The sequence below is a fragment of the Actinoplanes solisilvae genome (assembly GCF_003999975.1).
Lineage (GTDB): Bacteria > Actinomycetota > Actinomycetes > Mycobacteriales > Micromonosporaceae > Actinoplanes > Actinoplanes solisilvae.
The window spans coordinates 1-57671 of record NZ_RJAC01000033.1; the positions used below are offsets into that span (position 1 = coordinate 1).

General features: G+C 71.1%; 47 protein-coding genes and 1 tRNA gene (1 of these 48 running past the window's edge). 28 read left to right on the top strand and 20 right to left on the bottom strand.

Annotated features, from left to right (window positions below; all coding sequences use genetic code 11):
* Window positions 1-143 precede the first annotated feature (143 nt).
* From EER30_RS41765 to EER30_RS41775, 3 genes are all read right to left on the bottom strand, one after another.
* Window positions 144-431 (bottom strand): DUF1905 domain-containing protein, encoded by a 288-nt coding sequence (locus EER30_RS41765; RefSeq protein ID WP_127507579.1) that lies wholly within the window; start codon window positions 429-431, stop codon window positions 144-146.
* Between the two features lie 159 nt (window positions 432-590).
* On the bottom strand, window positions 591-1028 hold the full coding sequence (locus EER30_RS41770) for a CBS domain-containing protein (protein WP_127507581.1): 438 nt from the start codon (window positions 1026-1028) through the stop codon (window positions 591-593).
* Window positions 1029-1131: 103 nt separating this feature from the next.
* Window positions 1132-1686 (bottom strand): TetR/AcrR family transcriptional regulator, encoded by a 555-nt coding sequence (locus EER30_RS41775; protein WP_127507583.1) that lies wholly within the window; start codon window positions 1684-1686, stop codon window positions 1132-1134.
* Between the two features lie 81 nt (window positions 1687-1767).
* On the opposite strand from EER30_RS41775, the gene EER30_RS41780 reads away from it, so the two are divergent.
* The 9 genes from EER30_RS41780 (at window position 1768) to EER30_RS47655 (ending at window position 21701) form a co-directional block, all read left to right on the top strand.
* Complete coding sequence (locus EER30_RS41780; RefSeq protein WP_127507585.1) at window positions 1768-3948, top strand: glycoside hydrolase family 3 C-terminal domain-containing protein; 2181 nt, start codon at window positions 1768-1770, stop codon at window positions 3946-3948.
* A gap of 93 nt (window positions 3949-4041) precedes the next feature.
* Window positions 4042-4653, top strand: coding sequence for a hypothetical protein (locus EER30_RS41785; protein WP_127507587.1), 612 nt, complete (start codon window positions 4042-4044; stop codon window positions 4651-4653).
* Between the two features lie 14 nt (window positions 4654-4667).
* Window positions 4668-5492, top strand: coding sequence for a DUF7019 family protein (locus EER30_RS41790; protein ID WP_127507589.1), 825 nt, complete (start codon window positions 4668-4670; stop codon window positions 5490-5492).
* Window positions 5493-5559: 67 nt separating this feature from the next.
* Complete coding sequence (locus EER30_RS41795; protein WP_127507591.1) at window positions 5560-7698, top strand: S8 family serine peptidase; 2139 nt, start codon at window positions 5560-5562, stop codon at window positions 7696-7698.
* A 34-nt stretch (window positions 7699-7732) separates the two neighbouring features.
* Window positions 7733-11152, top strand: a complete 3420-nt coding sequence (locus EER30_RS41800; protein ID WP_127507593.1) for a DUF6603 domain-containing protein — start codon at window positions 7733-7735, stop codon at window positions 11150-11152.
* Window positions 11149-14451, top strand: coding sequence for a hypothetical protein (locus EER30_RS41805; protein WP_127507595.1), 3303 nt, complete (start codon window positions 11149-11151; stop codon window positions 14449-14451). The genes EER30_RS41800 and EER30_RS41805 overlap by 4 nt, the downstream gene beginning before the upstream one ends.
* Before the next feature lie 4 nt (window positions 14452-14455).
* Window positions 14456-19690: a hypothetical protein gene (locus EER30_RS41810; protein WP_127507597.1), complete on the top strand. Its 5235-nt coding sequence runs from the start codon at window positions 14456-14458 to the stop codon at window positions 19688-19690.
* Window positions 19687-21504: a hypothetical protein gene (locus tag EER30_RS41815; protein ID WP_127507599.1), complete on the top strand. Its 1818-nt coding sequence runs from the start codon at window positions 19687-19689 to the stop codon at window positions 21502-21504. The genes EER30_RS41810 and EER30_RS41815 overlap by 4 nt, the downstream gene beginning before the upstream one ends.
* 23 nt (window positions 21505-21527) lie before the next feature.
* Window positions 21528-21701: a hypothetical protein gene (locus EER30_RS47655; protein ID WP_164842686.1), complete on the top strand. Its 174-nt coding sequence runs from the start codon at window positions 21528-21530 to the stop codon at window positions 21699-21701.
* 327 nt (window positions 21702-22028) lie between these two features.
* On the opposite strand, the gene EER30_RS41820 is transcribed toward EER30_RS47655, so the two are convergent.
* On the bottom strand, window positions 22029-22463 hold the full coding sequence (locus EER30_RS41820) for a hypothetical protein (RefSeq protein WP_127507601.1): 435 nt from the start codon (window positions 22461-22463) through the stop codon (window positions 22029-22031).
* Window positions 22464-22490: 27 nt separating this feature from the next.
* Window positions 22491-23255, bottom strand: coding sequence for a sulfite exporter TauE/SafE family protein (locus EER30_RS41825; protein WP_240670653.1), 765 nt, complete (start codon window positions 23253-23255; stop codon window positions 22491-22493).
* Between the two features lie 48 nt (window positions 23256-23303).
* Between EER30_RS41825 and EER30_RS41830 the strand changes: the two genes are divergently transcribed.
* Window positions 23304-23825 (top strand): CGNR zinc finger domain-containing protein, encoded by a 522-nt coding sequence (locus EER30_RS41830; protein WP_127507604.1) that lies wholly within the window; start codon window positions 23304-23306, stop codon window positions 23823-23825.
* A gap of 158 nt (window positions 23826-23983) precedes the next feature.
* Here the strand turns inward: EER30_RS41830 and EER30_RS41835 are convergent, their stop codons facing one another.
* Window positions 23984-24451, bottom strand: coding sequence for a hypothetical protein (locus EER30_RS41835; protein ID WP_127507606.1), 468 nt, complete (start codon window positions 24449-24451; stop codon window positions 23984-23986).
* 212 nt (window positions 24452-24663) lie between these two features.
* Here EER30_RS41835 and EER30_RS41840 point away from each other — a divergent pair, with 212 nt between their 5' ends.
* The 4 genes from EER30_RS41840 (at window position 24664) to EER30_RS41855 (ending at window position 30162) form a co-directional block, all read left to right on the top strand.
* Window positions 24664-26298, top strand: a complete 1635-nt coding sequence (locus tag EER30_RS41840) for a methyl-accepting chemotaxis protein (protein WP_127507608.1) — start codon at window positions 24664-24666, stop codon at window positions 26296-26298.
* Between the two features lie 39 nt (window positions 26299-26337).
* Window positions 26338-27675: a UTP--glucose-1-phosphate uridylyltransferase gene (locus tag EER30_RS41845; protein WP_205650649.1), complete on the top strand. Its 1338-nt coding sequence runs from the start codon at window positions 26338-26340 to the stop codon at window positions 27673-27675.
* Window positions 27672-29588: a maltotransferase domain-containing protein gene (locus EER30_RS41850; RefSeq protein ID WP_127507612.1), complete on the top strand. Its 1917-nt coding sequence runs from the start codon at window positions 27672-27674 to the stop codon at window positions 29586-29588. Before EER30_RS41845 ends, EER30_RS41850 begins: the two co-directional genes overlap by 4 nt.
* Before the next feature lie 226 nt (window positions 29589-29814).
* Window positions 29815-30162, top strand: coding sequence for a nuclear transport factor 2 family protein (locus tag EER30_RS41855; protein WP_127507614.1), 348 nt, complete (start codon window positions 29815-29817; stop codon window positions 30160-30162).
* A gap of 10 nt (window positions 30163-30172) precedes the next feature.
* Here the strand turns inward: EER30_RS41855 and EER30_RS41860 are convergent, their stop codons facing one another.
* Window positions 30173-30652, bottom strand: a complete 480-nt coding sequence (locus EER30_RS41860) for an RrF2 family transcriptional regulator (protein ID WP_127507616.1) — start codon at window positions 30650-30652, stop codon at window positions 30173-30175.
* 111 nt (window positions 30653-30763) lie between these two features.
* Here EER30_RS41860 and EER30_RS41865 point away from each other — a divergent pair, with 111 nt between their 5' ends.
* On the top strand, window positions 30764-31507 hold the full coding sequence (locus EER30_RS41865; protein ID WP_127507617.1) for an SDR family oxidoreductase: 744 nt from the start codon (window positions 30764-30766) through the stop codon (window positions 31505-31507).
* A 3-nt stretch (window positions 31508-31510) separates the two neighbouring features.
* On the opposite strand, the gene EER30_RS41870 is transcribed toward EER30_RS41865, so the two are convergent.
* Entirely contained in the window at window positions 31511-31831 is a 321-nt protein-coding gene (locus EER30_RS41870; protein WP_127507619.1) for an STAS domain-containing protein, read from the bottom strand.
* A 10-nt stretch (window positions 31832-31841) separates the two neighbouring features.
* Entirely contained in the window at window positions 31842-33509 is a 1668-nt protein-coding gene (locus EER30_RS41875) for an FAD-dependent oxidoreductase (RefSeq protein ID WP_240670654.1), read from the bottom strand.
* Window positions 33510-33618: 109 nt separating this feature from the next.
* Here EER30_RS41875 and EER30_RS41880 point away from each other — a divergent pair.
* Window positions 33619-33691: transfer RNA gene (locus tag EER30_RS41880), tRNA-Gly, on the top strand.
* Between the two features lie 394 nt (window positions 33692-34085).
* Here the strand turns inward: EER30_RS41880 and EER30_RS41885 are convergent.
* The 4 genes from EER30_RS41885 to EER30_RS41900 form a co-directional block, all read right to left on the bottom strand.
* Complete coding sequence (locus EER30_RS41885; protein ID WP_127507621.1) at window positions 34086-34970, bottom strand: bile acid:sodium symporter family protein; 885 nt, start codon at window positions 34968-34970, stop codon at window positions 34086-34088.
* 36 nt (window positions 34971-35006) lie between these two features.
* Window positions 35007-35444, bottom strand: coding sequence for a hypothetical protein (locus tag EER30_RS41890; protein WP_127507623.1), 438 nt, complete (start codon window positions 35442-35444; stop codon window positions 35007-35009).
* Window positions 35445-35539: 95 nt separating this feature from the next.
* Window positions 35540-37054 (bottom strand): glycosyltransferase family 2 protein, encoded by a 1515-nt coding sequence (locus EER30_RS41895; protein WP_127507625.1) that lies wholly within the window; start codon window positions 37052-37054, stop codon window positions 35540-35542.
* On the bottom strand, window positions 37054-37683 hold the full coding sequence (locus tag EER30_RS41900; protein WP_240670655.1) for a hypothetical protein: 630 nt from the start codon (window positions 37681-37683) through the stop codon (window positions 37054-37056). Before EER30_RS41900 ends, EER30_RS41895 begins: the two co-directional genes overlap by 1 nt.
* Window positions 37684-38008: 325 nt before the next feature.
* On the opposite strand from EER30_RS41900, the gene EER30_RS41905 reads away from it, so the two are divergent.
* Window positions 38009-39064 carry a glycosyl hydrolase gene (locus EER30_RS41905; protein ID WP_127507626.1) on the top strand — a complete coding sequence of 352 codons (1056 nt, stop codon included), beginning with the start codon at window positions 38009-38011 and terminating at the stop codon, window positions 39062-39064.
* Between the two features lie 39 nt (window positions 39065-39103).
* Here EER30_RS41905 and EER30_RS41910 read toward each other — a convergent pair whose 3' ends face one another.
* On the bottom strand, window positions 39104-40369 hold the full coding sequence (locus EER30_RS41910) for a cytochrome P450 (protein WP_127507628.1): 1266 nt from the start codon (window positions 40367-40369) through the stop codon (window positions 39104-39106).
* Window positions 40370-40410: 41 nt separating this feature from the next.
* A complete protein-coding gene (locus EER30_RS41915; protein WP_127507630.1) occupies window positions 40411-40857 on the bottom strand; it encodes a MarR family winged helix-turn-helix transcriptional regulator in 447 nt (148 codons plus the stop codon).
* 190 nt (window positions 40858-41047) lie between these two features.
* Between EER30_RS41915 and EER30_RS41920 the strand changes: the two genes are divergently transcribed.
* Genes EER30_RS41920 through EER30_RS47660 form a run of 3 tightly spaced genes read left to right on the top strand, consistent with a single transcriptional unit; the run spans window position 41048 to window position 43669 of the window.
* Complete coding sequence (locus EER30_RS41920) at window positions 41048-42211, top strand: MFS transporter (RefSeq protein ID WP_127507632.1); 1164 nt, start codon at window positions 41048-41050, stop codon at window positions 42209-42211.
* Window positions 42212-42221: 10 nt separating this feature from the next.
* Window positions 42222-42968 carry an alpha/beta fold hydrolase gene (locus EER30_RS41925; protein WP_127507635.1) on the top strand — a complete coding sequence of 249 codons (747 nt, stop codon included), beginning with the start codon at window positions 42222-42224 and terminating at the stop codon, window positions 42966-42968.
* Complete coding sequence (locus tag EER30_RS47660) at window positions 42965-43669, top strand: aminoglycoside adenylyltransferase domain-containing protein (RefSeq protein ID WP_164842687.1); 705 nt, start codon at window positions 42965-42967, stop codon at window positions 43667-43669. The genes EER30_RS41925 and EER30_RS47660 overlap by 4 nt, the downstream gene beginning before the upstream one ends.
* Here the strand turns inward: EER30_RS47660 and EER30_RS49145 are convergent.
* Window positions 43652-43786, bottom strand: coding sequence for an ATP-grasp domain-containing protein (locus tag EER30_RS49145; protein ID WP_240670656.1), 135 nt, complete (start codon window positions 43784-43786; stop codon window positions 43652-43654). The two genes, EER30_RS47660 and EER30_RS49145, sit on opposite strands and share 18 nt — an antisense overlap.
* A 256-nt stretch (window positions 43787-44042) precedes the next feature.
* Here EER30_RS49145 and EER30_RS41940 point away from each other — a divergent pair, with 256 nt between their 5' ends.
* Window positions 44043-44600, top strand: coding sequence for a hypothetical protein (locus EER30_RS41940; RefSeq protein WP_127507638.1), 558 nt, complete (start codon window positions 44043-44045; stop codon window positions 44598-44600).
* Between the two features lie 532 nt (window positions 44601-45132).
* The gene (locus EER30_RS41945; RefSeq protein WP_205650650.1) at window positions 45133-45966 is read left to right on the top strand and encodes a phosphotransferase; all 834 of its coding nucleotides are present in this window, start codon (window positions 45133-45135) and stop codon (window positions 45964-45966) included.
* Between the two features lie 3 nt (window positions 45967-45969).
* Here EER30_RS41945 and EER30_RS41950 read toward each other — a convergent pair whose 3' ends face one another.
* Window positions 45970-47163, bottom strand: a complete 1194-nt coding sequence (locus tag EER30_RS41950) for an MFS transporter (RefSeq protein ID WP_240670657.1) — start codon at window positions 47161-47163, stop codon at window positions 45970-45972.
* 149 nt (window positions 47164-47312) lie between these two features.
* Here EER30_RS41950 and EER30_RS41955 point away from each other — a divergent pair, with 149 nt between their 5' ends.
* Window positions 47313-47981, top strand: a complete 669-nt coding sequence (locus EER30_RS41955; RefSeq protein ID WP_127507642.1) for an endonuclease V — start codon at window positions 47313-47315, stop codon at window positions 47979-47981.
* Here the strand turns inward: EER30_RS41955 and EER30_RS41960 are convergent.
* Complete coding sequence (locus tag EER30_RS41960) at window positions 47947-48927, bottom strand: MBL fold metallo-hydrolase (RefSeq protein WP_164842688.1); 981 nt, start codon at window positions 48925-48927, stop codon at window positions 47947-47949. The two genes, EER30_RS41955 and EER30_RS41960, sit on opposite strands and share 35 nt — an antisense overlap.
* A gap of 226 nt (window positions 48928-49153) precedes the next feature.
* On the opposite strand from EER30_RS41960, the gene EER30_RS41965 reads away from it, so the two are divergent.
* On the top strand, window positions 49154-50254 hold the full coding sequence (locus tag EER30_RS41965) for a hypothetical protein (RefSeq protein ID WP_127507646.1): 1101 nt from the start codon (window positions 49154-49156) through the stop codon (window positions 50252-50254).
* Here the strand turns inward: EER30_RS41965 and EER30_RS41970 are convergent.
* Together EER30_RS41970 and EER30_RS41975 are read right to left on the bottom strand one after the other, a co-directional pair.
* Window positions 50238-51701, bottom strand: a complete 1464-nt coding sequence (locus tag EER30_RS41970) for an aldehyde dehydrogenase family protein (protein WP_127507648.1) — start codon at window positions 51699-51701, stop codon at window positions 50238-50240. The genes EER30_RS41965 and EER30_RS41970 overlap by 17 nt on opposite strands.
* A gap of 68 nt (window positions 51702-51769) precedes the next feature.
* Entirely contained in the window at window positions 51770-52594 is an 825-nt protein-coding gene (locus tag EER30_RS41975) for an IclR family transcriptional regulator (RefSeq protein WP_240670658.1), read from the bottom strand.
* A 19-nt stretch (window positions 52595-52613) separates the two neighbouring features.
* Here EER30_RS41975 and EER30_RS41980 point away from each other — a divergent pair, with 19 nt between their 5' ends.
* The 4 genes from EER30_RS41980 to EER30_RS41995 form a co-directional block, all read left to right on the top strand.
* A complete protein-coding gene (locus tag EER30_RS41980) occupies window positions 52614-54071 on the top strand; it encodes an aldehyde dehydrogenase family protein (RefSeq protein WP_240670659.1) in 1458 nt (485 codons plus the stop codon).
* A gap of 61 nt (window positions 54072-54132) precedes the next feature.
* Complete coding sequence (locus tag EER30_RS41985; protein ID WP_240670660.1) at window positions 54133-55794, top strand: sulfatase-like hydrolase/transferase; 1662 nt, start codon at window positions 54133-54135, stop codon at window positions 55792-55794.
* A 130-nt stretch (window positions 55795-55924) separates the two neighbouring features.
* Window positions 55925-57181 (top strand): vanadium-dependent haloperoxidase, encoded by a 1257-nt coding sequence (locus tag EER30_RS41990; protein WP_127507654.1) that lies wholly within the window; start codon window positions 55925-55927, stop codon window positions 57179-57181.
* Window positions 57182-57236: 55 nt separating this feature from the next.
* Window positions 57237-57671 carry the 5' end (the start) of a hypothetical protein gene (locus EER30_RS41995; RefSeq protein ID WP_127507656.1) on the top strand. The gene runs 513 nt beyond the window's last position, so the window shows 435 of its 948 coding nt (coding positions 1-435); its start codon is at window positions 57237-57239; the stop codon falls past the right edge of the window.

The window sequence follows — 57671 nt, forward strand, 5'->3', positions numbered from 1 at the left end:
ACGTGCGCAGGGCGCATACTGGCGGTGACCTCGTCGGGGGTTTCGGTCGTGTGTGGTAACTCGATCCGAACCCACGACGAGGTTTTTACGTCGCTACGTCCCTCTTCCCGAGTGAGTTACGTACAGAACTTCTGATCAGGCGCTTAAGCGTTCACGGTGAGCCGTACGGTGACGGTGTCGCCCACGTCGAGGCCTTCACCACGCCGTACGGCTGTCTTGATCGGGACGATGTAGCGGCCGTCCTTGGGCCACAGCGATGTGGTCCAGTCGGTCGTCCCGATGCGCGCGGCCACCGGGATCATGCCCCAGCCGTAGCTGACCAGCGACGAGGCCGACTCGATGGCGGCGCACTCCTCGTCGGGCACGGTGACGAAGTGGAACGGCGCCGGGCCCCGCCAGAACCAGATCTCGCCGGTGAACGTGAGGTCCATTCCGACGACCCTAACGGCTAATGCCTACCTCGCTGATAGGACTGCTAGAAAGGCGAGGGCGGAATCACCACCCGGCCACGTCTGCACGACCTCGTACGCCACGTCGACGCGCTTCGCCTTCCGGTGGCCGCCCGCGGGCAGCTGACGACCGGGGCAGCGTCAGGCCCGTTCGCCGGTGATGTACTCCTCGAGGCTGGCCCGCTCGGTCTGCAGCTCGTCGATGCGGAACTTGACCACGTCGCCGATGCTGACCACGCCGCGCAAGGCCCCGTCCTCGATCACCGGGACGTGCCGGAACCGCCGCTCGGTCATCAGCCGCTCGACCTCGTCGAGAGCGGCCGTGCGCGCCACCGACCGCACCTCGGTCGTCTGGATCGCCGCCACCGGCTCGCTCAGCACGGCCGCCCCGCGCGTGGCCAGGGCCCGCACGATGTCGCGCTCACTCACGATGCCCTCGACTCGGGCGCCGTCGCGCGACACGATCACCGCGCCGATCTTGTGTTCGGCCAGGAGGGCGAGCAGTTCCGTCACGTCCGCCTCCGGCGGCACCGTCACCACTCGCTCGCCCTTGACCCGGAGAATGTCGCTGATCCGCATCGTCGTCTCTCCCGTCCCGCGATCTGCCAATGACAGCGCCCCGCGAGAGCGCCTCGCCGCGCCGCGGGGCATACAGCTACATGGCGTCATTCACGCCGTGATGTCAAGTGGAGTCACCAAATAGCCGCTCGGCTGCCGCTTCCCACTCGGCCACCAGATCGACCGTAGACGGATCGCGGAGCCACTGGAGCTGAAGTCCGTCCATGAGCGCGACGATCTGCCGCGCGAGCACTCCGGGTGCTGGAAAAGGAGCGGCCAGCGCCGTCAATTCGGCGACCGTACGCTCCTGACGCGCGCCGAACCACTCGTGCGCGGGGTGCTCGGGTGTGAGCGATTCGGCCTCGAGCACGGCGAACAGCCGTACGATCTCGGGTTGAAGGGCATTGCGCCGCACGACCGCGGCACAGGTCTCGCGCAGCGTGCCCGGCGCCTGCTCGGCGACCGAGCGCTTGTCCTCAAGATCGCGGTGGTCGAGCACGGCCAGCAGCAGACCGTCCTTGGACCCGACGTGGTGCAGCACGCCGGGCACGGTGAGCCCGCAGTCGTCGGCCACGTCTTGCATCGACAGACCCCAGAAGCCCCGCTCGGCGATCAGCCGGGTGGTGACCTCGACGATCTGCCGCCGGCGGTCGGCGACCGGCAGCCGGGAACGTGCCATTTCAGGGCTCCATGACTTGTCGGACGGCTGGCACGAGGCTAGCTTAGCTCTTACCTAGTAGGTACTAAGTAAGGATGGCGAGTGGAACTCAGCGACCAGGCCGCCCTCACCAGTGGCAGCGCCTTCTGGAAGACGACCGCGGCCGGCGACGTCCCCGCGATCACCCTCACCGACGGCCCCCACGGCGTGCGTCTGCAGAGCTCAGCGGCCGACATGCTGGCCGGCCGTCCCGCCACCTGCTTCCCGCCCGCGGTCGCCTCCGGCTCGACCTGGGACCCCGAACTGCTGCGCCGCATGGGCGAGGCGCTGGGTGACGAGTGCCGCGCGATGGACGTGCAGGTGCTGCTCGGCCCCGGCATCAACCTCAAGCGCACCCCGCTCGGCGGCCGCAACTTCGAATACTTCAGCGAGGACCCGATCCTGACCGGCGTGCTCGCCACCGAGTGGGTGCGCGGCCTGCAGAGCCGGGGCGTCGGCGCGTCCCTCAAGCACTTCGCGGTCAACAGCCAGGAGACCGACCGAATGACCATCAGCGCCGACGTCGACGAGCGCACGCTGCGCGAGCTCTACCTGCGCGCCTTCCAGCGGGTCGTCACCCAGGCCCAGCCGTGGACGATCATGTGCGCCTACAACAAGATCAACGGCGCGTACGCCTCGCAGGACCCGTGGCTGCTGACCGAGGTGCTGCGCGACGAGTGGGGCTTCGAGGGCCTCGTCGTCAGTGACTGGGGTGCGGTCGTCGACCGGGTTCTCGCGGTCGACGCGGGCCTCGACCTGGCCATGCCCGGCCCCGACGACACCGGCGATCTCGAGGTCGCGTCGGCCGTACGGGAGAATCGCCTGCCGGCCGAGGTGCTCGAGAGGGCTGTTGCCCGCGTACGCGACCTGGTCGCCAAGAGCCTGCGGAACAAGCAGACCGACGGGTACGACGCCGAGGCGCACCACACGCTGGCCCGCGACATCGCGGCCCGCGGCATCGTGCTGCTCAAGAACGACGACGACGTGCTCCCCCTGCGCGCCGGCCAGAGCCTCGCCGTCCTCGGTGAGTTCGCCCGCACCCCGCGCTACCAGGGCGGCGGCAGCTCCCAGATCACCCCGACCCGGCTCGACGACGCGCTCACGTCTCTGACCGCGACAACCGCGGCCCCCGTACGCTTCGCCCCCGGCTATCGCACCGACAGCGCCACGCCCGACGAGCCGCTGCTGGCCGAGGCCGCCGCCCTGGCCGCCGACAGCGACGTGGCCGTGGTCTTCGTCGGCCTCACCCACGAGACCGAAGGCGCCGACCGTACGCACCTCGACCTGCCGCTTTCTCACATCGAACTCATCGCGCGAGTTTCCGCGGCCAATCCCCGTACGGTCGTGGTGCTCTCGAACGGCGCGGTCGTGCGCACCTCGCCGTGGGACGCCTCGGTGCCCGCGCTCGTCGAGGCGTGGCTGCTCGGACAGGCGGGCGGCAGCGCGATCGCCGACGTGCTGTCCGGCCGCGTCAACCCGTCCGGCCGGCTCGCCGAGACAATCCCGCTGAAGCTGTCCGATCACCCGTCCTACCTGGACTTCCCCGGCGAGGGCGGGCACGTGCGCTACGGCGAGGGCCTGCACGTCGGCTACCGCGGCTTCGACGCCCGCGAACAGCCGGTCTCGTACCCGTTCGGCTTCGGCCTGTCCTACACCACCTTCTCGTACGGGCCGGCGACAGCGCTCGCCACGCCGGAGGGCGTCGAGATCACCGTCCCGGTCACCAACACCGGCTCCCGCGACGGGCGCGAGGTCGTCCAGGCGTACGTGCGCGTCCCCGATTCGCGCGTGCGGCGTGCCCCGCGCGAACTGAAGGCCTTCGCGAACGTCCTGATCCCGGCCGGTTCCACGTCGACGGTGAAGTTGTTCGTCTCCCGCGAAGACCTGGCCTACTGGGACACGCGCCTGGCCGGCTGGGTGGTCGAGGAGGCCCGCTACACGTTCGCGATCGGCGCGTCCTCCCGCGACCCGCGCACGACGGTTTTCGTCGAGGTGCCCGGCTCCCCCGGCTGGCGCTGGCCGCTGACCGCCTCCTCGACGGTCGCCGAGTGGCTGGCCGACCCGACCGGCGCCTCCCTGCTGCGCGAGGCGTTCGCCGTCGACAGCCCCCTGACGTCGATGGCCGGCGACGACGGCCCGTTCGAACTGCTCAGCGGCATGCCGCTGAACCGGCTGGGGACCTTCCCGGGCAGCCCGCTCACCCCGGAGACGGTCGCCAAGCTGGTCGAGCAGGCCAACGGCTGAGCGGCCGTCCACCCGTTTGGGGGATCCTCGTACCTTGGAAGGAGGTGCGACGCTTCGGCCGGGGCGAGGAGGCTGATCGAACTGACTACGGGGGTGAAGTTTCCTCTCGAGTCGAACTCGGCCGTTACACGGGCAGCTTTGAGACGGTGCGGCGTCTTCCTGGTCCTGCTGCTCGGCGCCTTCGTCGTCGGGCGCTTCCTTCCCCCGCAATCGTTTTTGATCGCCGTTCCGGCACTCATTCTGGTGGCGGCCATGACCACCCTGCAGAAGGCTGTCGAGGAATACCGCGAGCGGTTCTTCCTCGGTCTTGGCAACGGCGAGGTGAGTTTGTGGCGCGGGCGGACGAAATTCGCCGTTCTCGCCGCCGGCACCGTGACCATGACGGGGGTCGCCCGCGGTAACCGGATCTTCCTGTGGGCGACCGTGCCGAACAGTGTCACCGTCCTTCCGCTGGAGCAGTACCTGGGTGATCCGGACCGGCCGCAGGGTTCCATAAAGTGGTCGTACCGGAAGTCGCTGGTCTACAGCACCAATCCGGACTATGCCTCTCGCGCTGAACGGCAGGCCGTGCTGACCGACACGCGCCTGGACGTGTTCGTGGACTTTCCGATCGACGCGAGGATCGCGGTGGAAGCAGAGTCGAGTCTGCGAGAACACGCCGCCGGCAACCATCCACATACCTCGGACTCTTGGTGGACTCGATAACTGGGGTGAGACAGGTGCGCGAATTCCCGAGAAGCTTCGACTTCATCGGCAAACGGGTTGTCCGAGACATCTACGAACAGCTCGAGCGGACGCGGCCGAAATGGAAGCTCGACCTCGTGAACTTCACCCCGCCGGTCATACCTTTCGAATTCGGCGCGAGGCGCTCGGAGCCGACCGAGGCGAACATGTACTGGATCGCCCGCAAGGTGACCGAGGCGATCGCCGACCACACCGGCACCATCCTCGACCCGGGAACCTATGTGCGGGCCGAGATGCACTTTCGCTGGGCCGCGGTCTCCTTCGAACTGACCGGAGAGGAGATCGCCTGGCTCTACGGCACCGGTCAGACCGAGGAGGGCGAGGCCCACGTGATTCTGGTGGGATCGGTCGAGAATTTCGTCGGCTACGCCCCGAAGGGCGCGAACGAATGGCTCGGCTGGAAGCCGTCCTCCACTCCCGGCACCTCCCGCGCGATCCAATGGGCCTTGCAGAACTCGCGCGACCGGCAACGGCCGGCCCGTCCGGGCGGCGAGGTCGAATCGCTGGCCGGGACGAACGGCTCGGTTCTGCGATCGTGGGAGATCACCCCACCGTCGGGCTATTCGATCGACCCCCACGTTCTGCAGGAGGCGTTGTACCTCAGTCTGATCCTCAGCGAGCACGGCCACGTCGACGGCGCCAACCGCAAGGAGGTCCTGTTCCGGGTCGGGGAGTGCGGCGGCCCGTTCCGGACCTCTTCCGACAATCCCACGCTCGGCCGGGTCTATGTCGGGACGCCGCTCTGGGTCGCCGATCCCGTGCCGCGTCGCGACCGGCGCCTGATGTCCGACCGGTCCTGAGCCGGGCACGTCCGGCGCAGTCGCCAAGGTGACTGCGCCGCGCGCCGGCCTCTGACAGGGTTGCCGGGTGCGTTCGGAGAAGCTCGACCTGGGCGCGACGCTCGCCTACCAGGAATATCTGGATCGCCGCGACGACCTCGGACCACCCCCGGCGATCTCGGTCGTTCTGTCGTACGAGGGTGACCTCGACGCCGTGCGCGCCGCCGGATTCGATCTCGCCTGGTCCAATGCCGACCAGGCGGTCGGCACACTGCGCTGGGCCGACCTCGACGCTCTCACCGAGCTGCCGCAGGTGCTCCGGATCGCGACGGGACTGCCGCGCACGCCACGGCTCGACACGGCCGGGCCCGAGATCCGCGCCCGTGCGTCGACGGTCGCGAACATCGGCGTCGACGGCCTGTGGCATGTGGCCAAACCCAGCGGCGCGCTGACCGTGGGCGGCACGGGCGCCAGCGGCAAGGGCGTCATCGTCGGGATCATCGACACCGGGATCGACGTCTCCCACCCGGCGTTCTGTACGGCGCAGGTGCCGTACCGATCGCGGATCTTGAAGGTCTGGGACCAGGGCCTCACACCGGTGGCCGCGAACGGCGAGGCGAGCCCGATCGCGGGCCGCATGCTGTCCGGCCGCCGCTACGGCGTCGAGTTCGACACCGCGACCATCGAGACGCAGCTCAACGCGTCGACCTACCCGGCCCTGCCGTTCGACTTCCGGCACAAGGACTGCATCGGGCACGGCACCCACGTCGCGGCGATCGCGGCCGGCGGCAACCAGGTGGCCGGCGGATCGGACGCGTCGTTCGTCGGCGCGGCGCCCGAGGCGGACCTGATCATCGTCAAGATGCTCGACCTGCCCGACGTCATCACCGACAGCGCCGGGAACCAGGTGCCGGCCGACGTCCGGCTGCTCGACGCGGTGATCTACATCCTGCGGGAGGCGGCCGCGCAGGTGCCGCCCAAGCCGGTGGTGATCAACGCGAGTTTCGGCAGCGCGATCCAGCCGGGTGACGGGCTGAGCAACGAGGACCGGTTCCTCGACGAGACGTTCGACCCGGCGAGGCCCGCCGACGCCAGCCATTTCCCGTCGGGTGCCATCTTCGTCAAGTCCGCGGGCAATGACGGGGATCCGGCCCGCCGCGGGTTCGCCGTCGTCACCATCCCGGACTCGGGCGAGATCGTCGTGCCGTTCGAGCTGTTCGACGACCGCGGCCCCAACCTGTCCAAGCGGGTCAACTGCACGGCCAAACCGTTCGTGCCGTCGGGCGTGGCCGCGATCTGGTACCGCGAGGTCGCCGCGCCCGGCGACGTCAGCTTCGCCGCCCGGGTGCCCGGCGAGGCGGCGTTCTCGGCGCCGGTCTTCTCCGGCTCGCTGTCCAAGCTCTTCGACGGTGGCAAGCGCCGCGTCATGTTCCACGAGAGCCTGCGGGCCGACCGCCCGGTGCCGCCACCACCGGCGACCGTGCCGGTCACCCGCAACCGGATGGCCCTGGTGATCGAGCCCAAGGTGATGCCCGCACCGCTGCCGCCGCTGCACAAACCGGGCGTCTACGAGCTGCGGTTTGCCGGTCCGCCCGGCACCGAGCTCTACGCGATGTGCTCGATGCAGGGCTCGGCGTTCGGTCGTTTCGGCATGCGGATCGCCACCGCGTATCAGAACGGCGACCCCCTGCCCGCCCCGGAGATCGTCAACGGCAGCGCCACTCCGATCACGCTGATCGACGTGACGTCCCGCCACTCGATGGCCGACGGGGGCAGCCGCAACGTCATCTCCGTCGCCGCCTACGACGATCTGGACGCCAAGCTCGCCGCCTTCTCGTCGCGCGGCCCCCTGCGCGACTTCAGCGATCCGCCGCTGGGCCCGGTCGCCCCGAAACCCGATCTGGGCGGCCCCGGAGTGAAGATCAACGCCGCGCTGGCCCAGGACTCGGACAAGGGCATCGCCGCGATCCTCAGCGCCGGGTCGGTGGCCGGCAACCGGTTCACCGAGCTGCGGGGCACGAGCATGGCCGCCCCGATGATCGCCGGCACGGTCGCGCTGATGCTCGAGAAGAACCCGGCCCTGACGGTCGACCAGGTCCGCGCCGCACTCTCGACGGCCGCCGCCGCACGGGCCGGCGCCGACCCGGTGCCGGCCGATCCGGGTTACGCGGACGCCTACGGGGCGGGCCGCGTCGCCGCACTGGAAAGCCACACGAACACGCCGTAGCCCATACGAACACCCGTAGCCGACAGGAGCGGGCATGGCCGCTGACGAGATCATGATCGCGCGGGCCGCCGCCTGGCTGGCCCGCGCGCTGGGCGCCGGCGGGTCGTTCACCGCCGAGCTCGACACCGATGTCCTCGGGGTGCGGCTGCCCGAGGAGTTCGTCGCCGATCCGGCGGTGGTCGCGGCCGGCACGGCGCTGGGCGAGGCGGGCACCACGCTGATCGAGGCGGCCGACCGGCTGGACGCGGCGGCCGCCTCCGGTGACGGCGGGCAACTCCTGGTGGCGACGACGGAACTGCTCGCCGCGCTGGTGTCCCTGTTCGACACGGCGCGGCGGTTCGTCACCAGCATCGCCGCGCGCACCTCGGCGATCGTGGACGCGGATGCCCGTACGGCGGTGGAGGGTCTGCTCGGGGTTCTGGCCCGACGGATCGCGGACTATCTCGTCATCTCCACGCTCGAGGTCAGCCGGCCCCGTCTCACGTTCCTGCTGAAGCTGCTGGGCCTGATCGACTGGTCCGTGGTTCCCGAGGACCTCGCCGCTCCCTCGAGCGTCGGGCACATCCGCAAGGCGATCCGGCTGGACCGGCTGGGCGACCTGGTCAGCGATCCGGTCGCGCACTTCGCGAACGTGCACGGCTGGGGAACGGCGGCCTTCGACCCGGGCGAGATCTTCCTGCTGGTGGCCGGCTTCTACGACGACGAGGTGGCGATCGACGGCGGCCTGCTCGGCGCGGACGCCTTCCTCACCAAGGGACCGTTCACGTGGCGGCGCGACTCCTCGGCCAACCCGCCGGGTCTGCGGCTCGACGTGGACGCCGAGCTCCGGCAGGCGGTCGAGGGCCGGGTCGAGGTCAACGAGTCGTGGGGCACGACCCTGACCGGGGCCGTAACCGCCTCCGGTGGCCTCACCGCCGGGCTCACCCCGCCGTTCCGGATCACCGTGGAACCGAAGGCAGCCGAGGTTGCCGGCAAATTGAGCATCACGGTCAACCGCAACGAGCGGGCGCGGCCGTTCACGATCGTCGGCGGGAACGGGCTGATCGAGCTGACCGCCGACGACGTGTCGATCGGGGCCGAACTGGAGGTCGGGGCGAGCACCACCGGCGTGGTCGAGGTGCAGCCCCGGGTCTTCTCCGACCTGAGCGGGCTCACCCTGACCCTGGGTCAGGAGGGCGCCGACGGCTTCATCGCGTCGCTGCTGGCCGGGCTGAACCTCACCGGGCGCTTCGACCTCGGCCTCGAGTGGCGGGGCGACGACGGGCTGGTGGTCAGGGCGGCCGGCGGCCTCGAGACCGCGATCGGCATGCACCAGAGCCTCGGCCCGATCAGTTTCGAGACGCTCTACCTGATCCTGCGGCTCACCGACGACGGGCAGCTCACCCTGGAGGTGTCGACTGCGCTCAGCGGCACGCTCGGCCCGTTCGCCGCCGCGGTCGACCGGATCGGCGCCCTGCTGACGTTGTCGTTCAGCGACGACGACGGCGACTCCCAGGCCCGGTACGGGATGCTCGACGCGGCCCTGGCGTTCAAGCCGCCCAACGGCGTCGGGCTCTCCCTCGACCTGGAGATCCTGCGCGGCGGTGGCTACCTGTTCATCGACGCCGACCGGGGCGAGTACGCCGGCGCGGTCGAACTCGTCTTCGCGCAGTTCCTGGCCCTGAGCGCGATCGGCCTGATCACGACCCGGATGCCGGACGGCGGCGACGGCTTCTCGCTGCTGGTCATCGTGACCGCCGAGTTCGGTACGCCGCTGCAGCTCGGCTTCGGCTTCACGCTCAACGCCGTCGGCGGCCTGGTCGGGATCAACCGCTCGGCCCGCCTGGAAGAACTCGCGGCCGGGGTGCGCGACGGCTCGATCGAGAGCGTGATGTTCCCGGCCGACGTCGTCGCGAACGCGCCCCGGATCATCAGCGACCTGCGCCGGTTCTTCCCGCCCGAGGAGGGCACCTTCCTCATCGGGCTGATGGCGAAGCTCGGCTGGGGCGCGCCGACCCTGGTCACCGCGTCACTCGGGGTGATCATCGAGATCCCGCCGGGCACCGTCGCCGTCCTAGGGGTCTTGAAGGTCGTGCTGCCCGACGAGGACGCCGCCCTGCTCGTCCTGCAGGTCAACTTCATCGGCGCGTACGAGCCCGACCGTGAACGCATCTGGTTCTTCGCGAGCCTGTACGAGTCGCGGATCCTGTTCATCACGCTCGGCGGCGAGATGGGGCTGCTCATCGCGTGGGGTGCGGACGCCGACTTCGTCGTGAGCATCGGCGGCTTCCATCCCTCGTTCCACCCGCCGCCGCTGCCGTTCCCGGCGCCCCGGCGCGTCAACGTCAGCATCCTCGACGAGCCGTTGGCCCGGGTGCGGGTCGAGGGCTACTTCGCGGTCACCTCCAACACGGTCCAGTTCGGGGCGAGCGCGGAGGTCTTCTTCGGGCTGGACGACTTCAAGCTCGAGGGGCACCTCGGCTTCGACGCCCTGTTCCGATTCTCGCCGTTCTACTTCACGATCAGCTTCTCGGCGTCGCTGTCGGTCAAGGTGTTCGGCGTCGGGCTGTTCAGCGTCCGCATCCGCGGCGAGCTGGAGGGGACGTCACCCTGGTACATCGAGGGCGAGGGCTCGATCTCGCTGCTGTTCTGGGACATCGACGTGCCGTTCAGCCACCGCTGGGGCGAGGACGCCGACACCATCGTCGCGGCCGTGGCCGTGCTGCCCCTCGTACGGGAGGAGGCCCTCAAACCGCAGAACTGGACCGCGCTGCCACCGTCGGGCACCCCGATCCCGGTGTCGCTGCGGCAGATCGACGCGGCCGCCGGGATCGTGCTGCACCCGTCCGGATCGCTGCGGGTCGCGCAGCGGGCGGTGCCGCTCGACCTGCACCTCGACACGGTCGGCAACCAGCCGGTGGCCGACGTCGACCGGGTGACGATCACCGTCACCGACCCGGCGCTGGTCCGGTTGGACGACGCCGACGAGTCGTTCGCCACCGCCCAGTTCCAGGCGCTGACCGACGCGCAGAAACTGGCCTCGCCCGCCTTCGAGAACCAGGCCGCCGGGGTGGTGATGGGCGTCGACGGCGCCGCCCTGACCACCTCGCACGCCGTCAAACGGCCGGTGCTGCACGAGCTCGTCGTCATCGACTCGAACTTCAAGGAACACCTGGCCCGCTTCTTCCACGTCGGGCTGGAGTTCTTCACCCATCTGCTGCGGGGCAACAGCACCGCCCGCTCGGTGCAGTCCCGGGCCACGGCGCGGGCGCTCGACCCGTTCGCCAGCCGGATCACGGTCGGCGCGGGCACATACGTCGTCGCCGACCTGCGCGACAACTCGCCGCTCTCGGCCGACGCGGTGTTCACCAGCAAGGCCCGGGCTGACGACTTCCGGCGCGCCGAGATCACCCGCGACCCCGCGCTGAGCGACCGCATCCACGTCCTGCGGGGCACCGAGGTGAGGCAGCCGTGACCACACCGACCGGCACGTACACCTTCCTGCCGTGGCTGCGCCGCGGTGTCGCCAACCGCATCGAGACGGGCGCCGGTGATCCGGCCGTGCGGCTGCGCGCCGGGTTCGACGTCGAGCTCACCGTGGCCGGCGACGGGCTGGACGGTTCGGCGCCCGCGCTCATCGCGCCGCAGCACGTCTCGCTCTACGGGCCCGGCGACATCACCGGCCTCGACGCGGCCGCGATCTCGCGTCTCGAACCACCGGACTGGACCACCAACTTCGAGGCCAACCATCTGGTGGCGATCGAGTTCTACGAGGAGGACCTGCCCTGGCGCTACACCCCGGCCGCCCCGGACGGCCGGCGACTGCTGCCCTGGATGGCGCTGATCGTGCTGGCCGAGCCGGAGTTCAAGGACCTGGGCCGGGCCGCCGGGCAACCGCTGGGCGCGATCGAACTGCTCGCCGACCCGACCGAGGTCGCGAGCCCGCCGGACGAGCTGTGGGCGTGGGCGCACGTGCACCTCAACGCCGAACTCGCCCCCGACGTGGTATCGACCGACACGGCCGGGCTCGCGGACCTGCTGGCCGGCGACCCTGATCTGGCCGCGTCCCGGCTGTTGTGCCCGCGCAAGCTCGCCCCGGCCACCGCCTATCACGCCTTCCTGGTGCCGGCGTTCGAGAGTGGACGGCTGGCCGGGCTGGGCCTCGACCCGGAGCCGATCATGACGGATCCGGCCACCGGGCTGACCGCGACGTCGCCGGCCTGGGACCTGACCTATCCCGGACGACCGGCGCCGGCCGCATTGCCGTTCTACCATCGCTGGTACTTCCGGACCGGGACCCGCGGCGACTTCGAGGACCTGGTCCGGGTGCTGCAGCCCCGGGTGGTCGACAGCCTGGTCGGCACCCGCGACCTCGACGTGAGCGACCCGGCGCCGGGCGTCGGCGGCATCGCCGGCCCGGACGGCGACGGCGTGCTGCGGCTGGGCGGGGCCCTGCGGGCGCCGCGGGCCACGATGGCGCCGGACGAGCTGGCCGAGGCGGAACGCTTCGAGGCCTGGGCCGAACCGTATCCGCACCCCTTCCAGCAGCAGCTGGCCGCGTTCCTCAACCTGTCCGAGGCCTACGCGCGCGACGGCGTGACCGCCCACGACGCACCGGACGTGCCGGACGCGGCCACCGGCGACGACCCAGTGGTCGTCCCGCCTATCTACGGCCGCTGGCCGGCCCTGACCGAGCGGCTGCTCACCGAGGCCGACGGCACGCCGCGCGACGACCGGGAGAACTGGCTGCACGAGCTGAACCTGGATCCGCGCTGGCGGGTCGCCGCGGGGTTCGGCACCGACGTGGTGCGCACCCGCCAGGAGGAGCTGATGGCGGCCGCGTGGGCGCAGATCGGAGCGGTGCTGGAGGCCAACGACCGGATCCGGCAGGCGCAGCTCGCCCTGCGCACGTCCCTCACCTGGCACGCCCAGCTCGCCGGTGGGGCCGGTGCGGTCGTCACGCTGACCGCGCCGCTGCACCGCCGCGTGGTCGACGCGGGCCTCAACGTCCTCTACCGCGTACGGGAGAGCCCGGTCCGCGCGGCCACCGTGTCGACCACGATGCGACGGTTGGTCCGCCCGACCGGCCGGCTCACGACCGGGCTCGGGCTCGACCCGGTGCGTCCGCTCGGTGAGGTGGTCGACCGGGTCAACGAGGGCGAGCTGCACACCGCCCCGCCCAAGGCGGAGCCCGCCGAGCTGCCCTCCCCCGGCGATCTGGCCGACGCGATCGAGCCGACCGGCCGGTGGGCGCGCCTGTTCCGGTGGCTGCGGCGCGTCCCGTGGCCGGTGCTGGTCCTCGCCGTCGCGGTCGTCGCAGGCCTGATCGTCCTGGCCGTCACCGGCAGCCCCACGGCCGCCCTGGTCGCCGCGATCGTGGCCGCGATCGTCGCTCTCGTGCTGGTGCCGCTGTGGCTGCGTCTGCTGCGGCGAAGTCCCGAGGTCGACATCGTGCGGCCGGAGAACCAGACGGCCGGGGCGGTCGACGCGTTGCCGGGCCACGACGGCTTCACCCTGCGGACCCCGGTCTCGGTCACGGCTGGACCGCCCGGTTCGACGGCGGTGCCGCGCGGTGACGACAACCCGGTCGCGGTCCGGTTCAAGGACGCGCTGCGCGACGTCTACCGGCTGGCCCCGGCCGGCGCCGAGGTGGGCACGGCCGCCGAGCCCGTACGGCTGGCTCTGGACGACGTGGCTGCCGGTGTGCTGTCGACCGTCGACCCCGTGACGACCGTACCGGCAGCGGTGTTCGACGGTGTGACGCTGCCTCCGCGCGTCGTGGCCGAGATCGGTGAGCGGTTCGTCGAGGCGATGGCCTACCCGGAGTTCGACACCGCCATGTACGAACCCCTGCTCGACGTCTCCGACCAGGCCTTCGTACCCGGGCTGGACCGGGTCGAGCCGAACAGCGTGACGCTGCTGGAGACCGATCAGCGGTTCATCGAGGCGTACCTGGCCGGACTGAACCACGAGTTCGCGCGCGAGCTGCTCTGGCGCGAATACCCGACCGACCAGCGCGGCAGCTACTTCCGGCAGTTCTGGGACGTACGCACCCAGCTGCGAGCCGACGCGGGCACACCGGAGGCCCGGGAGGCGCTCAAGGACATCCCGCCGCTGCACCTGTGGCCACGACTGTCCGGCCTCGGTGAGCACGACAACCGCGAGGCCGGCCGGGCGAACGAGGAGGAGCTCGTCCTGGTCATCCGCGGTGAGCTGCTCAAGAAGTACCCGAACGCGATCATCTCGGCCCAGCCGGCGAGGTGGCAGCCGATCAGCGACACCGATCCGAGCCCGGACAAGGCGAAGGAGCGGCGGCTGGACGAGTCGAAGCCGGTCCTCACCCCGCTCTACGAGGCCCGCGTACGCCCGGACATCTTCCTGTTCGGCTTCGACCTCACGGCCCTCACGGCCCGCGGCGACGACACGGTCGACGACCAGCCGGGCTGGTTCTTCCGGATCGAGGAGGTGCCCGGCGACGCCCGCTTCGGCTTCGACACGTCGCGCACCGGCGTGATCAACGTCTACAACGACCTGATCTGGGACGACATCGTGCCCGGCGGAACCGACGGCGACCACGTCACGGTGGCCGGCATCCCGCCGATCACGCTGATCGAACCGGCCGGGGACGTCGAGGAGAAGCACGAACAGTGGGAGAACGACCGCCACGTGCCCTTGAACAGCTCGGCCAGCGCGGCTGAGCTCGCCTACGTGGCGTTGCAGGTGCCGGTGCTCATGGCCGTGCACGCCGCCGAGCTGCTACCGGATCAGGGTTGAGCCGATGGATCCCGTGAACACCGATCCCACCACCGCGATCGCCCAGCTCCCCGACACCCACCCGTTCCTGCTTCTCCCGGTGCGGCTGGAGACCCGCTTCGGCACCGCCGAGGACGGGCGGCGACAACTGTGGGTCCGCGTCTTCCCCGACGACGTGCTGGTCGACACCTTCGACCCGACGATCGCCGCGGTCGAGCTGGCCAACCTGCGGCTGTTCTGGACGGCGTGGTGGCGGGCCCGGGGCACCGACGCCGGCCGCCGCGCCGCGTGGCGGTCGCTGGCCACGAGCCACGGCTCTGGACGGGCCCGCTGGCTGATCGACCAGTACGCCCCGGTCAACCCGGACGCGGAACCGACCACCGCGGACGGCGACCACGTGCTGGTCATCACCCCGCCGGCGCCGGTCGCCGCCGCGGACCAGCCGGCGATCGCGGCCTACTTCACGGCGGTCTGGCAGGCCACCACCGAGCAGGCCGGGACCGCGCGGACGGCCCTGGACACCGCACTCGGAGCGACCCGCGCGGCCGAGGTGGTGGCGACCCTGCAGCCGGTGAACATCGCCGACCCGGCCGTCGCGCGAGCCGAGGGCATGGTCGTGCACGTCGCGTTCCTCGACCTGCCGCCCGACCCGCCCACCACCGACCTGGTCTGGACCCAGGCGGCCCGCGCCTGGCTGCTGCCGGAACGGTTCGTGCTGCTCGCCTCCGGCCCCGGCGGCACGACCGGACCGATCCTGGGCGAGCCGATCCCGGCCGAACTCCAGGTCGGACCCGATCCGTCCCAGGGCGCCGACGGGCTCGCGCTCGACGAGAACGGCGACCTGACGATCCCGGACGCGATGGCGTGGACGGTGGACTTCGACGCCGCCGTCGCGGCCGGCATGGGCTTCCGGCTCGACCTCGACGACGGTCAGGCGCGCAACGGGTTCGACCGGATCGTGGTGCTCGGCGTCCGCCTGGCCGACGACCCCGAGCGCGGCGCCACCGGCCTCGAGACGCTGATCCGCCACCACCAGAGCAGCCGCAAGGCCCTCGCGCTGGTGCCGCAGGGCACCCCGACCAACAACACCGACGACCAGAGCTCCGGCTACACCTGGTGGGACGACCCGGACCGGGCCTACGACGACTACTTCGTCCGCGACACCGCCGACGATCCGGCCGACTGGCGGCTGCGCACCGACGGGCGCTGGCTGGCCGGGCTGCTCGGCGTCGACCGGACGATCCTGCACCGCTCCCCCGGCTACTTCGGCACCGACCTCGCCACCGCCCGGGCGATGAACACGGCCCTGTGGCCGGCCACCCTGGGCTACTTCCTCGACCGGATGATGGCCCCGCTGGTGCCGGCCGAGACGGTCCGTTCGGTGCGTGAGCTGTTCATTCGCTTCGTGCTCGGCGGCGGCGTCGCACCGGCCATCCGGGTCGGACCCCAGCCGTACGGGATCCTGCCCGCCACCGCCTGGTCGCGCGCGCAATGGTTCCTCGACCTGGGCGGCGGCGGACCGGACCGGGCCGCCGCGGACGGTCCCGTCGACCTGCTGCCCGGCCTGTTCCGGCTCATCGAGGCGGCCGTGCCGACCTGGCGGCGGCTGGCCGCCGGCGTCGCGCACGTCGGCCCGGACACGCCCGACCCGCAGCAGACCCTGCTCGACATCGTCGGCCTGCACCCCGCGTCGGCCGAGTTCCATCAGCGGTACGCGGAGACCTTCGACGAGATCGTCAACCTGCTGGCCTTCGTCCCCGGCTCCCCGCAGGCCGACGCGGCGCGAACGGTCCGCGGCTACGTCCAGGACGGGCTGCGCGTACTCGCCTCGCTCGGCATCGAGACCCCCGCGGAAGGCCGCTACCCGCAGATCCTCGACCGGCTGTTCCTCGACACGCCGTCCCTGCTGCGGGGCGGGCTGGTCGAACCGCTGACCGGGCTGCGGGCCGACGGGCTCAACTACCTGCAGTGGCTGGCCTCCGCCGCCCGTACGTCACACGACGCGCTGCGCCGGCAGGCCGGGTTCACCGACGACGTCCCACCGGCCGCGCTGCTCTACCTGCTGACCCGGCACGCGCTCGACCTCGGTTACGTCGACACCGGATTCGACCTGCTCGACCTCAGTACGGCGGACCGCGTCGAACCGAGGTTCCTGCACGTCGCCGACGCCGAGACCGACACGCCGAGCAGCTGGCGGCACCTCTACCGGCCGGCCGAGGCGGTGACCGGCGACTCCGGTCTGCTGCTGGGCGAGTTCATTCCGCGAATGCTGGACGAGCTGCGGCCGTACCTGAACGAACAGATCGCGGCCGTCGAGCGGCTGGCCACCGTCGCGCCGGCCGGGCTCGAACGGGCGCTGGTCGATCACCTCGACACCTGCTCGTACCGGCTGGACGCGTGGCGGGGCGGGCTGACCGCGCTGCAACTGGCCTTCATGCGCGGCGACGACGGTGTGCGCGACGACAGCCGGCGGGGAGTGCTGATCGGCGCGTACGGCTGGCTGGAGGACGTGCGTCCCCGGGGCGGCACCGAGCCGGTCGAGCTCCCGCCCGAGCTCGCGACCGTGTTCCAGCGGACCGGCGACGCGAAGCTGACACGTGCCCCCGGCAACGAGGGGCATCTGCACGCGCCGTCGCTCGACCACGCCGTCACCGCCGCGATCCTGCGCGCCGGTCATCTGGCCAACGCGTCCGCGGCGCAACCGGAGATCCTCGACATCGACCTGACCTCGGCCCGGGTGCGCGTCGCCCTGTCGGTCATCGACGGCGTGCGCAGCGGGCAGAGTCTCGGCGCGCTGCTCGGCTACCGGCTCGAACGGGCCCTGCACGACCACGACGGGCTCTTCCTCGACCGGCTGATCGACCGGTTACGGCGGCTGTTCCCGCTGGCCGGAAACCGGCAGGCGAGCACCGCCACCGACGACCCGGCGGTGCCGGTGACCGCGGTCGAGGCGCGCAACGTGGTGGACGGCCTGGCCCTGGTCGAGCACCTCGACACCGACGGCGCGAACCCCGGGTATCCGTACGGTCTGGCGGGCCTGCCGACGCTGGACGAGCTGGCCGGCGGGACCGGGAGCACACCCGCCGAGGTCGGCGCGGTCGTCGACGCCAGCATGCACGAGCTGCAGGACGTCAACGACGCGGTCGCCGACCTGGCCATGGCCGAGGCGGTGTATCAGACCGTACGGGGCAACCACGACCGCGCGGCCGGCACCCTCGACGCGTACGCCAAGGGCGCGTTCCCGCCGACGCCGGAGGTCGCGACGACACCACGGTCCGGCAGCGCGCTCACCCACCGGATCGCCGTCCACCTGCCCGGGCAGACGACCCCACCGGCCGGTGCCGGTCCGCGGGCTCTCGGAGAACCGGCGCTCGACGCGTGGGCCGCGAGCCTGCTGCCACCGATGTCGGAGCTGACCGCCGTCGTGGTGCACACCGACCCGGACAGCGGGCTCGAAGTGACCCGTGAGTTCTCGATGGCCGATCTCGGGCTCCGGGCGGTCGATCTCGTCTACCTGGCCGGCGCAGGGACCGACGGCACCCTCCCCGGCCTCGACGGGCTGCTGCTGCACCACGCCCGGCGCGACGATCCAGCCCTGCGAGACGACATCGCCCCGCGAGCGGCCTACCCTCCGGACGGCTCGCTGTTCGCCGCGATCCCACTGGTGGCGAGCGTCCGTGGGCTGATGCTCGGCGCCCGGCCGCTGCGCCCGACCGATCTGGAACTCAGCGGTGCCGCCGGGCGGGCCATGGACGCCGGCGTCGTCGTGCGCGCCGACAAGGCCGAGGCGGTCCTCGCCGCGCTCACCACGGGCGCGACCGCTCTGGGGACCCTCGCCACCGAGCTGGAGACCGCTGTCGGTGCCGGGGTGGACGACACGGTCGCGCTGACCGCCGCGCTGGCCGGGATCGACGGCTGGGTGACGGCGTACGGTGCCGCCGTCGACGGGGTGTGCCGGTTCGGGCTGCCGTCGATCGATCCGGGCCGGGCCGCCGACCGGGTACGCCCTCCGATGGCCGCGCTTCTGGACGCGATCGCCACCCTGGCCGTCTCGTGGCGGGGCAAGCGGGACGCGTTCGCGGCGGTGATGGACGACTTCGACGCGCTTCCGCCGGCCGCGTCCGACGACGAGCGGTACGCCCTGCTGGTGCGGGCCGCCCGGACCGTGTCGACGACGGTGATCGCGCCCCTGCCGCCGGTGGCCGACCTGGTCATCGCCGTCCGCGACCTCGACGACGACCTGCGCGCGGCGATCGAGGAACTCGCCGGACGGCCGACCGCCGAACCGCACCTCGGCGGCCTCCACGCGGCGGTGGCCGCGTTCGCCCCGGGCGTTCCCGCGTTCGACCCGCAGCCGTGGGACCTCACCACGCACCAGGGCGCCGTCCTGTCCGCCGCCCGCGACCTGCTGCTCGCCGTCACGGCGGCGGTGGCCGACATCGACGCCCGGCTGGCCACCGCCCGCGGCCTGCTCGACCAGCTGCCCGGCACCCAGCCGGCCCGCGCGCCGGGACTGGTGCAGGACGCGGCCCGCGCCGTCCTCGGCGAGTCCTTCCTGCTGCTGCCCGAGTTCGCCCTGACCGCCGAGCGGCTGGCCGAGTGGGACAGCGCCTGGACCGGCCGCGACGCGCTGCTCGACCACCTGCGCGACGGCCCGGACGGTTCGCCGTTCCCGGTCGACGACTGGCTGCACGGTCTGGCCCGGGTGCGGGAGAAGGCCCACCACGCCGAACGGGTGCAGCTGCTCGGCGACCTCGAGCTCTCGCCGCTGCAGTTCCCGCACCGGGCGGCCGAGGGCTGGCTGGCCGACCGGTTGCCGCCCGAGGTCGGCCCGGGCGAGCACCTGCTCTACACCGTCCACACCGGACCGGGTGGGGAAATCGACGCGTCGGACCCGGGCCGGACGTACTCCGGGATCCTGGTCGACGAATGGGTCGAGACCGTGCCGGGGACCTCGGAGACCACCGGCCTGGCCTTCCACTACGACCGGCCGAGCTCGGAGCCGCCGCAGGTGCTGCTGCTGGTCACCCCACCCCGGTTCACCGGTGCCTGGCAGTGGGACGACCTGGTCGACACGCTCACCGAGACGCTCGACGCCGCCCGGATGCGCCTGGTCGAGCCGGACCAGGTGGCGGGAACCGGGCTGGCCAAATTCCTGCCCGCGGTGCTGTCGAGCGTCACCGTCTTCCCGATCACCGCGGCGCTGAACCTCTCCTACAACAACGCGGTCCAGGCCGTACTGGTCCGGGAGGACGGATGAAGAAGTACGACGCGATCGACGACATCGCCGCCGTGATCGTCGACCGTTCCGAGGTCATCCCCACGGTCGTACGGTGGAACCGGCTGGAGGGGCGGCCCCGCGCCGACGACTTCGGGCGGGCGCTGCGCGCCGAGGTGCGCGACCCGCTGTGGATGCTCGGCCGGCAGTGGCAGGTCGGCGAGTTCCGGGGCGACGACGCCGGTTCGCCGGTGACCGCCCGTCTCAGCTGGGTCAGCGACCCCGTGACCACACTGCACACCGGCGGTGGCGCCGACCTGACCCTGGACGGCACCGCGCCGCTGGAGACGCTGCTCGAACAGCGGCCGATCCCGGCGGCCGTCGGCGGGCACCCGATCTCGCTCGACATCCGGCTCGCGGCCGGGCGCCGGTGGGTCAAACTGTTGCGGGCGGCCGGGCTCGACGGCCTCGAGGACGAGTTCCGCATCGGGTATCCGGTGACCGCCCCCGATCCGGTCGCCGAGGACGACTACGTGGTCACCGCGCATCCGCCGGTGTGGCAGACCTTCGCCGCGGTCGCCGGCCGGGTGGTCGACGGGTACGACCTCTACCTGCACCTGACCGCCGATCCCGGGAACCGGCCGAGCGACGGCCTGGGCCTCACCGAACCGGACGGGGACGCCGTGAACGCGCTCGGCCCCGGCTTCGTCGCCTGGTTCGCCCGGCTCTTCCACCGGCCGGCCGGTCCCGCCGAGGACTCCTGGGCGCCGCCGCACCTCGAGTACGCGGCCGGGCTGACCGTCGACGCGAGCGGCGACGGCAGCGCGACCCTGGTCGCCGACGAGCACCACGGCGGGCCGCTCGACTGGTACAGCGTGGACGCCACCGGCACCGGCGGACCGGCTGATCCGGCCGACCGGCGTACGGTCAGCGGCTTCCTGCCCACCGGCGCGCGCTTCGACGGCATGCCGAACACCCGGTGGTGGACGTTCGAGGAGGGCCGCGTCAACTTCGGCGACGTCCAGCCCGACACGACCGACCTGGCGAAGCTGCTGCTGGTCGAATTCGGGCTGGTCTACGGCAACGACTGGTTCCTGGCGCCGTTGACGGCCCCGGCCGGCGCGGTCACCCGGGTCGAGGGGCTCGCCGTCACCAACGTCTTCGGCGAGCGCCTCTGGATCGAGCCGGCCGCGGCGCGGGACGAGTCGTGGCGCCGGTGGTCGATGTTCGGCACCACCGATCGCCGTGGCGGCATCGCCCCGGGCCTGGTGCTGCTGCCGACGGCGCCGGGCGTGCTGGAGGGCGCCACGGACGAGCGGGTGCTGTTCGTGCGGGACGAGGTGGCCAACCTGGTCTGGGCGATCGAGACGACCGTGCCGATGCCGGACGGGTCGTCGCGGCGGGGACGGGAGGCGGCGACCGAGCTGCATCGCCGCTATCAGGACGCGCTCGCCGCGGGCACACCGGGCGAGCCGCCCAACGACGCACCGGTCCACTATCGGCTGGCGACCTCGGTCGATGAGAACTGGATCCCGTTCATCGGGGTGCACATCCCGGGCGACGTACGGGAGATTCAGCTGCGCCGGGCGTCCATGCCGCGCCTGCTGGCCGGAGCCACGGGAACGCCGGAGCGGGTGCGGCCGCGCACCACCGTGCTGCGACCCGGGCTGGACGGCGAGGTGCCGGAGCCGTACCTGGTCTTCGAGGAGGAGGTCAGCCGGGCCGGGGAGTCCGTCTCCTGCGGCTGGCGACGCGCGCGGGGGACGGACGGGCGGGTGCATTTGTGGCGGGGCATGCGGCGGCAGGCCGGGCGCGGGGAGGCGTCGAGCGGGCTGGCCTTCGACCGGGCGGTGTAACGGGGGCTGATCTATCAGCGGCTGTGTTGGGCTCGGGCGCGTTCCAGGTGGATCTCGGCGAGCGTCTGTGGCGACATGCCTCCCCGGCGTGGGCGGCCGTCCTCGACGAAGTCCGGGCCGAGCAGTTCGCGGGGTGGAAGACGACGGTGTCGGGTTGTGCGGGTGACAGCGCGATCCACGAACGGCTGCCGACGTAATCGATCAACCTGTCCCACAGCCCTCGCAGGTCGTCCTCGTCGTCCGGGAAGGTCTCGGCCGCCACCTCGGTCAGCAGCGGCGCCAGGACGTGCCGGAAGAAGTCGAAACTCAGCCGGCGGGGCACGACGCCCGCGCGGACGACCCAGCGCAGGCGTACGTCCTCGATCCGGCCGATCACCCGCTCGACGAGGTAGGGCATCGACGCCTGCGGACCGACCAGCTGGTCGGGGGTGATGCCCGGATCGGTCCCCAGCAGGTCGGCGACGAGCGCCAACGTGAACGGCACACCGGCCGCACGGTCCATGGCCGCTCTGATGAGATCGAGGTCAGTGATGCCGCGAACAACGGTCGACGATGGCCCGCAGTTCTGTCGCGTACAGATCGATCAGTGGCCGCATCGCCTTCGTGCCCGTTTGCCGGACGGTGCTGTAGAGCCGGGCCGCGACAGCCTGGTGACGTGGGTCGGGGCTGTCGGCTAGCGCCAGGTCGAGAATCGTGCGCACGCGCCGGCCCTCGTGCATGTAGTAGCCGGGCGGCCGTCTGCCGTTCACGGTGCGGCACAGCAGCACCATGAACACTCGATCACGCCAGTCGAAATCCACCTCGACGGTGATCGATCCGACGACGTACACGAGGGTGGTGCCCAAATTGCCGTCGTCCACTTTCGGTGCTCGTCCGGCGTGCGTGGCGAGAAAGTCGAAGGACTCCCGCGCATACGCCACGAGCGAGTCACGGCTTTCCGTCTCGTCGGTCACGGCCACACCCACCACGGTAGGGACGCGCGGCAATCAGACGTATTGGGTGCCCAGCCGCGCCACCATCGCCACGACCACAACCACCAGGACCACGCGTACGAAGCCCGCGCCGCGCTTGAGGGCGGTGCGCGCGCCGAAGCGGGCGCCGATGATGTTGCAGACGGCCATCGCCAGGCCGAGCTTCCACAGCACGTGGCCGCCCGCGGCGAAGACCAGCAGGGCGCCGAGGTTCGTACCGGCGTTGAGGATCTTCGCGGTGGCCGAGCTGGCCACGAAGTCGAGGCCGAGCACGGCGGTGAACGTGATGATCAGGAACGTGCCGGTGCCGGGGCCGAAGACACCGTCGTAGAAGGCGATCACCGTGCCGGCCAGCAGGAGCGCGGCGATGCGGCGACGCCAGGTGCGGGACGGCTCGCTGACCACGACGCCGAAGGACGGGCGAGCGACGATGAAAGCCAGGACCAGGAGCAGAAGCACCAGTACGGCGGGCCGGAAGTAGGCGGCCGGAATGTGCGAGGCGGCCAGCGCGCCGGTCGCGGCGAACACGACGGCCAGGGCGGCGGCGGGGCCGGCCAGCCGCCAATCGATTTTCGTGCGACGGGCGTACGTGATGGCGGCTGTTGTCGTGCCGCAGATGCTGGCGACCTTGTTGGTGCCGAGGGCGGTCACGGGCGGCAGGTTCGGCAGACCGAGCAGCAGGGCGGGTACGAGCAGCAGCCCGCCGCCCCCGACGACCGCGTCGACCCAGCCGGCCGCGGCCGCGACGAGCAGGAGCAGGACGATGTAGTGCCATTCCACGGTGGTTCTCTCCTTCAAGATCACCGTGGATTCTGGTGTAATGCCTTTGTGCATCTCAACCCTTACGGCGAGGGTGCGGTTCGGCTGGCCCTGTCGCTGGCGACCGACCCGCCGCCGGCCGACGACGCGCTGGTGGCCCGCTGTCACGCCTTTGACCTGGTCATCGACCGGCCGGTGACGGTTCACGACCGGCCGGCGACCGCCGAGTTCCTGGCCGAATGGCTCGGGGTGATCGACGCCACGTCCCCGGCCGAACGCGCCGAGCGCCTCAACGGGCTGCTGCGCTTCGCCTCGGCCTATCCGCGCCTGACCGACCACGCCGACAGCGGCTGGCACCTGCACTACCGCGACCTGGACCAGCCACTGGCCGCGCAACTGCGCACCCTGATCAGCGTCGGCACGGCCCTGCACCTGGCCGGCCGGGGAATCCACCGCCTCGGCCGCTGCGCCGCCGACGGCTGCACCACCCCGTACGCCGACTTCAGCCGCACGGGCCGGCAGGCCTACTGCTCCTCCGCGTGCGGCAACCGCTCCGCCGTCCGCCGCCACCGCGCCCGCCAGAACGCCTGACCCCGGCCGGGACCGGCGGAGCAACCGCCGGCACGTGCGTCCCGGCCGGGCTCAGGCGGAGCAACCATCACCGGGCGGCGGAGCAATCCGCTACCGGGCGGCGGAGCAACCCGCTACCGGGCGGCGAAGCGACTCGCCGCCGCCATCGAAGCGCGAGCTCAACTCACTCGGGGCTGGCCCTTCACGCGGAAGCAGGCCGTGCCCGCGTTCGCGTAACCCTCGCCGCGGTTGTCGACCCAGATGCGCACGCAGTACTTCCCGGCGGGGACATTGTCGTAGATGCTGATCACCTCGGACGCCCCGGCCGCGACGAAGGCGCCGCACGGAACCGCCGCAGTGTCGCGGTTGAAGCCGCCGCCCGATCGGTAGAGCTGCACGTGCGCGTTGCAGCCGACGAAGCTCGGAAAGTCGACCTCGGTCTCGGTCGAGCCGATCTTGTCGGCTGTCACCCGCACGTAGTTGAGGTAGAGCCCGCTGCCGGACGCCTTGAAGTGAGTTTGGAACTGACTGCCGTAGACCGAACCGGTGACGTTCCCGGTGGCGCCCGCGCTGGCCGGCGCGGCCAGACCGAGAATCACGGCGCCGAAGGCCGCTGCGGCGAGGGCGAGGCGAGACGTGCGGTACATGGCTTTCTCCGTTCGTCAGGGGGAGCTGATGCCACCACCACGGGCCTCGGGACAGTCAGGTTCACGGAAATCTTCACGAATGTCGCGCGGGACTTCAGCGCCCCCACGCGCCTCACGCCTTCGTCCGACATTTCGGATACATGACGTTTTGCCGAGAATCATTCGCGATAGTGGGAGGACAGCGCAGAAGCGACGCACAGTACGGAGACGACATGAGCGTGCTTGCCCTGAACGAACCGATCCCCGCGGCACGGGTCGGTCGGCGCTCCCTCGACGATCTCGGGGTCAGCGCCAAAGTACTGGCCGCGGTCGGCGCGGCGGCGATCGTCGCGCTTGTCGTGGGCATCACGGGGCTGGTCGCGCTCAGCCACGCCAGCGCGTCCGCTCAGCTGATCTACACCAGCAACGTCGCCAGCGTGAAGGCCCTCGGCCAGATCCGGTCGGTCATCAGCGCGACCCGCACCGACCTGGCCATGCATGCGCTGTCCACCACCGCAGCGACGACCGCGAAGTTCACCGAGGCGTTCGAGGCCGACCGGCAGGCGTTCGCCGCCGCGATGGCCGCCTACCGGAGCAGCGGGCCCGCGGGCGATCCGGCCCTGATGGAGCAACTGCAGACGGACTGGAACGCCTACATCGACGTGGCGCGGGCGAAGATGCTGCCGGCCGGCGAGCGCAACGCGCTCGAGGAGTGGGCGAGGATCCGCGACACCGAGGCCACGCCGATCATCGCCGAGATCAACGACAGCGCCGCCAAGCTCGACGCCGTGGAGACCGCCGACGCCGCCAAGAACGCGACCGCGGCCCGCGACAGCTACACGTCGAACCGGGCGTGGGCGATCGGCATTCTCGCCGTCGGTCTGACCCTCGCGCTCGGCCTGGGCACCTGGGTGGCGCGGCGCATCGTCGGGTCGCTGGGCAAGGTGACCGTCGTCTGCGACGGCCTGGCCGACGGCGACCTCACCCGTACGACCGGATTGACCACGGCCGACGAAGCCGGGCGCATGGGCCGATCGCTGGACACCGCGATGGCCCGGCTGCGCGCCACGGTCGCGACGATCGACGCGTCCGCGGCGTCGCTGTCCGGCGCGGCCGACCGGATGACCGACACCACCACGCACATCGCCTCGGCCGCCGAGGAGACCTCGGTGCAGGCGCAGGCCGTGTCGGCCGCGGCCGAGCAGGTGTCGCGCAGTGTCGACAGTGTCTCGGCGGGCGGCGAGCAGATGGGCGCCTCGATCCGCGAGATCTCGCAGAACGCGGCCGAGGCGGCCCGGGTCGCGTCGGAGGCGGTCACCGTCACCGCCGCCACGTCGGCCACGATGGGCAAACTGGGCGAGTCGTCGGCCGAGATCGGCAACGTCATCAAGACGATCACCTCGATCGCCGAGCAGACCAACCTGCTCGCGCTGAACGCCACCATCGAGGCCGCTCGCGCCGGCGACGCGGGCAAGGGTTTCGCCGTGGTCGCCTCCGAGGTCAAGGATCTGGCTCAGGAGACCGCGCGGGCCACCGAGGACATCTCGAAGCGGGTCGAGGCGATCCAGGCCGACACGAGCGGGGCGGTCGCCGCGATCGAGGAGATCTCGGTGGTCATCGAGCGGATCAGCGAGTTCCAGACGACGATCGCGTCGGCCGTCGAGGAGCAGACGGCCACCACGGCCGAGATGAACCGCAGCGTCACCGAGGCGGCCGGCGGCACCGGCGAGATCGCCTCGAACATCACCGGCGTGGCCGAGGCGGCCCGGCTGACCAGCCAGAGTGTCAGCGAGACGCAGGAGGCGACAAACGATCTGGCCCGCATGTCGTCGGAGCTGCGCAGCGTGGTCTCCGCTTTCCGGGTGTAGGGCGATTGCCGTTAACCCGGGCCGGGAACAATGCTTGGCATGGATGCGCCCCCGTACGTTCTGGCCACGTTGACGAAGGCGGAGAAGGAGGGCGCCCACCCGGCCGAACTGGCCGCGTTGCGCCGCCGCCTCGACCAGTTGGCCGAACCCCACGCCGGTCTGCTCCCGGGTGACTCGCTGGAACCGCTCACCGACGTGACCAGCCTCGACGAACTGCCCTCACCGGACGACGCCCGCGAGGTGCTCGACCGTCTGGTGGTCCTCAAACTCAACGGCGGCCTCGGCACCAGCATGGGTCTGACCGGGCCGAAGTCCCTGCTCGAGGTCAAGCCGGGCGAGAGCTTCCTCGACGTCGTGGCCACGCAGGTCCGATCGGTCCGGGAGCAGTACGACACCCGGCTGCCGCTGCTGCTCATGAACTCGGCGGCCACGCGCCGGCCGTCGCTCGACCGGCTGCGCCTCGACCAGGAAGCGCCCCGCGACTTCCTGCAGGGTCGCGAGCCGAAGCTGCGCGCCGACGACCACTTCCCGGTGGAGTGGCCGGCCGACCCGTCGCTGGAGTGGTGCCCGCCCGGGCACGGCGATCTCTACACCGCGCTGGTCGCCACGGGGACGCTCGACCAGTTGCTGGACGCGGGACTGCGCTGGTGCTTCGTGTCGAACTCGGACAATCTCGGGGCCACCGTCGACCCGCGCCTGGCCGCCTGGGTCGCCGCGTCGAACATCCCGTTCGCGATGGAGGTCGTGCACGGCACGGCGGCCGACCGCAAGGGCGGACACCTCGCGCTGCACGACGGTCAGGTCGTTCTGCGGGAGACCGCGCAGGTGCCCGAGGGCGACCCCTCCTTCGGCGACGTCGGGCGCTGGCGCTACTACAACACGAACAACCTCTGGATCGACCTGCGGGCGTTGCGGGACATGCCGGCCGCGCCCGAGCTTCCGCTCATCGTCAACCACAAGACCGTCGACCCCAGAGACCCATCGAGTACGCCCGTGGTGCAGCTCGAGACCGCGATGGGCGCGGCGATCGGGTCGATTCCCGGAGCGCGTCCGGTGCTGGTCCCCCGCACCCGGTTCGCGCCGGTCAAGACCACCGACGACCTGCTGGTGGTGCGCTCGGACGCCTACGAGCTCACGGCCGACGGTCACCTGCTTCCCACGTACGAGGGGCCGGGTCCGGTGGTGACGCTGGACCCCGCCTATTACCGCCTGGCCCCGGCGTTCGACGTCCACTTCCCGGCCGGGCCGCCGTCGCTGCGCCGCGCGACCCGCCTGCGCATCGACGGCGAGGTCACCTTCGGCGCGAACGTCGTCGTCGAGGGCGACGTCCACCTCACCGGCCCGCTGCGGGTGCCGGACGGCACGGTGCTGCGATGAGCGAACCCGTACGGATCGGGCGGATCGCGGTCGGCGGCGTCGAGCCGGTCGTCGAGCACGGCGAGCGGCCCGCGAAGTCGGTCACCGGTGAGGAGTTCGAGGTCACCGCGACGGTGTTCCGCGAGGGGCACGAAGCGGTCGGCGCCACCGTGGTGCTCACCGATCCCGACGGGCACGAGCGGCACGTCGCGATGACCCGCGTCAACGCGGGGCTCGACGCGTGGGCGGCCACGATCAGCGCCGACCGGACCGGCGACTGGACCTTCCGCGTCGAGGGCTGGTCCGACCCGTACGGGACGTGGTTCCACGACGCCGTCATCAAGGTCGAGGCGGGCGTCGACGTCGAGCTCATGCTCGAGGAGGGCGCGCGGGTGCTCGAACGGGCCCCGCGTGACGTCCTGGCCGGCGCGATCACGGCCTTGCGAGACGCGAAGCAGCCGCCCGAGACGCGGCTGAGCGCGGGCACCTCCCCCGAGGTGCGCGCCGAACTCGACGCCCGGCCGCTGCGCGAGCACGTCACCGCGTCCCGGGAGTTTCCGTGGCTGGTCGAGCGCGAGCGCGCTCTCTACGGCGCCTGGTACGAGATGTTCCCCCGCTCCGAGGGCGGCACCCTCGCCACGGCGGCCCAGCGGCTGGACGCGGTCGCCGCGATGGGGTTCGACGTCGTCTACCTGACCCCCATCCATCCGATCGGGCGCGTCAACCGCAAGGGCCGCAACAACTCGCTGGTCAGCACGCCGTCCGACCCCGGATCCCCGTACGCGATCGGCTCCTTAGACGGTGGTCACGACGCGATCCATCCCGACCTCGGGACCTTCGACGACTTCGACGCTTTTGTCGCCCATGCGCGGGAGCTCGGGCTGGAGGTCGCGCTCGATCTCGCGCTGAACTGCGCCCCCGACCACCCCTGGGTCACCGAGCACCCGCAGTGGTTCACCACCCGCGCCGACGGCTCGATCGCGTACGCCGAGAACCCGCCGAAGAAGTACCAGGACATCTACCCGCTCAACTTCGACAACGACCCGGCCGGGTTGTACGCCGAGATCCTGCGCGTCGTGCGGCTGTGGCTCGGCCACGGCGTCACGATCTTCCGCGTCGACAACCCGCACACGAAGCCGCTGTGGCTGTGGGAACGACTGATCGCGGACTGCCCCGACGACGTGATCTGGCTGGCCGAGGCGTTCACCCGCCCGCCGATGATGCACACCCTCGCGAAGCTCGGCTTTCAGCAGTCGTACACCTATTACGCCTGGCGCCACACCAGGGACGAGCTTCAGCAGTACGCCGCCGAGCTCGCCGGTCCGGCCGCCGCCTACATGCGGCCCAGCTTCTGGCCGACCACCCACGACATCCTCACACCGTTCATGCAGCACGGCGGGCCCGAGACGTGGAAGATGCGCGCGGCCCTGGCCGCCACCCTGTCGCCCAGCTACGGCATCTACGCCGGCTACGAGCTGGTCGAGAACGTCGCCCGGCCCGGCGCCGAGGAGCAGATCGACAACGAGAAGTACGAGTACAAGAACCGCGACTGGGACTCCCCCGCGTCGCTGGCGCCCTACCTGACGACGCTCAACGAGATCCGCCGCGCCCATCCGGCCCTGCATCGGCTGCGTAACCTGCGCTTCCACCACGCGGACGACGACAACGTGCTGGTGTTCTCGAAGGCGCGGCGGGTCTACGACCGCGACGACGTCATCGTGGTCGTCGCGAACCTGCAGCCGGAACACACCCGCGACACCTGGATCCACCTCGACCTGGCGTCGCTGGGCCTGCCCGGCACCTTCGTGGCCCATGACCTGATCACGGGCGAGCACTGGAACTGGTCGCGGCACAACTTCGTGCGTCTGGGCCCGGCCACCGAACCGGTCCACATCGTCCACTTGCGGCCCGAGGGAGTCACCGGCCCTCAGTGACCCCGGGCATGCGGCCAGGGAGTTCGACGGGCGCGAGTCGCACCGGTCGCGGACAGGATTGCCGTACCGGTTCCGACAGCGAGGCATGCCCGCCATGACCAAGATCTCGCAGCAGCCCACCGACACCGGAACAGGCCGCGTTCCGCCCACTACGTTGACCTCGGCTGTCACGTCCGGCGTCGCTCCCACTGTCAATAGGGAAGAAGCGCGACGAAGGAGGACTGAGATGGCGGACGACGACGTCACCGGCAACCTGAAGAAGATGGACGATCTCGACTACCGAGCCTGGAACGAGGCCGACTGGCCGGGGCTGTTCACCGATCTGCACACCGACGACGTGCAGGTGTTCGTGAACGGGCAGAAGCCGACCGACGGCCTCGACGAGCACATCGACGCCATGAAGGCGCTGGTCGAGAGCATGGGTGGCACGCCCGCCCAGGTCAAGGCCCACCCGATCACGTTCGGGTCCGGGGACTGGACCTGCGTGGTCGGCGAGTTCGAGAACGGCAGCCGGATGGTCACCCTGGCGAGATGGCGCGACGGGGCGATCGCCGAGGAACACATCTGGCTCTGACGGCCGGCGGTCACGCCGACTGGGACAGCCACCCTCGCAGGCCGGCCATCACGTCCGGGCCGTAGTCCCCCGTCACGTCGACGGCCAGGTCGGCGATGGTCACCGCGGCCAGGGCGGCCCGCCAGGCCTGGTCGGCGGCCGACATCGCCCGGGAGATCGGGCACGGGCGTGAGCAGGCCTCGGGCGGGGTGGCCAGCGGGCCACGCTGACGGATCTCGGTGCAGACGAAGGCCGGCTGGGCGCCGTCGATCGCCTCGACCACGTCGAGGGCGGTGATCTCGGCCGGCGGGCGGGCCAGCTCGTAGCCGCCGGCGTGGCCCTGGACCGACCGGATCAGACCCGCGCGCGACAGCGCCTGCAGTTGCTTGGCCAGGTAGCTGCCGGAGACGTCGTGCATCTCGGCCAGACGGGTGGCCGGCACGGGGCGCTCGGCCGCGGTCAGCACGACCGCGCAGTGCAGGGCCCATTCGACTCCGCCGGACATCTTCATGGTCACACTTTACCCACTTGACTCGGACAGGATCTATCCGAGTAGAGTCTCGGACAGACATTATCCGAGTTGACGCGAGTAGTTGACGAAGTTGAACGCAAGGGAGCGGTCATGAAGGTGGTTGTCGTCGGAGGCACGGGTCTCATCGGCCAGAAGCTGATCTCGCTGCTCAAGGGCGCGGGGCACGACGCGGTGGCGGCGTCGAAGTCGCTGGGGGTCGACGTCATCTCCGGTGAGGGCCTGGCCGAGGCGTTCCGCGGCGCCGACGTCGTGGTCGACGTGACCAACTCGCCGTCGTGGGCCGACGACGACGTGCTCGCGTTCTTCACGACGTCGACGCGCAACCAGGTCGAGGCCGAGAAGGCCGCGGGTGTCGGCCACCACGTCGCGGTGACGATCGTGAACGCCGAGACCATGCCGGGCGCCGGCTACATGCGGGCCAAGGTCGCCCAGGAGCAGGTCATCGAGGAAAGCGGCATCCCCTACACGATCCTGCGCGCCACCCAGTTCCACGAGTTCGTCGAGGGGATCGCCGGCTTCGGCACCGCCGACGGCGAGACCCGCATCACGACCGCCGCGTTCCAGCCGGTCGCCGGGGACGACGTCGCCGCGACGCTGGCCGAGCTGGTCGAGCTGCCCCCGGTCAACGGCATCGTCAACCTGGGCGGGCCCGAGGTGCGGCCGATGAGCGACTTCGTGCGCCACTTCCTCGAGCACACGAACGACTCGCGCAAGCTGGTCGAGGACCTCTCGGCCGGCTACTTCGGCGCCGAGATCGACGACACGTCGCTGACCACCCGCGAGGGTGCCCGCATCGGCGTGATCAGCTACAAGCAGTTCCTGGACGGGAAGTAGGCGTCACAGACCGAACACGTGGCCGAGCCCCGTCACCTCGATCGCCTTGCGGACCGGGGGTGACGGCTCGGCCAGGGTCAGCGTCACACCCTGCGCCGCGGCGCTGTTGCGGGCGCTGACCAGGGCACCGAGGCCGTACGAGTCGATGAAGTCGAGCCCCGACACGTCGATGCGCAGGTAGCGGCAGGCGGGGTCGGTGGCGATCTCGGCCAGCTGGTCGCGCACGGCGTCGGCGCGGTCGAGGTCGAGCTCTCCGCGCAGCGTGGCGACGATCAGACCGTCCGCGTCAGGCGTTTCGTGGGCGATCGTGGCGTCCATGGGCATTGCCAAGATGCTACCCGGCGGCCACGACCGCGCCAGTCGAGGCCGCGATCGCCTGGTGCACCGAGCGGACCGCGCTGGCCCCCTCACCGACCGCCGACGCCACCCGTTTCATCGACGACAGGCGTACGTCCCCCGCCGCGAACACCCCCGGCACGCTGGTCTCGAACGGCAGCGGCCCACGCCCCACCCCGGTCCACCGGGCCCCCACCTGGACGTCCGTCGGCACGAACCCCCTCTCGTCCAGTGCGACGTCGACGAGCCAGCCGGTGGCCGGGGTGGCCCCGATGAAACAGAACAGCCCGAAACACGCGCACGGCTCGGCCGAGTCCGGCGCGGTCAGGGTGATCGCCTCGAGCCGCTTCCCGCCGGTCAGCGCGGTCACCCGCGTCGAGGTGCGCACCGTGATCCGCGGGTCGGCGAGGATGCGCTCGACCAGGTAGTTCGACATGTCCTTGGCGAGGTCGGGACCGCGTACGACCAGGTTGACCGCGCCGGCGTGCTCGGCCAGATAGATCGCCGCCTGCCCGGCCGAGTTGGCCCCGCCGACCACGGTGACCGGCAACCCGGCCACCCCGCGCGCCTCGAGCTCGGTCGCGGCGTAGTAGATGCCCGCCCCGACGAACTCGTCCCAACGGTCCAGGGCCAGGTTGCGGTAGGCCGCGCCGGTCGCGATCAGGACCGTACGGGTGGGGATCTCGGTGCCGTCGACCAGCGTGACCACGTGCCCCTCGGCCGAGCGCCGCATCGCCACCACGCCGCACGGGCTGGCCAGATGCGCACCGAACTTCAGCGCCTGCACGACGGCCCGCGCCGCCAGCGCCTCGCCGGAGAGCCCGAACGGGAAACCCAGGTAGTTCTCGATACGCGAGCTGGCCGCCGCCTGCCCGCCGGTGGCGACCGCGTCGAGCAGCAGCGTCTCGAGCCCTTCGGACGCGCCGTAGACGGCCGCCGCCAGCCCCGCCGGTCCCGCGCCGACGATCGTCAGATCAGCGACCCCCTCGGGCGTACGCCGGAAGGTCAGACCCAGACTGTGGCTGAGCGTGCGCGGCTCGACCCGCGTGATCGTCTCGCGCGGCAGGACCGCCGCGGGCAGATCGTCGTCGGTGAGACCGGCCTCGGCCAGCGCCGACCGGCCCTGCGGAGTGTCCTGCTGCAGCCAGCGATGCGGCAGGTCCTGCCGGATCAGGAACGTCTTCAGCGCCAGCCCGGCACTGGTCGCCTGGTCCCCGATGATCTCCAGATTGCGTCCGGCCCGCTGCACGAGCAGCCGCCGGCGGGCCAGGAACGCGCGCAGCAGCAGGTCGCTGAGGTCGGTGTCCTGGGCCATCAGCCGCCGGAACGCCTCGCGCCCCACCCGATGGACCACGCCGGACGCCGTCGCCCGCGCGGCCAGGATGCGCGTCTGCCCGGTCAGCAGGTTGACCTCGCCGACGAACTCGCGCGGCCCGGCGGTCAGCACGGTGTGATCGTCGGTCGGCAGCGTCACCTGGATCTCGCCCGACTCGACGAGAATAAGATCGGTGTCCAGGTCGCCGATCTCGAACACCAGCTCCCCGGCCACGATCTCACCCCGGCAGCCGTACGCCACCGCGCGCGCGAACCGTTCCTCGTCGAGCTTCGGGAAGGCCGTCTCTCGGAGTTCCTCGGCCTGGCCCCCGAGCTCGGGAAATGACGACATCACCACCCCGCCGATGCTCCCACCGGCCCGGCCGTCCAACAATCGGTCGGATGACTGGTGGGGGCGGGCGCGCAGACTCAACCGCCCATCCGGTATGGTTCTCCTCAGCGCGGACGTAGCGCAGCTGGTAGCGCATCACCTTGCCAAGGTGAGGGTCGCGGGTTCGAATCCCGTCGTCCGCTCTTGTCACCGCCCCGGGCCTCACGTAGGCGCCGGGGCGTTGTCGTTCCCAGCCGTTGTCATACTCAGCGCAGCGTCAACCGGTACGCCCGAGCGCCGTCAGCCCACCGTTTCCCCACGACCCGGGAGAGCAGCGGCACCCGCAACAGCCCGCGGGCGGGGTGCGGCCACGGCGGCTCTGCGCCTGTTCTCCCGCTGGGCCTACGCCGAGCTAGGTCTGTCCGAGCTGCGGCTGTGGGCCCAGCGCCCACAACGCCGGGTCCCGGGCCGTCGCCGAACGCGCCGGCTACGTCAGAGATCCGGAACGTGATCAGTTCCGCGAGATCAAGGGACAGACCTGGCCGACCGTCGCCTACGTTCACCACCGCTCCCCCGGGGACCAGAAGTCGCCGGGCTTCAGAGCTCGCTTGCCGCGACGGCCCGCTCACGGCGGCGGGTGACGAGGAAGCCGAAGGCGGCGGCGGTGAAGAACATGACGATGCCGTAGACGGCGGCCGGGATCGCCATCTCGGTGTTGTTCAGCAGGGCCGGGCTGACGGCGACGGCGATCGCCAGGGTGCTGTTGTGGATGCCGATCTCCATGCCGACGGCGATCGACTCGCGGCGGCCGACGCCGGTCAGCCTCGGAGCGCCGTAGCCGACGGCCAGGCTCACGACGTTGAAGACCAGCACCGCTACGCCGACCGCGACGAAGTAGTCGGCGATGTTGTCGCGCTCCTTGAGGACCGTGCCGATGATGACCGCGACCAGCACGACCACCGACAGGATCTTGACGGGCTTGGTCAGGCGGTCGGCCAGTTGGGGGAAGCGGGCGCGCACCAGCATGCCGATCGCGACCGGCACCAGCACGATCGCGAAGACCTGCAGGACCTTGTCGAACTGCAGGCCGAGGGATCCGGCGTCGCCGAGGAAGTGAGCGGCCGACAGGTTGACGACGATCGGCAGGGTGACGACGGCGAGCACCGAGTTGATGGCGGTCAGGGTCACGTTGAGGGCCACGTGGCCGCCGAACAGGTGACTGTAGAGGTTGGCCGTGGTTCCGCCGGGCGACGCGGCGAGCAACATCATGCCGACGGCCAGGGCGGGGGCCAGGTCGAGGGCGACGACCAGCCCGAAGCAGAGCGCGGGCAGGAGCAGCACCTGACAGCCGAGCGCGATCAGGGCCGCCTTGGGGAAGCTGAGGACGCGGCGGAAGTCGGCCACGGTCAGGCCCAGCCCGAGGCCGAGCATGATGATGCCGAGCGCGATCGGCAGACCGACAGTCGTCAATGTCGAGTTCATGGCGCTGCATTCTGCCGCACCGGCCGACATTTGTGATCAGGATCTCGGGCGTACCCCGGGGTTCAACGCGATCCACTGCTGGGCGACGGCCTCGGGCACGGCGGGGATGCGCACTTCGCCGCTGCGGGTGCGCCTGGGCGTCTTGGCCGGCATGCCCGCCTTCAGCCACAGAATCAGGCCGAAAACGGCAACCAGGAGGCCGCCGGTCACCAGCCTCGCGTTCGGCAACAAGTCGGCGAGTCTCAAGACCCAGGCAGCCAACTGGAGCAGGAGCACGAGCACGAGCACGGGTACGAACCGCCGGTAACGGCGCATGCTGCGGGCGCTGCGCCGGTCGAGGGGCAGGAGCATGGACGGCTCGCGGCGGGTGGCCCAGCCGCTCAGCGACACGGGGACCCACTCCACCTCCGTGGAGCCGTCGGTGATGGCGAGTTCGGGGATTTTCAGGCCGGGGACCAGTTCCGGCGGCACCATGAGGTCTGTTCGCTCGTCTATGACTTGATCATAAACCGGGGCTGCCCGGCCGATCGGGGAGCGATCGGCCGGGCAGCCCGGAGGGAGAGGAGAGGTCAGACGGCGAAGCCGCGGTGACGGCGGACCAGCTTGCGCAGCATGAACACGGTCTGAGCGATCGTGGCGATGTAGAGGATCGGCCACCCCAGCGACAGGATCGCCGACTGGACGTTGACGCTCTGCTGGCTCCAGGCATACACGCCGCCGCCGAGGATGGCGATCAGGACCAGCAACGGCATGACGTACGCGGAGCCCTTGCCCTTCTCGGCGTTGGCCTGGGCGGCCCAGTTGTCCTTGTCGCTCTGGGCGAGGAACTGCGTCCAGGCGGAGACGAAGTGCCCCATGCGGACCCACATGTAGAGCTCGGAAGGCAGCGCCAGGGCCGCGTACAGAAGGTCGGAAGCGCTCTTGTCCTTCATCGCGAGAGCCATCCGCAGGTTCAGCACGATCGCCACCGCCGGCGGGATCAGCCAGATCGGGTTGAAGACGAAGGCGTCGATCGACAGGGCCGCGAACAGCAGCAGCAGGAAGCCGAGCCGCGAGCCGATGTTGAACAGCATCGAGATGTTCTCGTACCAGCGCAGCCGCAGGTTGGGGTGCAGCGGCTGGCCCTTGTTGTCGCCGCGCTGGCCGGGCCAGAACAGGTCGATCGCGCCGAAGTTCCACTTGACCTGCTGGCCGTGCAGGGCGCGCAGGTTCGTCATCGGGCCGACGAAGGCGCGGGCGGTCGCACTGATCTTCGTACTGAAGCCGGCGTCCTTGATCTGCAGGGAGAGCTTGCTGTCCTCGACCTCGCTGTCGCGCACCCACGGCGCCTGCTGGTGGTGGCGGATCATCACCGATTCGAGCGCGCGCATGTTGAACAGGCTGCACTGCCCGCCCAGCACGGCCATGTTGCGCCCGCGCAGAAGGTTGTCCATGTTGAACGCGGCGAACTGGGCGCGCTGCCCGGCCACCAGGAACCGGGCCATCAGGCCGCGCTGGCGGTTCTTGTCGATGGTGTAGATGGCGCTCAGCCCGCCGATGCGCGGGTCGTCGGTCATCTCGAGCTCGAGGCGCTCCACGGTGTCGCGGGCCAGGGTGGTGTCACCGTCGACGCCGAGGATGTAGTCGAAGCCACGCGACAGGAAGTAGCCGTAGTTGAGCGCGCCGACCTTCTTGTCGGGGTTCTCCCCCATGTCATGCACGTAGACGTGGGTGACGAATTCTTCACCCTTGACCGTACGGCTGTGCCGGCCCTCGAACGAGCGGGCGATCTCGGGGGTGTCGTCGTCCGTGTTGTTGATGATGACGTGGATGGCGTCGGGCAGCCGCGTCTGACCGAGGATGCTCTTGACGACCTCGGCGATCGTGTCCTGCTCGTTGTAGCAGGGGATGATGCAGCTGATGGTGGCGTTGCGGGGTGTGGCCGCTGTGGCGCCGGCGATCTCGGCCGAGACCGTCTCGACGGCCTCGAGCTCGGCCAGCTGCGGCACGGCCGGGGGCAGCGCGAGGGGTCCCGCCTTGGCGCTGCGCGGCATCAGGATCTGGCGGTCGGACGCGCGGCGGAAACCGCGACTCGAATCAGACATCAACTGGCACCATTCGTGAGCAGCGGGAGGGTCAGGGTGTCGATGGCGGTGGACCGGTAGAAGCGGTTCGCCTTGGGGGCGGTCTCCACCAGCAGATCCATCCGTACGGTGAGGGTGAGCGCCTTTGCTCCCGCGCTGGCCGCCTGCGGCGTGATCACGGTGTTGTACGGGTACGGCGGTGTGATGTCGAACTTGCCGTCGTCGGTGGTGACCACGGCGCGGTTCGTGCCGTCGTCCTGGGTCACCTCCACCGTGTTGATGATCATGCGGTGGCTGCCGTCGGAGTCCTCGACGTGCGCGGCGACGTTGATCGTCTTCAGCGACGACGCCGTGTAGAGCTTCGCGTTGTCCGCGGTCCAGTAGGTGAGCTGGATCGAGAAAGTGCCCTGCTTGACCCGGTGGGTGACTGTGCCGGTGTCCAGCGGCCCGCTCGAACGGGTCGGCAGCTTCACCGTCTCGGCCGTCGCGGTGCTCGCGGACGGCGTGGGCGAGGGCGAGACGGTCGGGGATGAGACGCCGGGCAGCGGCTTGCTGCTCGCGGTGAGCTCTTTCAGGCTGGTGCAGCCGGTGAGGCTGCCGCAGAGCACGGTGGCGGCCATGCCGACGGTCAGACTTCGGGGTAGGCGCACAGGAGGAGGATCCTTCGCTTCAGTCGCGGCGGGGGGCTGACCAGCACAGTCGGTCGCTGTCGCGGCTGCTTGAGGCTTCCCGCGGTGACACCCGACACTCGCCGGCAACCGGCCTGCCTCCGCACGGGACCCGGCCTCTGCGGGCCGCGGGGCGTACGCCCGGAAAGCTCATCCCACCGCCTGCCGCGACCGATGGCAGGGCCGACGTCCGGGGGTCTTCCCGGCGCAACCGGCATGCACCGGGACGGGCACCTGGTGTGCACCCCACGGCCTGGAATCTCTTCTCATGCCCGGCGACAACGGCCGGACAACAGGGGGAGAAACGATGCTTCGTAAGACCGTGTACTCGCTGGCCGCGCTCGTCGCCGGGGTCGGCGCGCTCGCAGCCGGCCCGGCCACGGCCCAGGCCGCCACCACGCCCGCCCCGAAGGCGCCGGCGAAGTGTGTGACCGACGCGAAGCTCGTCCCGAACTGCGGCGTGCTGTGGGGGACGGCGGCTGGCGGCTTCACCGGCAAGCCCCGCGACCTGGAGCACAAGAACTGGGAGACGCTGAGCGGCCGCACCGCGACGATCTTCCACACCTACCACAAGGGCGACGAGAAGTTCCCGACCGACGCCGAGATCGCCATGGTGCGCGACAAGGCCAAGCCCCGCGTGCTGCTGCTGAACTGGCGGGTCGAGTACGGCTCGACGTGGGCGAACGTGGCCGCAGGCAAGCTCGACGCGCGCATCGACGCGTTCGCGGCCCGGGTCAAGGCGACCATGCCGGAGAAGTTCTTCCTGGTGCTCAACCACGAGCCCGAGGACGACGTGCGCACGGACGCCGCGTCGGGCATGACGGCCAAGGACTTCGCGTCGTCGTACCGTCACGTCATCAAGCGCCTGAAGGCCAAGGGCCTGAGCAACATGGTCAACGTCGTCGCCTACATGGGCAACGAGAAGTGGATGGCGAAGTCGTGGTGGAACGACCTCTACCCGGGTGACGACGTCGTCGACTGGATCGGCCTGGACTCGTACGTCAGCTCCGAGCTGAACTACTACCACGCCGGTGTCTTCGCCGACCTGCTCGACCGTCGCGCCAAGGGTGGCGAGGGCTTCTACTCGTGGGCGACCACGAAGCACGCCTCGAAGCCGATCATGGTGGCCGAGTGGGGCGCGTACCACCGCATCGGCAAGGTCGTCGACAAGGCGAAGCAGTTCAACAGCGTGCTGCCCGAGCTGGCCAAGCGTCCCAAGGTGAAGGCGATCGTCTACTTCGACACCAAGGCCGACAAGTTCGGCGACCGTGACATCAGCATCGACAGCTCGCCGTCGAGCCTGGCCGCGTTCCGCAAGCTCGCCGCCAGCCCGAAGTTCAACGTCCAGCTCCGCCTGAAGTGATTCGAGAGCCGTCCCCGGTACGTACGGGGGCGGCTCTTCTCATGTCCGCACCGGCAGCGAATCCAGGCCGAACACGATCGAGGCGCGGCGGAACGTCAGCTCGTCGGCCGGCACGGCGGGCCGGATGCCGGGGAAGCGCTCGAACAGGGCCGGATAGGCGACGCGCAGCTCCATCCGGGCCAGCTCGGCGCCGATGCAACGGTGAATTCCGTACCCGAAGGCCAGATGAGCCCGCCCGAGAGTTCGCGAAGGGTCAACAGCGTCGGGCGTACGGCCCACCGCGCTCGGATCCCGGTCGGCGCCGCTCAGCGAGCACACCACGACGTCGCCCGCTTTGATACCCACACCGGCCACGGTCGTGTCCCTGATCGCGACGCGCGGGAAGGCCACCTGCACGACGGTCAGGTATCGAAGCAGCTCCTCGATTGTCGCGTCGGCATCGTGATCGAGTCGCGCCCGCAGCGCCGGATCGGTCATCAACGCGTACGTTCCCAACGCGATCATGCTGGCCGACGTCTCCAATCCGCCGGTGAGCACGCCGTCGGCCAGCCCGGCGAGCTCCCGGTCGTCGATGGCGTCGCCGTGCGTGCGGATCAGCGAGCCGAGCAGCCCCTCCCCCGGCTCGCGCCGTTGCCTCTCGATCAGTCCCATGAGGTACGTCAGGGAGTCGCCCATCGCGTCCAGCGAGGCGCTCGCGCCGTCGACCATGTCGAAGCGGGCCGTGCTGAGGGTCTGGAAGTATTCGCGGTCCTCGTAGGGCACCCCGAGCAGCTCGCAGATCGTGAGCGCCGGCACCGGCAGCGCGTAGTCGCGCCACAGGTCGGCGGCATCGCTGAGCCGGCCGGCCCGGACGCCCCGGGCAACGGCGGTCATCGCGTCCAGACGCTGCGACACGATCGCCTCGATGCGCGGCCGCAGCCGGTCCAGGCGCCGCATCGTGAACTCCGGGGTGAGCGCTTTTCGCAGCCGGGTGTGCACCGGGGGGTCGGCGAAGCCCAGCCCGCCCGGGTCGCTGCTGACGCTGAGCCCGACCCGCCCGGCGAACTTGCCGAAGTCGTTGCTGTAGCCGTCGAGGCTGCCGAGCACCTCACGCACCGGGTCGTAGCCGGAGACCAGCCAGGCCCGCAGCCCGAACGGCACCGGCATGCGGGTGACCGGCTCACGGTCGCGCACCTGGGCGAGCCGTTCGATCGGGTCGAGCCCGTCGCGGCGCAGCATCCAGACCACCGACTCCGGGAGCTGCGCGAACCGGCGGGCCAGCAGGCCGAACATCTGCGCACGAACCGCCGCCACCATCGAGCTCATCCCCACCACCTGACGATGGGCTGAATCTTCGGCGCGCGACGCTAAATGACCCCTCCGTCCCGCAGATGGTCGACCAGATCGGCCAGTTCGGGCACGTTCCGGGCGTCGTCGAGGGCAGCGCGCAGCACCTCGTCGTGCACCGGCTCGGCCTTTTCGAGCAGCTCACGGCCGAGCGGGGTGAGTTCGGTATAGATGCCGCGCCGGTCGTCGTCGCAGAGAACGCGGGTGAGCAGCCGCCGGCTCTCGAGCCGGTTCACCAGCCGGGTGGTGGCGCTCGCACTCAACGCGGCGGCCCGCCCGAGCTGCTGCATGCGCATGTGCCAGCCGTCCTGCCGGCTGAGCGCGTCGAGCACCGTGTATTCGACGACGCTCAGCTCGAACCGGGACCCGAGCTCTTTCTCGAGCGCCGTCTCGATCAGCCCGTGCAGCGCCGCGAGCCGCCGCCACCCCTGCGCCCGAATCTCCACCGCGGTATCCGCGATACCCATGCCGCCTCCGTAACTCGCTTCCATGATGCCCCGAAAGCATCGCCATCCATGCCCCGCGCGCATCGCCCGCGCCACGCATCAGCCTCGGTGGGCATCGTCACGCCGATAGTTGCTTGCGCTTTATATCGGCGCGCGCCTAGCTTTTAGGCCGCGTATGCAACTACCAGCGTACGCAAGGAAGGGGTTTCTCATGCCTTTGGGCCTTGTGGCGCTCGCCGTCGGCGGGTTCGGGATCGGGCTCACCGAGTTCGTGATCATGGGTCTGCTGCCCGAGGTGGCCGCCGACTTCGCCGTCTCGGAGGCGACCGCGGGCTGGCTGATCAGCGGATACGCGCTGGCCGTAGTGGTCGGAGCGCTCGGACTGACGATCGCCACCACCCGCCTGCCCCGCAAGCAGGTGCTGCTCGGCCTGCTGCTGCTGTTCATCGCCGGCAACCTGATCTCGGCGATCGCGCCCACCTATCAGCTGATGCTCATCGGCCGCGTCGTCGCCGCCCTCTGCCACGGCGCTTTCTTCGGCATCGGCGCCGTGCTCGCCGCCGACCTGGTCGCCCCGCAACGCAAGGCGGCCGCGGTCGCGATGATGTTCACCGGCCTGACCGCCGCCAACGTCCTCGGTGTCCCCCTGGGCACGCTGCTGGGCCAAGCCGCGGGCTGGCGCTCCACATTCTGGGCGATCACCGCCGTCGGCGTGGTGGCCTGGTTCGGCATTCTCGCTCTCGTCCCGCGCAGCGCTTCAACCGCAACCACCGGGTCCGTACGCAATGAGCTCCGTGCCTTCCGCTCCGGCCAGGTGTGGCTGTCGATCGTCGTCACCGTGCTCGGCTTCGGTGGCATGTTCGGCGCGTTCACGTATATCGCCTACACGCTCACCGAGGTCAGCGGCTTCTCCTCGGGCGCCGTCCCGTGGCTGCTGGTCGTCGTCGGCGCCGGCCTGTTCGTCGGCAACTACCTGGGCGGACGCGCCGCGGACCGCTCGGTCGACCGCACCCTGCTGGCCGTCCTGGTCGCGCTCGCGGTAGTCCTGGCCGGGTTCGCGCTGACCGCGCACAGCCAGGTCGCCACGGTCGTTTGGCTGTTCCTGATGGGCGTCTTCGGGTTCGCCACCGTGCCCGGCCTGCAGACGCGGGTCATGCACTACGCCGCGGGCGCACCCACGCTGGCCTCGGGCGCCAACATCGCCGCCTTCAACCTCGGCAACGCCCTCGGCGCGTGGGCGGGCGGCTCGGCCATCGCCGCCGGGCTCGGCTACACGTCTCCGCTGTGGGCGGGCAGCCTGATCACCGTCGGCGGCCTGCTCGTGATGGCGTACGCCCGGCTTTCGCGCCCTTCACCTGCGTTGATGCCCGCGTAGAGTCGGGATCATGCGTGCTGTCGTCCTGGTTCACGGCCTCTGGCACGGCCCGTGGTGCTGGAGCGCCGTGACCCCTCTGCTCGCGGCGCGCGGCATCCCGTCGGTCGCCGTCGACGTGGAGGGTCACGGTCTCAGCGCTCCGTCCCGCAGTGTCACGCTCAGCTCGGCCGCCGCCGTGCTCCTCGACCAGCTCCGGCTGATCGGCGGCGGCGAGCCCTGCGTGGTCGTCGGCCACAGCGTCGGCGGCACGATCGCCACCGTTGCCGCCGAACTCGAGCCGTCGTTGTTCGACCACCTGGTGTTCGTGACGTCGGTCGCCCCGGTCGGCGGCGGCCTCTCGATGGCCGACTACGTGGTCAGCCCCGACAACGACGGCGACCTGGTCCGCCCGATGCTCGTCGGCGACCCGGCCGTCACCGGCGCCCTTCGTCTCCCACCACCGCTGTCGGCCCGAAAAGAGCTGCGGGCGGCGTTCGGCAGCTCCGACGCCGCGATCGCCCTGCTCACCCCGGACGCACCGCTCGGTCTGGCAGTCGAGCCGGTCACCGTCACCCCGGCCCGATTCGGGTCCGTCCCCCACTCGTACGTGGTCTGCTCCGAAGACATGGTGGTGCGCCCGGCCCTGCAGCGCAGGATCGTCCGCGAGCTCGACCAGATCTCCGCCGGCCCGACGACGGTGGTCGAGCTTCCCGCCACGCATTCGCCGTTCCTGTCCCACCCGGCCGAGCTCGCCGACGTGATCGCGGCGGCCTGGTGAATCCCCGAACCGACCTGGCGCCGCAGATCGCCGGAATCGTCGGCCCGACCTGCCGCGCGGTGATCCTGCACGGCTCCCTCGCGTCCGGCGGGTTCCGCCCCGGCCACAGCGACGTCGACCTGCTCGTGGTCGTCAACGAGCCGCTCACCGACGCCCGGGCCGATTCCCTGACCGACCACCTGAGCAGCGCCGACCTCGGCGACGCGGCGGGCCTCGACGTGGACGTCGTGACCGCCGCGGTGGCCCGTCACCCCACCCCGGCGCCGCCGCTCGAGCTGCACGTCAGCCTCAACCCGACCGAGATCGAACGTGGCGTCCCCACCGCGCCCGACCTGCCCGCCGAACTCTCCATCGCCAAACAGGACGGCATCACCCTGTACGGCGACCCCGCAGTGCTGGCCCCCGTTCCCGCCGAATGGGTGATCGCCCGCGGCCGCCACTGGCTGAACACCTGGCAGTCCCTGACCGACGACGAGCCCCACGCCGCCTTCATGGTCCTGACCGCCTGCCGCATCTGGCACTTCGCGGCCACCGGCGTCCACGCCCCCAAGGCGAGGGCCGCCCGCTGGGCCCTGACCCGCAGCCCGAGCCTGACCGCGATAGACCAGGCCCTTCAGCAGTACGAGGGCAGGCGCGCGACGGTCGTCGAAGAGCCCGCCATCGCCGCCGTCCTCGAGGAAGCCCTACGCCGGACCGGTTAGTACCGCGCTCACGAAGGTCTCCGCCGGCACGGTCACGGGCCGGTCGCTCACCTGGCCGTCGCCGAGTTCGATCACCCGCCACACGCCGTCGGCCCGCCGGACGAGGTCCACAGTCACGAACGGCCAGCCGCTGATCCCCGGTTCCGAGCCGCCGGACCGCCCGTTCGGCTTCCCCGGCGACCAGGGCGTCGTGGTCGACCATACCGACGCGATGGCCCGCCGTTCTCGCCGCCTCGGCCTCGGCGGCGAAGTGCTCGTCGACGCGGCGTGGGTTCAGCACATCGCTGGGGACCAGCAGCATGGCAACTCCTTCCGACACTTAGTGGACGCACCGGTGTCACCGGGAATTCACCGGACCCTATGCTCCCCAGCCATGATCACATTGAGACGCTCGGTAGCGCTTCCCGTGCTGGCGGCGATCGTCCTCTCCGGAGCTTGCGCGGCGAGCGAGCCCGCGACCTCGATCCCGCCCGGGTGCGAGCCCGCCGCCGACCGCCTCACCTGGTCGCCGAGCAGCACGACGCCGCTGCTGGTCAGCGCCCGTGACCCGGCCGGCACGGTCGTGCTCGACGAGCCTTTCGAACCGTCGGTCGCCGGCCTGGACGCACCCCGGTCGTGGCTGCCCGACCTGGCCGGTTCCCTGCGGGCCACGGCGGGCCACGAGGTGCTGGCCGCCACGCCCGACCCGGCGCCGCAGGAGTTCTCGCTTCCCCCGGACCGCCGGGCGAGCGCCCTGATCTACACCGGGGTCGAGCGGGTCACCGCGGACTTCGAGCTCCGCTGTGACCCGCCCGTGCACGGCACCTTCCACGGCTGGTCGAGAACGGTCACCGACGTGGTCTTCTGCCAGGACAACCCGCCGGACGTGCCCGACGACTTCACCCGCCTCGCGCTGGAGCTCTGCCCCGATCGCCCGAGCAGCGCCGCCTAGCAGGGGTAACCCGGGGCAGGGGACGCGTCGTGCCGGGTCAGTGCCTGCGGCGCCCTCGAAGGCGGCCCCAGACGAGGACCCGCGTGTTCACGGCGGCGCTCCAGCGCTGATGGCCCGGGCGTCGAGACGTACGCCGTACGAAGGCTCGCCGGGGAGGGGTGAAGTCGCGGATCTTCCGACCGTGCGAAGGGCCGCAATCGTTCGCGTTCCATCGCACGGGCCGCATCGATCCCGATCCACCGGCGTCGTGCGGGGCGACGCGGAAGCCGCCGCTCGCCATCGACTCGCACGCGGGACAACGACCGGGAACCGTCCAGATTTTGAGCACAGAAATACACCATCTTCAGTGAGAGATCGGCAGCAGGAAAGAGCGCGGCGCACAGGCGCGACGCGCGTCAGATCAGCGCTCGGTGGATCTCACAGGAGGTACAACGGCACGTCTTTCGCTCGACGGGACGGCTCACCCGCACGTTAGGGGCGCTCCCCCGCGCCACGCCACCGGTTTTCCGCGAGGCACCGTACGATCCTGGCCGTGACGCTCGAGACCCTCAGCCACCGGCAACAGGACCTGATCGACCGGTGGCTCCCGGGCGCGACCGTGGCGAGGAGCCACAGTTGGGGCCTGGTCGCCACCACCGTCCTCGAGATGACCCGGGCCGGGCAGCGGTTCATCGTCAAGGCCGGCGGCCCGGACGACCACCACATCGAGCGCGAACTGCACGCCCACCACCACTGGCTGCGCCCGTGGACCGAGCGGGGCCGCGCGCCGGCGCTCGTGCACGGCGACCCGAGCGCCAAACTCCTCGTCACCCGCTATCTACCCGGCTCGCTCGTGCTCGGAAGCCCCGCGGCCGACGACCCCGCCACCTACCGGCAGGCCGGCGAGCTGCTCGCCCTGCTGCACGGCCAGACCCCGGTCACCGACGACGACCACGAACGCAAGCTGAACGAGAAGTCCCTGACCTCGCTGGCCGGCCCGCACCGGATCGCGCCCGACGTCACGGAGCGGCTCCGGGCCGAGATCACGACCTGGCCGGCCCCTCCGTCCGTCCTCGTGCCCACCCACGGCGACTGGCAGCCCCGCAACTGGCTCGACCACGACGGCGAGGTCCGCGTCATCGACTTCGGCCGCGCGGCGCTGCGCCCCGCCATCACCGACTTCGCCCGCCTGGCCGTCCAGGAATTCCGCGGCGATCCCGGCCTCGAGGCCGCGTTCCTCGACGGCTACGGCGCCGACCCCCGCGAGCCCGCCGCGTGGCGCCGCACCCAGATCCGCGAGGCGATCGGCACAGCCGTCTGGGCCTTCCAGGTCGGCGACGAAAATTTCGAGGCCCAGGGCCACCGCATGATCGCCGAGGCGCTCTGACAGTCACCCGGGCAGGGACGCGCGCCGCGCGGTCGTCACCACGAACGGGATCACGGCCAGGGCCAGCAGGCCGCCGGTGATCGAGAGCGTGGCGTAGCTCGTCGCGGTCAGCACGAAGCCGCTGGCGATGCCGCCGCCCGCGCCGGCCAGGGCGACGCACAGGTCGACCGTTCCCTGGGTCCTGGCGCGGGTCTCCACCGGGGCCGAGTCGGTGATCATGGCGGTGCCGGCGACCAGGCCCAGGTTCCAGCCGAGGCCGAGCAGCGCCAGGGCCAGGGCGAGCAGCGGCACCGAATCGACCGGGGCGGTCGCGCTGACGGCCCCGGCCAGCAGCAGCGTGATTCCCGACGCGACGGCGACGGGTACGCGGCCCACGCGGTCGACGAGCAGGCCGGTGATCGGCGACGGCAGGTACATCGCGGCGACGTGCACGGCGATGACCAGCCCGGTGGCGGCGAGGTCATGCCCATGGGCCCGCATGTGCACGGGCGTCATCGTCATGACCGCGACCATGACGAGCTGGGTGAGGACCATCGTCACGGCCCCCGCGGCCACCCCGGCCGGGCTCGACCGGCCACCCGCCGGCGCCGACAGGGTGCGTGACACTGTCAACGGGTCGGGCCGCAGCAGCACGAACACGATGGTGCCGGCGAGTCCGTAGGCGATCGCGGCCAGCCCGAACGGCCCGGCCAGCGCCGGAATGCCGAAGTGCGACGCCGCTCGCCCGGTGACCGCGACCAGGTTGGGCCCGATCACCGCCCCGAACGTCGTCGCGAACAGCACCGAACTGACCGCGCGCCCCCGCCGGTCCGGTGCCGCGAGGTCGGTGCCGGCGTACCGGGCCTGCAGGTTGGTGGCCGCCCCCGCGCCGTAGACGAGCAGGAACAACAGCAGCAGTACGACGTTGTCGAGCGCCGCCGCGGCCACGATGCCCGCGCCCCCAGTCGCCCCCGCCGCGTAGCCGGCCGTCAGCCCGGCTCGCCGCCCGAGCCGCTGCGACAGCCGCCCGACCCCGAGCGCCGCCCCGGCCGACCCGGCCGTGAACAGCGCCGACGGCAGCCCCGACAAACTGCTGGTCCCGAGCATCTCCTCAGCGAGCAGCGCTCCCACGGTGATTCCCACCGCCAGCCCGGCCCCGCTGAACACCTGCGAGGCCATGACCACGCTCAGCGTCCGCTGCTGAAGCCGGTCGTTCACGATCGCTCCCCCCGGCCCGCATCGCGCTCGCGCTCAGCCTGATCGTGGCAGGGCTCGGCCTCCTGATCCAGATGCGGGTGAGATCTGCGTCATGCCGGAACGGGTGACCGAGGGGCGGTCCACGGGCGGGTGGCAAGTACCGTTCGGCCATGGATGTGGCCGAGGCGGAGCGAATTCAAGCGGAGCTGCGCCGGCAGCTCATCGTTCCGGAGGGGAAGATCGAGCTCCCACGTACGGTCGTGGGCCTGGACGTCACCTACGAGGTGGACTCCGACCGGGCCGTGGCCGCCGCCGTGGTGGTCGACGTCGCGACGCTCGCCGTCGACGAGGTCGCCGAGTTCGCCGGGCGGGCCTCCTTCCCGTACGTGCCGGGGCTGTTGGCCTTTCGTGAGTTGCCCCTGCTCATAGGCGCGATCGAGCGACTGTCCACAGCCCCCGAGCTGCTCGTCTGCGACGGGTACGGGCTGGCGCACCCGCGGCGGTTCGGGCTCGCCAGCCATCTCGGGGTGGTGCTCGACCTGCCCTCGTTCGGGGTGGCCAAGACGGCGTTCGTCGGCACTTTCGACGAGCCCGGACCGGAGCGCGGCGACACGGCACCCCTCGTCGAGCAGGGCGAGGAGATCGGCCGCGTCGTGCGCACCCGGACGAGGGTGAAGCCGGTCTTCGTCTCGGCCGGGCACCGGATCGGGCTGGACGACTGCGTCGAGCTCACGCTCAAGCTGAGCGGCCGCTATCGGATTCCCGAGCCGACCCGGCAGGCCGACATCCTGTCGCGCAGCGCGTTCAGGGAACTGTCGCAAACGGGCCCAGCGAGTTGAGGTCGAGGCGCAGCGACTCGACCATCGCCCACGCGTTGGGCAGGGTGAACACGTCGGCGCCGCCGAGCCGGTCCTTCCACCGTGGCACGATCGCGTCGGTGGTGGCGGCGGCGGCCGAGTCCAGGTAGGCCCGGAAGACGGCCCACACGTTGCTGGTGTCGATGACCGACATGGTCGTGGCCAGGTCGACGCTGGACAGTGCGGCCTCGGCCGTGGCCCGCAGGTCGGCCAGGTATTCCTGCTGCACCCGTACGTCCTCGGGGGTGCCGGGGCGGGTGACGTGACCGCCGACGAAGCTGTCGAAGTCGTAGTTCAGGGCCTGCTCGTGCGAGCGGATCACGCCGGGCACGAAGGCCGACAGCGACAGGTTCGAGAACGGCACCCAGCCGGGGAAGATCACGTCGACGAACATGAGCACGCGCTGGTTGGGCAGGTGGATGAAGCTGTTGCCCTCGGCGTGGTTCGGGCCGGGATAGTCCATCTGTACGGAGTGGTCGCCCGCGTCGATCGTCACCGAGTCGTCGAAGACCACGGTCGCGAGCGGGCGCTGCGGGTCGTCGAGCAGCCTCAGTCGTTCGGCGACGAAGCGCTGGGCGTACCGCGGCGCCTCGGCCGGGTAGATCGACATGGCTCCGACGTGGTCGGAGTGGTGGTGGCTGTAGATCACGTGGGTGACCGGTTTGGTGGTGACCCGGCTGATGGCCCGCAAAATGTTGTTACCGAGCGTCGGCGGGGCGTCCATCGCGATCACGCCCTCGTCGGTCACCGTGAACATGGACTGGTAGCTGCCCTCGCTGAGCCAGAAGACGCCGTCGGCGATCTCGTCGATCACGTAGCCGGCCTCGGGGATCTGAGGTCCCCTCGCGTTCTCGGGCACGGGCGCGGTCGGCGCCGATCGGAGCAGGCGGGCTCGCTCGGCGTAGCTGATGTCGGTGATGGTTGACACGGTTCCTCCCGGTGATTTTCTGCTACCTCCGACAGTCGTCGCCGCGCAGCACCGGCGCACCCGTGCATCTCCCTGGCCCGCGTTCCCCGGGGCATACCGGCATAGGCGCAGGTCACTGCCGAGGACGCCGCTCAAGATCACAGCTCGTGCACAATGCATCAGAAGCCACCACCTAAGCCGTTCGCACACGTTGAGCTGTCGTAAACGACGGGGCGTGGAGGGCGGCATGGCAAGACGCGTCTTTCTGCACATCGGCGCGCCGAAGACCGGCAGCACCTATGTGCAGAACGTGCTGTGGGGCAACGTGGCGGCGCTGAAGGCGGCCGGGATCCTGCTGCCGGGCAAGTTCTCGGCGCACGACGAGGCGATGGCCGACCTGCGCGAGCTGCCCTGGCACGCGACCCCGCGCTGGTCGTGGGACCGCGTCGTCGAGAAGGCGGCGGCGTGGCCGGGCGACGTGGTCATCACCAACGAAGGGCTGGGCGCCGCGACACCGGCCCAGGCCGCGAGGGGCGTACGCAGTCTCGCGCCGGCCGAGGTGCACGTCATCGTGGCCGCCCGCGACCTGTGGCGCACTTTCCCGTCGATGTGGCAGCAGAGCATCCGGGCGCGCGGCGTGTGGACGTTCGAGGACTTCATCGGCGCGGTCGAGCGCGGCAGCTTCGAGGATTTCTGGGAGCACCACACGGCCAACCGGATGCTGCGCCGCTGGGGCGACCTGGTGCCGGCCGAGCAGCGGCACCTGATCACCGTGCCCGGGCCGGGACAGCCGCGCGACACGCTGTGGCGGCGCTTCGCCGGTGTCATCGGCATCCCGGACGGGGTCTGCGACCTGGCCGTCGACGGCGGGGCGAACGTGTCGCTGGGCGCGGCCGAGGTCGAGGTGCTGCGGCGGGTGAACCGGGCCCTCGGCGAGCGCTATCCGCACCGGGCGCCCTACCAGCGCGTCGTGCAGCGCCACCTGGTCGACGCGGTGCTGCGGCAGCGTACGAATGATCTGCGGTTCGGGGTCGGTCCGGAGCGCGCCGGGTGGGTGCTCGACCTGGCCGAGCAGCAGATCAAGGAGCTCGACGAGTATCCGTGCGACGTCGTCGGCGACCTGGCCGAGCTGCGCCCGGTCGACCCGGAGCAGCAGCCGGCCCCCGACCAGTTGCGCCCCGACCAGGTGCTCGAGACCGCGATCGAGACGATCATCGGGATGATCTCGCACGCCGAGCAGCTCGACCTGATGGTGCCGGAGCCGCGCGTCAGCCCGCTGGAGCGTCTGAGGAAGAAAGCTGCGCGAAAGGTCCGGCGGTTGAAAAGCGTGGTCAGAACGGGAAGCTAGGCGCCTGACTGCGTACGGTGATCCAGCGGGTGTCGGTGAACGCCTCGATGTTGGCCGCCGCGCCGCCGAACCGGGAGCCCGTGCCCGACGCGCCGGTGCCGCCGAAGGGCGCGTTGGCCTCGTCGTTGACGGTCTGGTCGTTGATGTGGGCGATGCCGGTCGGGATGCGGTCGGCCAGCTCGACGCCGCGCATCGCGTCGCGGGTGACGATGCCCAGCGACAGGCCGTACTCGGAGTCGCCGGCCAGGGCGACCGCCTCGTCGAGGCTGCCGAACGAGGCCACCGGGGCGACCGGGCCGAAGATCTCCTGGCTGAACGCGGGCGTGCCGGGTCCGGCCCCGGCCAGCACGGTCGGACGGTAGAAGAGCCGGTCGTACTCGCCGCCCGAGGCCAGCCGAACGTCGCCGCCGACGCTCGCGGTGACCAGGTTGTGGATCTTGTCGCGCTGGCCGGCGTCGATGACCGGGCCGAGGGCGACCTGGTCGCGGGCGGGGTCGCCGACCGGGAGTTTGCCGGCCTTGTCGGCCAGGCGCTCGACGAAGTCGTCGTAGAGACGCTCGTGCACCAGGTGACGGCCGGTGGTCATGCAGATCTGACCCTGATGGAAGAAGCTGCCCCACGCGGCCAGGTTGACGGCCTGGTCGACATCGGCGTCGTCCAGCACGACCAGGGCCGAGTTGCCGCCCAGCTCGAGGTGGGCCCGTTTGAGGTGACGCCCGGCCAGCTCGCCGACGCGGCGGCCGGCCTCGGTCGAGCCGGTGAACGAGATGACGGGCACGCGCGGGTCGCTGACCAGGGCCTCGCCGACGTCACGACCGCCGGGCAGCACCTGCAGCAGGCCGTCGGGCAGGCCGGCCTCCTGGAAGACACGGGCCAGCACGAGGCCGCCCGTGATCGCCGTACGCGGGTCGGGCTTGAGCAGCACGGCGTTGCCCAGGGCCAGCGCCGGGGCGACCGAGCGGATGCCCAGGATGATCGGCACGTTGAACGGCGAGACGACGCCGACCACGCCGACCGGGTAGCGGCGGGTCATCGACAGCCGCGGCTCACCCGACGGGATCAGCTCGCCGTAGGGGCGGCCGGGCAGCGTCGCGGCCTCCCAGCACTCCTGCTCGGCGACGTGCACGGCGAAACCGGCCATACCCGGGATCGCGCCGACCTCGCGCACGTTCCACCAGATGATCTCCTCGGCGTGCTCGGCCCAGAGCGCGGCGGCCCGGCGCAACACGGCGGCCCGCTCGGCGTGCGAGGTGGCGGCCCAGTCACGCTGGGCTTGCGCGGCAGCGGTCGCGGCGGCGGCCACGTCGTCGGGGGTGGCGAGGGCGACGCGGCCCAGCACCCCGCCGGTGGCCGGTTCGATCACGTCGATCGTCTCGCCGCTCCCGGCGCGCCAGGCGCCGTCGATGTGCAGCAGATCGTGCCAGCGGGCTTCATCGAGCAGGGCCATCGCGGGGGTCCCTCCGTCCGGGTGGGCCGACTCTAGGCAGTCGATGTCGCACGTATCAACGGCGTGTTTCAACTATTGGAACGGAACCCGAGTTGATGCGAAATGTCCGCCGCAGTGCGCAGCAGCGGAGCCGAGAGCCGATCGACAATCGATTCGAGCGAAGCGCCCCACGTTGTCAGGTGCACGGCGACGTTGATCGCCGCGACCACCTGCCCGGAGCGGTCCCGGATCGGCGCGGCCAGCGATCGCAGTCCAGGGGCGAGCTCCTCGTCGTTGACCGCGAGCCCGCTCTGGCGCACCTGCGACAAAGCAGAGACCAACTGCTCCCGTACGGTGATGGTCCGCGGCCCCCGGCGGGCCAGGTCCATGCGGTCGAGCAGCGGCCGCAGCGCCGCCGGGTCGCGATAGGCCAGCAGCACCTTGCCCATCGACGTGCAGTAGGCCGGCAGCCGCGAACCGACGTGCAGGTTCAGGTCGACCGCGAGCCCGGACGGGCGACGGCTGCGGCGCCGCTCGACGTAGACGATGTCGGCGCCGTCGAGGACCGCCATGCTGGCCGCGCAGCCCGTCTCGTCCGACAGGGTCTGCAGGTGCGCGGCGGCCACCCCGGTGATCTCCATCGAGCTGATCGCGGCGAACCCCAGGTCGACGACGCGCGGGCCCAGCGAGTACTTACGCGTGTCCGGGTCCTGCTGCAGGAAGCCGAGCCCGGCCAGCGTCGCCACGTAGCGGTGGGTGGTGCTGCGGTTCAGCCCGACCGCGCGGGCCAGGTCGGCGATGCCCAGCACCGGACCGTTCTCGGTGAACTCGGTCAGGATGCGCAGCCCGCGTTCGAGCGACTGGGACGTCATCGTGGTCCACTCCTTCGACGGGCGTTCCGGTTGTTCGAACACTTCGTTAACGTGTTTCGGCGTGACACTCAAGGTGGCGCACCGCATCGGCGGCCTCGAAGTCGGTCCGCGCGGCGGCCGATGGCACCCCGACCGCGACCCGTTCACGCGGGCCGTGCTGGCCGACGTGGCCTCGGGCGACGCCGAGGACGCGCGGGCGGCCGTCGAGGCGGCCCACACCGCATTCCCCGGCTGGGCCGCGCTGCCGCCGGCCGAACGGCAACTGATCTTCATCCGGGCGGCCGACGCTCTCGCCCGCCGCGCCGACGAGACCCTCGCGCTGCTCGCGGCCGAGACCGGCTGCGGGCCCTGGTTCGGGCGGGTGCAGCTCGACTTCTGCCTGGCCCTGCTGCGCCAGGCGGCCGGCCTCGCCCACGCGCCGACCGGTCAACTGCTGCCCAGCGACCTGCCCGGCTCGAAGGCGCTGGCCGTGCAGCGGCCGGTCGGGGTGGTCGCGGCGATCGCACCGTGGAACGCGGCGCTCAGCCTGGCCGGCCGGGCCGTGGTCGGGCCCCTCGCGCTTGGCAACACAGTCGTGCTGAAACCCTCGGAGGAGGCGCCGATCACCGGCGGCACCCTGTGGGCCGAGCTCTTCGAGGAGGCGGGGCTGCCACCGGGAGCGGTCAACGTGGTGACCCACGCGCCCGGCGACGCGGGCCTGATCGCCGAGGAACTGGTCACCCACCCCCTGGTCAGGCGGGTCAGCTTCACGGGGTCGACCGTCACCGGGCGGCGCATCGCCGAGCTGGCCGCCCGCCACCTGAAACGACCGGTGCTGCAGCTCAGCGGGCACAACGCGCTGATCGTACGGGCCGACGCCGACCTCGACCTGGCCGTCGACGCGGCCGCGTACGGCGCCTTCGTCCACCAGGGCGAGATCTGCATGTGCGTGCGCCGGATCGTGGTCGAGCAGCCGATCGCGACCGAGTTCACCGCCCGATTCGTCGAGAAAGTGCGGGCGCTGCCCGTCGGCGATCCGCGAGACCCCCGTACGGTGGTCGGGCCGTTGATCAATGAATGGGCGCTGAGCCTGGTCACCCGGCGCGTCGAGGAGGCGATGACCCTGGGAGCGCGCCTGCTCACCGGCGGGAAGGCCGAACCGCCGTGCTATCCGCCGACCGTGCTGACCGACGTGCCCGAGACGGCCGAGATCGCCTTCGAGGAGACGTTCGGGCCGGTCGCGCTGCTGGAGACCGTCCGCGACACCGACGAGGCGGTCCGGCGGGCCAACGCCTCGCGCTACGGGCTGACCGCCGGGATCATCTCGGCCGACACGTACGGCAGCCTCGAGCTGGCGCGACGACTCGAGGTCGGCATCGTGCACATCAACGACCAGACCGTGAACGACGAACCGCAGATGCCGTTCGGCGGGCAGAAGGACAGTGGCTGGGGGCGGTTCGGCCTGCAATTCGCCGGCGACGACTTCACCGAACTTCAATGGATCACGATGCGCGACGAACGCCGGACGTTCCCGTTCTGAACCTTGCGCCGCTCAAACCCGTATCCGAGGGCGTCACCACCTCGAACCGGGAGACTGTGCCTTGCCGTTGCCCCACCGCCGTCGCCTGCTGGCCGGCCTGATCACCGCGGCCTCCGCCGTGCTGGTCGTCGCCGCGCTCGTGGTGCCCGACGCGATCGCCCGGCCCGCTCAGGGCGCCTTCCTGCCCGGCGCGTTCCTGCGGCTCCCGCTGGAACTCATCGTGGCCGGCGCCGTCGTGCTGGCCGTCCCCGTCCGATGGCGCCGCCCGGTGGCCGCCGCGTTCGGGGCCGGGCTCGCCCTCCTGGTCGTGTTCAAGATCGCGAACGCCGGTTTCCGCAGCGTGCTGGGCCGCAAGTTCGACGTCGTGCTCGACCCCCCGCTGCTGCGCGACGGCTACAACGCGCTGACCGAGACCGACGGGCACACATACGCCAATCTCGCCGTGGCCGCGGCGATCGTCGGGGTCGTCGCGCTCGTGGCCGCCCTGGTGCTGTCGTCGCTGCGACTGGCGGGGGCCGCCTCCCGGCGTACGATCCCGGCCCGTCGCCTGCTGACCGGGCTCAGCGCCGCCTGGGTCGCGTTCGCGCTCAGCGGCCTGACCCTGTTCCCGAACGCGCCGGTCGCCTCCGACTCGGCGATGAAGCTGCTCAAGTCGACCGTGGCCCAGGTCCCCAAGACGATCAGGGACGATCGCCAGTTCGTGGAGGCGGTCGGCCACGACCCGTACACGGGCTCGTCCGCCTCTGATCTTGTCTCGGCCCTGCGCGGCAAAGACGTGATCATCGGGGTGGTCGAGAGCTACGGTCACAGCTCGCTGACCGACCCGGCGATGTCGGCGATCGTGAACCCGGCCGTCGACTCGGCCCAGTCGCGTCTGGCGGCTGCCGGATTCTCGGCGCGGACCGGATGGCTGACGTCGTCGACCTACGGCGGCGGGAGCTGGCTGGCGCACGCGTCGTTCCAGTCCGGGCTGTGGGTGACCAGCCAGCGCCGCTACGACGAGATGGTCGGCGGCGACCGGCTGACGCTGACCCGGGCGTTCAAGGACGCGGGCTGGCAGACGGCGGGCCTCGAGCCGGGCAACACCAAGGACTGGCCGGAGGCCAGCTTCTACGGCTATGACCGGGTGCTCGACTCGCGCAACCTCGGCTACAAGGGACCCGATTACGGCTGGTCCCGCATGCCCGACCAGTACGTGCTGTCGAAATTCCAGCACGACGTCTACGGCCCGGCCACCAAGCCGCTGATGGCCGAGATCACGCTGACCTCCAGCCACGAGCCGTGGACGCACGTGCCCTCGATGGTCCCGTGGGAGTCGGTCGGCGACGGCAAGATCTTCGGGCCGCAGGTCGCCGGTGCTCCCCCGCGCTCCGAGTTGTGGGCCGACAAGGACAAGACCCGGGCCGCGTACGCCCGGACGATCGCCTACTCGGTGGACGCGCTCACGTCGTGGGCCGCGAAGTACGGCGACGACAACCTGGTCCTGATCATGTTCGGCGACCACCAGCCGATGTCGCGGATCACCGGCCCGAAGGCGAGCCACGACGTGCCCGTCTCGATCATCGCGAAGGATCCGGCGGCGCTCGACCGCATCAAGTCGTGGGGCTGGAACGACGGCCTGCACCCCGCGGCCGACGGGCCGGTGTGGCGCATGGACCAGTTCCGCGACCGGTTCTTCGCGGCGTACGGGCGTTCGAGCGGAGTTGCTCTCGGGCATCGCTGAACCGTTCCCGGGCGCCGCTTCGCTCCTCCCCGGCATCGCTGGAAGTCGATCCCTCTGACCTTTCCGGGCCCTCTTGTGTCCATCGTGGATCCGTGGCGAAGCTGAGGTTCTACATCCACGGGGGATTCAGATGTCCAGATTCCGTACGTTGCTGGCGGCGCTCACGCTGTCCGTGACCGCCGTCCTCGTCGTCCCGTCCGCCGCCTCGGCCTCTTCGGCCGGCCCCAACCCGGTCGTCCTCTGGAACAGCAACGCTCAACAGGCCATCTACGAGGTGGCGCGCCAGGGGCCGTACGTGGCCCCGCGCAGTTTCGCGATGGTCCATGGCGCCGTCTATGACGCCGTCAACGCCATCGCGGGTACGCCGTACGAGCCGTATCTGCTTTCTCCCCCGGCCCGGCGTTCCTACTCCGCCGACGCTGCGGTCGCCGCGGCGGCGTACCGAGTCCTGCTCTCGCTCTTCCCCGCCCAGACCGCTTCGCTCGACCAGATGTACGCCGACGCGCTGGCCCCGATCCCCGCCGGCCGCGCCAAGGACGGCGGCATCCGGGTCGGCGCCGAGGCCGCAGCCGCGATGATCGCCGCCCGGGTGGGCGACGGCGCGTTCGGCCCCGGCACCTGGAACACGTCGACGGCTCCCGGCCAGTGGCGGCCCACTCCCCCGACCCTGGCCTCCGACGGCGCCTGGGTCGGAGACCTGAAGCCGTTCGTCATCCGGCGCGGCGACCAGTTCCGCACATCAGGGCCACCCGCTTTGTCGTCGGCGGCGTGGGCGCGCGACTTCAACGAGGTCAAGGCCATCGGCGGCGCGGTCAGCTCGGTGCGCACGCCCGACCAGACCTCGGCCGCGATCTGGTGGCACGACCGTCGCCTGACCGAGTGGGAGATCAAGCGCCAGGTCTCGGACCGCCAGGGCCTGTCAACGCTGCAGGCGGCGCGCTTCTTCGCCCTGGCCGAGATAGCCAACGCCGACTCCCTGATCGCCTGCTTCAACGAGAAGAAGCACTACAACTTCTGGCGTCCCGTCACCGCCGTCCAGGAAGCCGCCCTCGACGGCAACCCGCGCACCGCCCCCGACCCCGCGTGGATGCCGCTGCTGGTGACCCCGCCGTTCCCCGACTACACCTCAGGCCACACCTGCTCAACCTCGACCATCATGTACACGATGCGCGCCTTCTTCGGCCGGGACGACATCCCGTTCTCCGCCTACAGCGCCGACTCGGGCACAACCCGCTCGTTCCCGAGCTTCTCCGCAGCGTTGGCCGAGGTGGTGGAGGCCCGAATCTGGGGTGGCGTCCACTACCGAGAGGCAGACGTCCAGGGCGTCCGAATCGGCAACGGCGTAGCCAAGTACGTCCTGGCCCACGAATTCCGCAAGCGCCACTGAGAACCGGCCGGGCTCGCCGTCAGGTCGAGCCCGGCCGTCTCGATAGGCTGCGGCGGTGATCATCGACGTGACGCAATGGTCCGGTCTGGATCCGGTCGCCGCTGCGAAGGTGGCCGAGTCGGTCGCGGCGCGAACCGGCGCCACGCTGGTGGAGGTCCAGGCCCACGAATACGCCGGTCGGCGAGCGCCGGTCGCGGTGTTCACGGTCGGCGGCGAGCGGTTCGTGCTCGTACCGGGCGGTGAGGTGACCGTGGGTTTTGACAGCGGCCGTTTCGAGCCGACGCCGGAACAGGAGGCCAGTTTCGCCGAGAGCGCGGACGAGTACGGCATCGAACAGGACATCCGGCAGTTCACCAACGCGGTCACCTCGGATCGACGTACCGTAGAGGTGCCGTCGTTGCTGGTGGCCGTCGAGGCTGTCGAGGGAGGCGCGGTCGCGGTGCCGACCGACCACCCGGACATCCTCCGACGCGTCGACCGGCTCCGCCAC

Bases quoted from the DNA above. Each gene is read 5' to 3' on its own strand.
- EER30_RS41765 (WP_127507579.1), bottom strand. From the start codon at position 431: ATGGACCTCACGTTCACCGGCGAGATCTGGTTCTGGCGGGGCCCGGCG.
- EER30_RS41770 (WP_127507581.1), bottom strand. From the start codon at position 1,028: ATGCGGATCAGCGACATTCTCCGGGTCAAGGGCGAGCGAGTGGTGACG.
- EER30_RS41775 (WP_127507583.1), bottom strand. From the start codon at position 1,686: ATGGCACGTTCCCGGCTGCCGGTCGCCGACCGCCGGCGGCAGATCGTC.
- EER30_RS41800 (WP_127507593.1), top strand. From the start codon at position 7,733: ATGGCCGCTGACGAGATCATGATCGCGCGGGCCGCCGCCTGGCTGGCC.
- EER30_RS41810 (WP_127507597.1), top strand. From the start codon at position 14,456: ATGGATCCCGTGAACACCGATCCCACCACCGCGATCGCCCAGCTCCCC.
- EER30_RS41815 (WP_127507599.1), top strand. From the start codon at position 19,687: ATGAAGAAGTACGACGCGATCGACGACATCGCCGCCGTGATCGTCGAC.
- EER30_RS41835 (WP_127507606.1), bottom strand. From the start codon at position 24,451: ATGTACCGCACGTCTCGCCTCGCCCTCGCCGCAGCGGCCTTCGGCGCC.
- EER30_RS41840 (WP_127507608.1), top strand. From the start codon at position 24,664: ATGAGCGTGCTTGCCCTGAACGAACCGATCCCCGCGGCACGGGTCGGT.
- EER30_RS41845 (WP_205650649.1), top strand. From the start codon at position 26,338: ATGGATGCGCCCCCGTACGTTCTGGCCACGTTGACGAAGGCGGAGAAG.
- EER30_RS41850 (WP_127507612.1), top strand. From the start codon at position 27,672: ATGAGCGAACCCGTACGGATCGGGCGGATCGCGGTCGGCGGCGTCGAG.
- EER30_RS41855 (WP_127507614.1), top strand. From the start codon at position 29,815: ATGGCGGACGACGACGTCACCGGCAACCTGAAGAAGATGGACGATCTC.
- EER30_RS41860 (WP_127507616.1), bottom strand. From the start codon at position 30,652: ATGAAGATGTCCGGCGGAGTCGAATGGGCCCTGCACTGCGCGGTCGTG.
- EER30_RS41865 (WP_127507617.1), top strand. From the start codon at position 30,764: ATGAAGGTGGTTGTCGTCGGAGGCACGGGTCTCATCGGCCAGAAGCTG.
- EER30_RS41870 (WP_127507619.1), bottom strand. From the start codon at position 31,831: ATGCCCATGGACGCCACGATCGCCCACGAAACGCCTGACGCGGACGGT.
- EER30_RS41875 (WP_240670654.1), bottom strand. From the start codon at position 33,509: ATGTCGTCATTTCCCGAGCTCGGGGGCCAGGCCGAGGAACTCCGAGAG.
- EER30_RS41885 (WP_127507621.1), bottom strand. From the start codon at position 34,970: ATGAACTCGACATTGACGACTGTCGGTCTGCCGATCGCGCTCGGCATC.
- EER30_RS41890 (WP_127507623.1), bottom strand. From the start codon at position 35,444: ATGGTGCCGCCGGAACTGGTCCCCGGCCTGAAAATCCCCGAACTCGCC.
- EER30_RS41895 (WP_127507625.1), bottom strand. From the start codon at position 37,054: ATGTCTGATTCGAGTCGCGGTTTCCGCCGCGCGTCCGACCGCCAGATC.
- EER30_RS41905 (WP_127507626.1), top strand. From the start codon at position 38,009: ATGCTTCGTAAGACCGTGTACTCGCTGGCCGCGCTCGTCGCCGGGGTC.
- EER30_RS41910 (WP_127507628.1), bottom strand. From the start codon at position 40,369: ATGAGCTCGATGGTGGCGGCGGTTCGTGCGCAGATGTTCGGCCTGCTG.
- EER30_RS41915 (WP_127507630.1), bottom strand. From the start codon at position 40,857: ATGGGTATCGCGGATACCGCGGTGGAGATTCGGGCGCAGGGGTGGCGG.
- EER30_RS41920 (WP_127507632.1), top strand. From the start codon at position 41,048: ATGCCTTTGGGCCTTGTGGCGCTCGCCGTCGGCGGGTTCGGGATCGGG.
- EER30_RS41925 (WP_127507635.1), top strand. From the start codon at position 42,222: ATGCGTGCTGTCGTCCTGGTTCACGGCCTCTGGCACGGCCCGTGGTGC.
- EER30_RS41940 (WP_127507638.1), top strand. From the start codon at position 44,043: ATGATCACATTGAGACGCTCGGTAGCGCTTCCCGTGCTGGCGGCGATC.
- EER30_RS41955 (WP_127507642.1), top strand. From the start codon at position 47,313: ATGGATGTGGCCGAGGCGGAGCGAATTCAAGCGGAGCTGCGCCGGCAG.
- EER30_RS41965 (WP_127507646.1), top strand. From the start codon at position 49,154: ATGGCAAGACGCGTCTTTCTGCACATCGGCGCGCCGAAGACCGGCAGC.
- EER30_RS41970 (WP_127507648.1), bottom strand. From the start codon at position 51,701: ATGGCCCTGCTCGATGAAGCCCGCTGGCACGATCTGCTGCACATCGAC.
- EER30_RS41990 (WP_127507654.1), top strand. From the start codon at position 55,925: ATGTCCAGATTCCGTACGTTGCTGGCGGCGCTCACGCTGTCCGTGACC.